Origin of the sequence: Streptomyces sp. NPDC002809, from assembly GCF_040295435.1 — a bacterium.
In the GTDB taxonomy this organism is placed as follows: Bacteria; Actinomycetota; Actinomycetes; order Streptomycetales; family Streptomycetaceae; genus Streptomyces.
In genome coordinates, this window is sequence record NZ_JBEOVJ010000038.1 from 1 (window position 1) to 56,141 (window position 56,141).

Below are 56,141 nucleotides of genomic sequence, written 5' to 3' on the forward strand. Positions count from 1 at the left end.
CAGCGGCTCTATCCGCTCCCACAGGCCATCCGACACGATCCACGGCGAAGTCCCCATGCCCGAACAACGCTGAATCTCTGACGCGGACACGGTCAGCAGGACCGATCCACCTCATTGTGTTAGCCGTTGTTAGTCATGGTCGCACGCAGGGGCGGTACGACCACGTGGCAACAACTCGCCCAACGGATCGACCCTGGGCTGCGTCATCTCTCAGACAACTCACTGCGCAATCTGCTCGTGGAAGCAGATCACCCAGTGAACGAGAACGCGGTGCCCTTGAGCGTGCTGGTCCTGGCACCCGGGGGCAGAAGAAGTTGCCCTACCTGAGTGCGGTTCTACGGGCCCTCGGTATTGATGCCCCTGTGTCTGAAGCCGAGCTTCAGCGATGGAGTACGGAAGCGATCCGCCGACTCCACACCTTCTACGAGCAACGCAACACCTCGCCCCTGAACGCGCAATCTCCCCCCATCTCTGCCATGAACACGCGTCCGCCGAATGAAGCCAATCGGGAAGACGCGAGCCAGAAGATGCGGCTCCTGCGCGAGAAGATCGAAGAGGTGCGCCAAATCGCAGCTCGTGGGGAAGGAGATCGGGCCGCACGCCTCACCACTTCCCTCAAAGCGGGGGCAACTCATCTCCATCACTACACCGACGCCTGCAAGGACGCCCACGCACTCCGCCGATGGCGCGAGACCAGCAGGCAGTTGCTGCGCAATCTTGAAGACTTGGTCGGCCAAGTCCCTGAGCTTCAGGCTTCAGCCGTTCATCCTCCTACTCTCGCACCGCCAGCTGCCCCTCACCCACCGGAGTGGCCCGAGTCTCCTCCGACCGAACATCTCGAGGCAGCGCACAGCACGGATCAGTCAGCATCACTCCTGCCGCGAATGAGTGAAGCCTTCATCGCAGCCAAGGCGTCCGGGGACGTCACCTCTGTACGCCGCTTCGAGCGGGAGGCGATTGCTCTCGCCGGCAGCAAGGCGTCCGCGCAGACGAAACTGCGGGCACGAGTCCTGAGGGACGAGATGCGTACCTGGATCAAGGCACGGGAGTCCGAGGAAGCGCTCGAATCCATGCGCACAGTCTTCGAGACCTTGCCCTCCCCCGGCGATCCCAGAGAAGCGGAGCGGCTCCGGAGCGCCCTGGAGCATGTCAACGCCCTTCGCCGGCTGTCTTCCGAAGCGCTGACACAGGACCTCTCAGACAGCTTCAGCGATCTCGAACATCGTTTGCACGCTGCGCAGACGGCTGCGGAGCAATCGGCCCGACCTGCCCCTGCGAGGGAAAAAGCAGAGAGGTTGAAGAACAACGGCAGCGATCAGACTGCGGCACTCGCCGATTTCATCTGGCTGGTCAGCGAGATCGAGGCAGCGCGGGAGGCAGACGACCTCGAATCGGTCGAAGCCGCGCGCAGACTCGCTGGCCCGCTGTACGCACGCCACCTCGCTCCGGAGGACCGGGAGCGATTCACCCCGTTCATGCGAGAAGTCAAAGCTTGGTGCGGCGCACACCGGGCACGCCCCGAAACCGTGCCCGTGCTGAAGTCGATCAGGCAGTTGTTCACGAAATTGGACATGACCCGTAGCACGGCGACGGTGTCGGAGATCGGGCTCGTACTCGACACGGTGCGAGAACTGCGGCACAAGATGGACGCGCCCCTACCCTCAGCGGATGAAAAGCGCCTCGTTGGTTGGGAAGCGCGCCTGCGGCAGCGATCGCTCAGAGAGCAAACTACGGCCCGTCGTGAAGCCGCGCCGGACCGTACGGCCAGGCGGCGTCCCGGCGCCGCCGCTGAAACCGCCGCTGGCCAGGCCTCATCGCGGCCAGAACGGTTGTCTCTCGCGGCGGTCGAGCGGCTGGCCGCTCCGGCCCGCGAGGTCCTGATGGACGCCGCTCGCGCAGGAGGTGCGGTTCTGACCTGGGGAGACCTGCGAGCGCGGCTGAAGGAGCCGCTGCCCCATCTGCACCCCGATGACCAGGGTGAACTCCTTGTCGCGGTCGACCGGGACACGCCACAGGATGAGCCGTTGCTGACCACGCTGATGGCGAGTGCGGACATCTCGCAGCACTGGCTGTATCCGCACGTCCGGTTCAGCCTCCACCGTCCGCGGATCCCCGAAGAGGAGCTGGCGGCCCACTGGGCGCGGGAGGTCCTGAAACTCCGACAGATCTGGCGGCATCGGTAGGCCGGGGCCGGGGTGTTCCCCTCTCAGGCACGGGAACGGACTTGGCTCCAGGACGGCCCGATGCTGCATGTCGTCCTGAGCGCGAGTTCGTTCCGGCGGCCGTCTCCCACGGGGGCGGCCCGCGCGTCGGGCCAGGTTTCAGCCGACAAATAGGAACGCCCGGGGATGCCTCGGCACACACGTTGACAGCGGTGATCACGCGCGGGCTGGACTACCGGAAGGTGTTCCAGGAGTTCCGGCCCGGCTTCGATCTCAACGACGAGCGCGAGAGGCGCGCCGCGGCAGGGCAGCCCGAGTACCCCGACGTCCGCGACAGCCTCGCCGCCCTGCGCGCGGACGGGCTGTGGCTGGGCATCGCCGGGAACCAGACCGTGCGCGTCGATATAGCGAGTACATCGTCGGTGCCCGGGTGGAACGACCCGCCGGTCTCCTCCGTGGCCGAGCGGCCGGCGGCGATCCAAGGCGCGGAAAACGGCTGAGTTCGCCAGGGCCCAGGCGTAACGATGCTGGGCAGGACTTTGCTCGACGCTTGGGCGAAGCATGTGAACCGCATCGAACTAGAAATATGAGACCCCCGCTTACCACAAAAGCACGGTACGCCCAAACCGCGACTCGTCAGGGACTCTTGCAGTCGGTCGATTCGACAGACAGGTGCGCACCATGGACGAGAGCAAGAACTGCATGCCCGAAATGGCATTCCTCACGTTGCACAAAGCGGCGGTCTATCTCGGCATCTCTCCCAACACCCTTTACGTGTGGCGCCATCGCCGACAAGGGCCGCCCAGCTTCCAGATGGGCCGACGCGTGATGTACAGGATTTCCGCGCTTGACGAGTGGGTGGACCGGCAGGAAGGGGCGGACTCTCGATCGAACCCTGCTTTGAATCCACTGAACCGCAAGCCGCTGCGTCGCACATCGTGACGTCCACGGCAGCACAGAGCATCGACATCAACTCGACATCAATTCCACCTGCCGCAGCGGGATATGACCTGTCGCGAAGAAGCGTTCCCAACACCGTCAAGCACCCGGAACGCATCATTCGCACAGGCAGGAGGCCCTCGTGGCGGGCTACATCGAGGATCGTTGGCTCAAGAAGAGACCGGACAGGACGACCGGCAAGCGAGAGCGTACTTCCATATGAGGGAAGGGGAAGCGGTACCGTGTCAAGGGCATTCCTGGTATCCAGGACAGGTCCTTCGACACGAGCGAAGACGCCAAGCGCTGGCTCGCTGAAGCCCAGACGGACTCCAGCAGGGGCGACTTCGTCGACCCACGGAATGGTGCCATCTTGCTCGCCGATTACATCGCCGACCACTGGTGGCCCAGTCGAACGGATGAGCCGTCAACTGCGGGTCCCATGCGGAGCCGGATCTGGAACCACCTGATTCCCCTGCTCGGCTCGTATCCTCTGCGCGAGATCGACGCCTCGGCCCTTCGCCGGTTCAAGGCCGACTTGCTCTCTCGAGTCGAGGAGTCTTCCGCCGAGATCATATGGATACACCTCACCACCATCCTGAATGCCGCAGTTGATGACAAGCGTCTACTGAAGAGCCCCGTCGCTGTGCACCGATCGATCAAACGGCCCAAGCCGGTCGACAAGAAGGCGAAGGCGTGGTCTCGAACCACAGTCGACGCGGTGCGGGAGGGCCTACAGGAGCGGTACCGGATCGCCGTGGACCTTGGGCTCGCACTCGGAGTTCGCCAAGGCGAGGCGCTCGGCCTCGCGGAAGAGGACTTCGACTTCAGGGCGGAGGTGGTCCACATACGGCGCCAGCTCCGCTGGGACGGGAAAGGGCGGCCGTACTTCTGCCTCCCCAAGGGCCGAAAGACCCGTGATGTCCCCCTTCCGCCGAACCTCGCCCGCCGCGTCCGGCTCCACGTCCAGCTCTTCCCGCCGGTCGAGTGCACCCTGCCGTGGCGTAATCCTGAGACGCCGACGACCGAGTTGGAAGAGCGTCAGCGCAAGCCGATCACCCTGCGACTCGTGCTGAGCACCTCCCACGGGCTTCGGATCAATCCCGGGACTTGGAACGAGCGCAGCTGGAAGCCCGCTCTCGTAGCCGCAGGAGTTCTGCGCCAGGTCGGCGAGAAGGCGGAGAGTTACGGTTCCCGCGTCCGCCTCCACCCCGTCTACGAGCGCTCACGGCCGGACATGTTCCACGTCCTGCGCCATACCTTCGCGAGTGTGCAGTTGGAGGCCGGCGAGTCCATCGTAAGCGTGGCGACCTGGCTGGGGCACTCCTCCCCGAAGGGCACGCTCGACTACTACGCTCACTTCATGCCTGGCGCAGGCAAGCGCGGACTGGCCGCGATGGATAGGTGGCTCGTGTGATGCAGGATCGAAAGTCCCTGAGAAGTCCCTGTCTCTGGCAAAGCCACCACACAACCGACGAAACAGCAGGTCACAGGGCTACGCGCAACGCCGACCAGTTGTACGCCGAGTACAAGGAGCCCCTGTACGCCGCTCCCCCGCTGCTCCAGCGCATGGTGGACGCGGGCCGGCTCGGGCGCAAGACGGGGTCGGGGTTCTACCCGTACGCCTGATCCCGCCCGCCCTCGCGTGCGAGGGGCCGTCGGCCCCTCGCACGCCGGCTGAACGGTCAGCCCAGCCGTAAGTGGTGCAGCATCATCAGCCCGGCGGCCATCCCCGCGGCCGGGACCTCGCCCCGGGCGATCATGTCGGGCACCAGCTTGAGCGGTATCCACTCACGGCGCGAGGACTCGAAGCCGTCGACGGGGTGACCGGTCCAGCCGGCCTCCTCGCCCCAGTAGAAGTGGTGCCTGGCGTCGGTGAGCCCGTTCGACGGCTCCACGGTCAGCAGCGGGTGCAGCGGGCCGGGGCGCCAGCCGGTCTCCTCCTCCATCTCCCGGGCGGCCGCGGCGGCCGGCTGTTCGCCCTCCTCGACCACTCCGGCCGCGATCTCCCAGCCCCAGCTGTCGGTGATGAACCGGTGGCGCCAGAGCAGCAGGACCTCGTTCGCCTCGTTGACGACCGTGGCCGCCGCGACGGCACGGAGCCGGATCACGAAGTGGTCGAGGTGGTGACCGTCGGGGAGTACGACATCCGCCAGATTGACCCGGAACCAGCGATTCTCGTACACAGTCTGTTCGTTTAGATTCGTCCACTGCACAGTTCTGCCACCTTCTGACTCGTAGGTGGCCATATCGCAGCAGACCCCGACTCACAGCGGTACGCGCAGCGCACCGTCGACGAGATCCGCTGCCCGTTCCGCCTCGGCGCTCCCGCTTGCGATCAGGTGTCCGCGCACGGCCCGCAGCCGGTCGCGCAGCCGCTGCGACTCCATGCCCCTGGCGCGCTCCGCCATCTCCGCCGCCGTGACCGCGGCCCGGTCGGCCTCGCCCTGCCGCAGCTCGATCGTGGTCAGCATCGCCAGCCGGTGGACCCGGCCCCGGTCGTGCGCGGGGGTCCGCACCGCGGCCGCGGCGTGCTCCCTGGCCGCCGGCAGGTCCCCGAGGCCGAGCAGGGCCTCCGCCACCTGGACGTCGACCAGACCCGGCTGCACATAGCCCGTCTCGTCCGGTTCCCGGCCGGGTCTGATCCGTTGGGCCTCGGACTCGGCGCGGCCGATGCATCTCAACGCGCTCGGTCCGTCGCCGAGATGGGCGTACGCCTTGGCCTGCATCGCATGGAGGTCCGCCGCCAGTGCGGGGGTGATGTCGCGTCCGGCGGCCCGCAGCGCCGCCTCGGCGAAGGCGACGGACTGCCGGTATTCGGCGAGGAACAGCGACTGGTTCACCAGCAGGGCGATCACATAGCCGCCGAGCCCCCGGTCCCCGCTCGCCTTGGCCAGCCTCAGTGCCTGGTGGAAGTAGCGCTGGGCGAGCCCGTGCGCGTCGGAGTCGTACGCGCAGATGCCCGCCACAGCCACCAGGGCGCCCGCCGCCCGGTGCAGTTGCCGCCCCATCGCATCGCTGTAGCCGCCGCGCAGCAGCGGAGCGGTCCCGCTGTTGAGGAAGCCGACGATGCGCGCACGCGTCGCGATTCCGCCCGCCTTGCGGTACATCAGTTCGTAGTGGGCGCGGGCGGCCCGCAGTGTTGCTATGTCGGCCGGGCCGACCCGGTGCGGGCCGGTACGGGACACGTCGGCGTCCTCCGGCGGGTTCTCCCACTCCCAGACGGGCATCACCGCGGTGGTTCCCGTGACGGCCGGGGCTGCGACCACGTGCGGGCGCTGCTGTTCGTCGGAGCGCCACACGGCGGTGGCCCGCTCGACGAAACCGGTGAGCGAGGAACCCTGCACGGGCGTGTGGGCTCCGCGGGCCGCCAGACCGATGTCGTCGAGCGAGACGGCCCTGCGCAGCCGGTTCCCCAGCACTTCGCAGATCAGGTCGGGTGCCTGGCCGCGCGGCCGCTGGCCCTTCAGCCAGCGGGCGACGGCGGTGTGTTCGTAGCGCAGACCCAGCCCCCGGGTACGGCCGGCCTGGTTCACCTGCGCGGCGAGCCCGGCCCGGGAGAAGCCCGCCTCGTCGATCAGAGCCTCTAGCAGAGTGTTGGGCTCCATTGCCCCCATCGCCCCCTCCGAAGGGTCGGCACGCCTGGACGTGTCGCCCCAGTGGAGCACGATTCACACGGGGTGTGAACGGAATGCCCGAACCGTCCCGCTGCGCACGCTGTCGCACCGGTCCGCGGATCGCTTGAATAAGTCCCTCGCAAGAGGCGGCCGGGTCGTCTGCTCCCCCTCGTACAGCACGACGACCCGCACCCGCGCCGTCCGCTCTGCCGACCTGCCCGACACTCCGTGGCAGCGCGGACGGCGCCGGATCGCACGACCCACTGCCCACGGATCGGAGGGTGGCTGCGGGAGCGGCCGGGAACCGGGTTCCCCGGGCCTGCCGGATCCCGCGTGCGGTCCCCCGCCCCGGGCGAGCACACAGGAGGGGCGTATCCGGTGGCCGGATACGCCCCTCCTCACTGTGCGGGTGCGCTGTTACGCGCCGCGCAGCACCGCACCCGTACGCTCGGCGGCCAGTGCCACGGCCGCGTCCCGGGCGGCGCTCGCCTCGTCGACGGTCAGCGTGCGGTCCGCGGCACGGAAACGCAGCGCGTACGCCAGGGACTTGCGGCCCTCGCCGATCTGCTCGCCCGTGAAGACGTCGAACAGCCGCAGCGACTCAAGGAGTTCACCCGCGCCCGCGCGGAGCGCCTGCTCCACGTCGGCGGCGGGCACGTCCTGGCCGACGACCAGTGCGACATCCTGGGTCGCCACCGGGAAGGTGGAGATCCGCGGCGCCTGGAGGGCGCCGTCCACGGCCTGCTCCAGGACGTCGAGCTCGACCTCCATGGCGCAGGTGCGCTCGGGCAGGTGGAGTTCCTTGATGACGCGCGGGTGCAGCTCGCCGGCGTGACCGAAGAGGGTCTCCTCACCGTTGACCGTGACGTACAGCGCGGCGCAGCGGCCCGGGTGCCACGGCGCGTGCTGGTCGGCGCGGACCGTGAGGTCGACACCGGCCTCACGGGCGATGGTGCGGGCGGCCTCGACGGAGTCCGCCCAGTCGGCCGGGCGGCCCTTGCCCCACCAGCCGGCCTGCTCGCGGGCGCCCGCCAGGACGACCGCGGCGTGGCGCGGCTGACGCGGCAGCGCGGCGTTGAGCGAGGCGATCTCCTCGTCGGAGGGACGCCGGTCGACGGGCAGCCGGACGGGCTTCGTCTCCTGGCCGGTCGGCCTGAAGACCAGACCGGTCTCGAAGAGCGCGAGGTCGTGGCTGCCGCGGCCGTCGTTGCGCCGCAGCGCGCCGAGGAGGCCCGGCAGCAGCGTGGTACGCAGCGACGGCTCCTCGTCGGAGATCGGGTTGACGAGCCTGACCGTACGGCGGCGGGCGTCGTCCGCGTCCAGGCCCAGCTGGTCCAGGACCGCCTCGCCGGTGAACGGGTAGTTCAGCGCCTCGACGTATCCGGCGCCGGCCAGTGCCCGGCCGACCCGGCGGTGCAGCCGCTGGCGGTCGGTGAGCCCGCGGCCGGACGGCGGCGTCGGGAGCGTGGAGGGGAGGTTCTCGTAACCCTCCAGCCGGATGACCTCTTCGGCGAGGTCGTTCGGCTCGTTGAGGTCGGGCCGCCAGGACGGGGCCGTGACCAGGAGCTCGTCCTGCCCGTAGACGTCGCAGCCGACCTCCTGGAGGCGGCGCACGACGATCTCGCGGCCGTAGGCGACACCGGCCACCTTGTCGGGGTGGTCGGCCGCCATCGTGATGGTGCGGGGGCCGGACGGGGCGGTGACCTCGGTGACGCCCGCCTCAGCGGTGCCACCGGCGAGCAGCACGAGCAGGTCGACGGTGCGCTGCGCGGCTGCCGCCGCGGCCTGCGGGTCGACCCCGCGCTCGAAGCGCTTGGACGCCTCGGAGGCCAGCTTGTGGCGGCGCGCGGTGCGGGCGATCGAGATCGCGTCGAAGTGCGCGGCCTCGATGACGACCTCGGTGGTGCGCGCGTCCTCGGAGGCATCGGCGATCTCGGTGTTGGCACCACCCATGACACCCGCCAGGCCGATCGGACCGCGGTTGTCGGTGATGACGAGGTCGGCCGCGTCCAGGACACGGACCGTGCCGTCGAGCGTGGTGAGCTTCTCGCCCTGCTCGGCACGGCGCACCCCGATCGGACCGTCGATCCGGGTCCCGTCGTAGGCGTGCAGCGGCTGCCCGAGTTCGAGCATCACGTAGTTGGTGACGTCGACGGCGAGCGAGATCGGCCGCATGCCGGCCTTCTGGAGCCGGCGCTGCATCCAGATCGGGGACCGGGCCTCGGGCTGCAGGCCGACGACGGTGCGCGCGGTGAAGCGGTCGCAGCCGATCGGGTCCGAGACCTTGACCGGGTAGCCGTACGCGTTCGGCGCGGGCACGTCCAGGAGGGCCGGGTCGCGCAGCGGCAGGCCGTAGGCGATGGCGGTCTCGCGGGCGACGCCGCGCATCGACAGGCAGTAGCCGCGGTCGGGCGTGACGGCGATGTCGAGGACCTCGTCGACGAGCTGGAGCAGCTCGATCGCGTCGGTGCCGGCCTCGTGCTCCGGCGGCAGCACGATGATGCCGTGCGTGCCGTCGTCGCCCATGCCGAGCTCGTCGGTGGAGCAGATCATGCCGTGCGAGGTCCTGCCGTACGTCTTGCGCGCGGCGATCGCGAAGTCACCGGGCAGCACGGCGCCGGGCAGGACCACGACGACCTTGTCGCCGACGGCGAAGTTGCGGGCGCCGCAGACGATCTCCTGCGGCTCGCCGGTGCCGTTGGCGGAGCCGACGTCCACCGTGCAGAAGCGGATGGGCTTCTTGAAGCCCTCCAGCTCCTCGATGGTCAGCACCTTGCCGACGACCAGCGGGCCCTTGAGACCGGCGCCGATCTGCTCGACGGTCTCGACCTCGAGGCCGACGGCGACGAGCTTGGCCTGTACGTCACGGCCGGTCTCGGTGGGCGGCAGGTCGACGTACTCCCGCAGCCAGGAAAGCGGGACGCGCATCAGATCTCCATCCCGAAGGGCCGGGTGAACCGGACGTCGCCTTCGACCATGTCTCGCATGTCTTCTACGTTGTGGCGGAACATCAGCATCCGCTCGATGCCGAACCCGAAGGCGAATCCGCTGTACTTCTGGGGGTCGACGCCGCAGGCGATGAGCACCTTGGGGTTGACCATGCCGCAGCCGCCGAGCTCGATCCAGCCCTCGCTGCCGCAGGTGCGGCAGGGGCGGTCCGGGTTGCCGACGGACTCGCCGCGGCAGACGTAGCAGACCATGTCCATCTCGGCGGACGGCTCGGTGAACGGGAAGAAGTTCGGCCGGAGCCGGGTCTTCATGTCCGGGCCGAAGAGCGCCTGGACCATGTGGTCGAGGGTGCCCTTCAGGTCGGCCATGGTGAGGCCCTCGTCGACGGCGAGCAGCTCGATCTGGTGGAAGACCGGGGTGTGCGTGGCGTCGAGCTCGTCGGTCCGGTAGACCCGGCCGGGGCAGACGACGTAGACCGGGGGCTCGCGGTCGAGCAGGGTGCGGGCCTGGACCGGCGAGGTGTGCGTGCGCAGGACGACACCGGACTCGTCGTTCTTCGCGCCGTCGGCGCCCTCGACGAAGAAGGTGTCCTGCATCTGCCGGGCCGGGTGGTCGGGCACGAAGTTCAGGGCGTCGAAGTTGAACCACTCGGCCTCGGCCTCGGGGCCCTCGGCGACCTCGTAGCCCATGGCCACGAAGACGTCGGCGACGCGCTCCATGATGGTCGTCAGCGGGTGGCGCGCACCGGCCGGGGTGCGGTCGTACGGCAGCGTGACGTCCACCGCCTCCTCGACCAGGACCCGGGCGTCGCGCTCGGCCTCCAGTTCCGTCTGGCGGGCCGCGAGGGCCCTGCCCACGGCGGCGCGGGCCTGGCCCACGCGCTTGCCGGCCTCGGCCTTCGCCTGCGGCGGCAGTGCGCCGATCTCGCGGTTGGCGAGTGACAGGGGCGAGGTACCACCGGTGTGCGCGGTCTTCGCCTGGGCGAGCGCTTCGAGGTCGCCGGCGGCGGCGAAGGCGGCGAACGCCTCGTCCCGGATCCGCTCGATCTCTTCCGGTTTCAGTGCCTCGACCTCGACTGGGTCGTACGACTTGTTCGGTGCCGACATCTCTTCCCGTACTTCCGATTGGCTGGTACTGCTCTTACCGGGGGATACCCCCGGACCCCCGTGGCCGCGCTCGACGGCCGGAGGACGCAAAGGTGCCAAAGGTCGAGTCTAAGGGCCACAGGATGTGTGGGCCGCCCGTGGTCCGCTCAGGCCTCTTCTACTTCATGTAGGCCGGCGTGCTCACGGGCAGAATAAATCGGAACTCGGCGCCGCCCCCGGGGCCGCGGCCGACCGTGATCGTGCCGCCGTGCGCCTCGACGATGCCCTTGACGATGTAGAGGCCCAGGCCGGTGCCGCCGCGCTTGCTTCCCCGCCAGAAGCGGGTGAAGACACGGCCCATCGACTCCTCGGGGATGCCGGGGCCTTCGTCGCTCACGGTGACCGCCGTTCCCTTCTCGTCGCTCTTCGCCGGTGCGGCTGCCACCTCGATGGTGACGGTTCCCTCGCCGTGGCGCACCGCATTTTCCAGCAGGTTGCCGAGCACCTGGTCGACCTTGTCCGGGTCCGCCCACACGGTGGGCAGCGGCTGGCAGGTGCGGACGAGGAAGCGGCCGGGGTCCTGGCCTGCGGCGGTGAGTGCCTGGATGTGGCGTTCCACGGCGGCGGAGAGGTCCACGGGCTGCCTGCGCAGCTCCAGACGCCCCGAGTCGATCCGGGAGATGTCCAGGAGCTCGGTGATCAGGCGGGTGACCCGGTTGGCGTCGGCGTAGACGGTCTCCAGCATCAGCCGCTTCTGGTCATCGGTGAACCGCTCCCACTTGGCCAGCAGCGTGGCGGTGAAGCCCTTCACGGACGTGAGCGGCGAGCGCAGCTCGTGGGCGACGGTCGCGATGAGTTCGGCGTGGCTGCGCTCGGTACGGCGGCGGGCCTCGGTGCCGCGCAGGCTGACCACCAGCCGGCGGACGGGGCCGGTCGGGCTCTCGCGTACGTAGCGGGCGGAGACGAGGACCTCGCGGCCGCCGGGCAGCAGGAGGTTGCGTTCGGGCTGGCCGACGCGGGTGGCGAGGCCACCGTAGGGGTCGGTCAGCTCCCACCAGCGGCGGCCCTTGAGGTCCTCCAGCGGCAGTGCGAGTTCCAGCGGGCGGCCGAGCGCGGCGGCCCTGGGCACTGCGGTGATCCGCGCGGCGGCGGAGTTGAAGCAGATGACCCGGCCGGTCTCGTCCGCGACGACGAGCCCGTCGGGGAGGTCGTCCGGATCCAGTCCCTGGCCCCCGGACCCGCTGCCGCCGACGGTGACGCCGTCCGGGTCCTCGGCGGGGCGCACGACGGCCGCGTGTGTCGCCCGCGGTCCGCTCATGCCGACAGCCATATTCCCGTACCCCACCTCTCGAACCGGTGCAGTGGGCCCCCGAGTTCGTCACCCTACTAGTCGTCGGTGACGGAGCGACACCCTGCGGGGGCGCCGGGCCGGAAGGCGACGGCGCGGGTGGTTCAGCCGGCGGCGGGGCGGGGCCGCTGGGCGCGCGCGGAGGCGTACAGGCAGACGGCGGCCGCGGTGGCCAGGTTGAGGCTCTCCGCCTTGCCGTGGATCGGCACCCGTACGACGGCGTCGGCCAGCGCCCGGGTCTCCTCGGGCAGGCCCCAGGCCTCGTTGCCGAAGACCCAGGCGGTGGGTCCGCCCATGGTGCCGGCGTCGAGCTCGTCGTCGAGGTCGTCCTCGCCCGCGCCGTCGGCGGCGAGGATCCGTACACCCGCGTCCCGCAGCCCCCGCACGGCCTGCTCGACGGGCACGCCGACGGCGACCGGCAGATGGAAGAGCGAGCCGACGGAGGCGCGCACCGACTTGGGGTTGTACAGGTCCACGGAGGCGTCCGTGAGGACGACCGCGTCGGCGCCCGCGGCGTCCGCGCAGCGCAGCACCGTACCGGCGTTCCCGGGGTCGCGGACGTTCGCGAGGACGGCGACGAGCTTCGGCCGCGCGGCGAGGATCGACTCGAAGGGCGAGTCGAGGAAGCGGCAGACGCCGATGAGCCCCTGCGGGGTGACGGTCTGCGACACGTCGGCCAGGACCTCGCTGTCGGCCAGGTGCACCCGGGCGCCCGCGTCGAGGGCGGCGTCGACGATGGCTTCGTACCGCTCGGCGGCCTCGACGGTGGCGAACAGCTCGATGAGGGTCGGCTCGCCGTCGCTGCCGCGGTGGTCCGCGGCCTCGCGCACGGCCTGCGGCCCCTCGGCGATGAACCTGCGCTCCTTGCCGCGGAAGTTGCGCCGGGCCAGCCGCCGGGCGGCGGCGACCCGTGGCGAACGCGGGGAGATCAGTTCGGGGGTGCCCATGTCGGCGGCGAGCCTCTCTGCGTACGAAGGTGCTGGGCCGGACAGGCCCTGGGCGTGCAACGCACCGGACCCGCAGACGACGAGCGCCTGCGGGTCCGGCTCAAAAGCCAAGAAGTGCGGCCTGGATCAGGCAGCCTTCGGGGCGTTGACGTCGCTCGGGAGGGCCTTCTGGGCAACCTCGACGAGGGCGGCGAACGCGTTGGCGTCGTTGACCGCGAGCTCGGCCAGGATCTTGCGGTCCACCTCGATGTTGGCGGCGTTCAGACCCTGGATGAGGCGGTTGTACGTCATGCCGTTCTGGCGGGCCGCAGCGTTGATGCGCTGGATCCACAGCCGACGGAAGTCGCCCTTGCGCTTCTTGCGGTCGTTGTAGTTGTAGACCAGGGAGTGGGTGACCTGCTCCTTGGCCTTGCGGTACAGGCGCGAGCGCTGACCGCGGTAACCGCTGGCGGCCTCGAGAATTGCCCGGCGCTTCTTGTGGGCGTTGACTGCCCGCTTGACGCGTGCCACTTGTTAACTCCTTGTAGCGGGGCCGTGGTCGTACTCACACGGCCCGGAAACGAATTGGTCCCGGTCGGATCGAGGGCGCGTCCCCGGTGTCACCGGGGACGACGGCCTCACTTGCCGAGAAGCTTCTTGATCTTCTTGGCGTCGGCCGGAGCCACGACGACCGTGCCGGTCAGCGAGCGGGTCTTCTTGGACGACTTGTGCTCGAGCAGGTGGCGCTTGCCGGCCCTCTCGCGGAGCACCTTGCCGGAGCCGGTGATCTTGAAGCGCTTGCTGGCACCGCTGTGCGTCTTGTTCTTCGGCATCGCGCCGTTCTCTCCTCGTCAGTGGCGCCCCTCTCGGTGCGAGCACCGGACTGCAGGGGCGTCAGATCTTGGTGGGACTCCGGGGGGACCCGGGGGCGCCTGGATGGCAGCCCCCGGAGGTCACGCCTCGGAGGGTGTCTCGGCCGGAGCCTCGGAGGTCGCCTCGGCCGGAGCCTCGGCAGCCTCGTCCGCGGACTCGGCGTCGTCGTGGGTGTAACCCTGACGCTCCGCCTTGCGGGCGGCCTGGGCCTCGCGGGCCTCGGCCATGGCTTCGGTCTTCTTCTTGTGCGGGCCAAGAACCATGATCATGTTCCGGCCGTCCTGCTTCGGGTTGGACTCGATGAAGCCGAGTTCCTCCACGTCCGAAGCGAGACGCTGGAGCAGTCGGAAGCCCAGCTCGGGGCGGGACTGCTCGCGACCACGGAACATGATCGTGATCTTGACCTTGTCGCCCTGCTTGAGGAACCGGACGACGTGACCCTTCTTGGTGTCATAGTCGTGCGGGTCGATCTTCGGCCGGAGCTTCATCTCCTTGATGACCGTGTGCGCCTGGTTCTTGCGCGCCTCACGGGCCTTCATGGCCGACTCGTACTTGAACTTCCCGTAGTCCATGAGCTTGCACACGGGCGGACGGGCGGTAGCCGCCACCTCGACCAGGTCGAGGTCGTACTCCTGTGCGAGTTCCAGGGCCTTGGCAAGCGGAACAATCCCGACCTGCTCGCCGCTGGGACCGACAAGTCGCACCTCGGGCACGCGAATCCGGTCGTTGATGCGGGGCTCGGCGCTGATGGATCCTCCTCGGTAGCACCACGCGGCCGCCTGGCAGACAGCCACGTAACGTCTGTTTCAACAGACCAACCGGTCAGGACCATGAAAAATGCCCCGCCGGGACACAGGCGGGGCTCCTGAACAACCGGAACACCGCCGCGGTCAACCGCGGGGCGCATCGGGCGGCTCCATCGTCCGTACGGAACGATGGGCGCCACCTGACCGGTGACCCGCCGTCCTGAGGACGGCCAGGTGGGAGATCGGAGCCTCCACTTGTGGGCCGGGCACATAGATGCCCAGCCGGTCGTTACACAAGGTTAGCAGCTCCCCCGGGGTGGTGCGAACCTCACGCCCGGACCGCGGCCGCCGGGGGCCGGGGCACGGCTCCCGGCGAAGGGACCGCGCTGCCGTGGGCCTATCGTATGGCGCATGAGTGACGCGACCCCCACCAGTGATTCCCCCGGCTTCGACGAAATGGCCCGCGACATCGCGGAGGTGCCCGCGGTCGAGGTGATCGTGACGGTCGCTGTCAATCTGATGAGTGCCGCAGCCGTGAAGCTCGGCCTGACCGAGGACGGCGACGAGCACAAGGACCTCGACGAGGCCCGCAAGCTGGTCCACGCCCTGGCCGGCCTGCTGGACGCGAGCACCACGGAGATCAGCTCCTTCCACGCGGCTCCGCTGCGCGACGGCCTGAAGTCCCTGCAGCTGGCGTTCCGCGAGGCCTCGCTCGTACCGGACGAGCCGGGCCACGGCCCGGGCGAGAAGTACACCGGCCCGGTCTTCGGCTGAGTCCGCCCGCCCCTCCCAGTCCTTCCCACCCGTGAGCCCCCTGCCCGACCCGGCAGGGGGCTCACGGCGCAGGTGGCCGGATCAGACCTCGGCGGACTGTGCCGGCCGGCCGGGGAGGGGGTGGGTCAGCCGGTGCGCGAGTGCCGCGATCACCCCGCCGATCAGAGGCGCCACCAGGAACAGCCAGAGCTGGGACAGCGCCGCACCGCCCGCGAACAGCGCCGGGCCCAGACTGCGCGCCGGGTTGACCGAGGTGCCGGTGAGCGGAATGCCGACCAGGTGGATCACCGCGAGCGAGATGCCGATGGGCAGACCGTCGAAACCGATGACCGCGACCTTGTGGGTCACCGCGAGCACGACGAAGACCAGGAGGAACGTGAGCATCACCTCGGCGAGGAAGGCCCCGCCGAGGCTGAGGTGCACGTCCGAGCGGTCGCCGTAGCCGTTGCTGCCGAACTTTCCGCTCGTCTTCAGTCCCGGCACCTGTTTGGCGAGCAGGAACAGCAGGGCCGCACCGGCGATGCCGCCGAGGAGCTGGACGATCCAGTACGTCACCGCCGTCCGCACGTCGATCCGCCGGGCGGTCAGCATTCCCAGCGTCACCGCGGGATTGAGATGGCAGCCGGATATCGGGCCCAGCGCGTAGGCGAGGGCGAGCAGTACGAAGCCGAAGGACAGGGCGATGCCGACGGTCCCGATGTACTCGGCTCCGAGCACCGCCGATCCGACGCCGAAGAAGACCAGCAGCAGTGTGCCGAGGAACTCGGACGCTGCTGTCCGCGTCTGCATACAACCACCTCGCGAAGATCGACGGTCATCCGATTCCTTCGCAATTCTCCTGTCCGCGACCGCTTTGTGCGCGTTGAGTCGACCGGGTGATCAGCGCGTGAACAGGGCCTCACCGAGCGTGTGCGCGTCGGCCGGGAGCAGCGCGAGGTCCAGGCCACGGACCAGCCGTGCGCGCAGCACCTCGTTGGCCGCCAGCGCCTGCGCGACGCGGCCGGCCGCCTCGGCGGGGTCGGCGCCTTCCTCCAGCACCAGCGCGAGGGTGCCGTCGGCACGGCCCGGCCCGAGGTGCGCGCGGAGCACCGCGGGCTCGGCGGCGACCGCGTCACGTACCGCCGCGGTGACAGCCGGGTCGTCCAGCGGGTCGGCGCTGGTACGGCCCTCGGCGAGGGCGAGCAGGGCGGAACCGGTCAGCTCGAAGGCCACCGGTCCGGCGAGGTCGAGCACCACCGTGTCGGCCTTCTCGTGGACCGCGGCCTGGAGGGCCTGGTGCAGGGGTACGGCGACGGGGCGGGCCTGCGGGTCCCAGCGGGCCAGTGCGGCGGTGGAGGTGAAGGCGGGCAGGGCGCGGCGGTCGCCGGCCTGGAGGGTGGGGACCGCCATGTCACTGGTCTTCTCCCGGCGAAGCCCGTTCTCGTCCTCCTCCACCTCGCCGAGTACGGCCACCACGGGAACGAGGAGACGAGCCCCCTTGAGGGCTTCGAGCACCGGGCCGACGGCCTTGCGGTCCTCGGCCCAGGCAGCGAGTGCCGCGGTCAGGGCGGGGTCGGCCGTGCCGTCGTCGTCGGAGTATCCGGGGTCCGGAATGTTCTTCTGCGCCACAGGGCGAGCGTAGTACCTGGGCATTCTCATCCTGCCGACAGGTCGGGCTCAGCCTCCTCTCAGCTGCGGTTCCTAGCGTCCGGACCATGCCCCGACACAGAATCCGCAGATCCGCCCTGTCCGCCTCCGTGGCGGCCGCGGTCGTGCTGGCCGGCTCGGCCGCCGGGGGCGCGTACCTGACCGGCAGGTCGCCCGATCACGCGCCCGCCGCCGCGGCCTCCGTATCGTCCGTCTCACCGGCCGCGACCGCTCCGGTCGCGGCGACGAGCGAGGAGCCGGTGGTGGATCTGGACGCGGAACTGGCTGCGGCCGTCGAACCGCTGCTGGCCGCTTCCGGTACGCCATCCGTTTCGGTGGCCGTGCTGGACAGCGGCAGCGGGACGCGTGCGGTGTACGGGGGCGCGGACGCCGCGTACGACACCGCGAGCATCGTCAAGGTCGACATTCTCGCGGCGCTGCTGCTCCGGGCCCAGGACGAGAAGCGTGAACTGACCGCGGGCGAACACGCCCGCGCGGTCGCGATGATCGAGCGGAGCGACAACGACGCCGCCACCGTGCTGCTGGCGGCGGTGGGCGGGGCGGCCGGTCTCGACGCCGCCAACGAGCGGTTCGGTCTCACCGCGACGACGGCGGCGAAGGCCTGGGGGCTGACCCGGACCACGGCGGCCGATCAGCTGACGCTGCTGGAGGCGGTGTTCGGCACGGACGCCGACGCGGAACTGAGCGAGGAGTCGCGGACCTCCCTGCGGGAACTGATGGCACAGGTCGAGGCCGACCAGCAGTGGGGCGTGTCGGCGGCGGGCAGCGAGTGGGCGCTCAAGAACGGCTGGATGCCGCGTACCGCGACCGGGCTGTGGAACATCAACAGCATCGGACAGGTGACGGCGGACGGACGGAGCTATCTGGTGGCCGTGCTGTCCGGCGGTCAGCGGACCAAGGAGACGGGCATCGCGCTCGTCGAGTCGGTGGCGAAGGCGGCCGTCGGAGTGGTGCGGGCCGGTACGGCGGGGTGAGGACTGATCAGCGACGAAGGGCGGGCCGGCGGCCGCCCCTGCCGCGCCACAGGACGACGGCCAGGGCCAGCATGACCGCACCGAGGCCACCCGCCGCCGGGGCCAGCCAGCCTGCGGGACCGTCGTCCGCGCGGGGCGGGGTGGGCCCGGACCCGAAGTACTGCTTGCGGTAGCCGGCCGCGGCGGTGTCGGTGCGCAGCCCGGCGGGGCGCAGTGCGGCCCCGGCCTTGATGGCGGCGGCCGGGTCGACGATGCCGTAGCCCCGGGCGTCGTCGCGGCCGGTCGGCGGGGAGTTGCGGGCGGTGTCCGTCAGGAGCTTCTTGACCTGGGCGGGCGAGAGGCCCGGGTGGGCGGCACGGACCAGCGCGACCGCGCCGGAGACGAACGCCGCCGCCGCGGAGGTGCCCCACTCCACGTAGTACTTGCGGTCGGGCGCGGGGACGACGATGTCGTCCCCGGGTGCGCTCACGGTGGCATACCAGCGGCGGGTGGAGAACGAGGCGTGGGTGCCGTACCGGTCGACCGCGGCGACCGCTATCACGCCCGGGTAGGCGGCGGGGTAGGAGATGTGGTCGCCCTTCTCGCCCCCGTTGCCGGACGAGGCGACGACGACCGCGCCCTTCTTCAGCGCGTACTGGATGGCGGCGTCCTCACCGGATTCGGGGTGCGCGGACTCGCTGTCGTCACCGAGGGAGAGGTTGATGACGTCGGCGCCGTGGTCGGCGGCCCAGCGGATTCCGTCGGCGAGGGCGGTGCCCCGGGACTTCCGCGCCTTGGCGCGGGCGGGGTCGCTCGCTTCGAGGATGACCCGGACGGGGAGGATCTTCGCCTCGGGCGCGATGCCGATGACCCCCTCCTCGCGACCGCTGCCGTGGCCCCGGCCGGCGATGATCCCGGCCATCGCGGTGCCGTGCCTGGCCCACGAGCGGTCGCCGCTTCCCGCGCCGAATCCGATCATGTCCTTTCCCGGGAGCACCTGGCCCGCCAGGTCGGGCAGGCTGCCGTCGACCCCGGTGTCGACGACGGCGACGGTGATCCCCTTGCCGCGGGTGGTCTGCCAGGCCCGGTCCGTGTGGAGGGCGTCCAGGCCCCACTGCCGTTCCCGGATCGTGTCCGCCCCGGCCGGGAACGCGGGCAGCAGGGCGAACGCGGTGGCGGCGCTGACCACGCCGAGGAGTCTGCGGGGGCGGACGTGGCGGGTCATTCGGGCTTCTCCGTGAGGTCGGCGACGGTTCTGCGCAGTCCGCGTTCGACCCGGTCGGCAACGCCCTTGGCCTCGTGCCCGAGTCCGGCCTGGCCGGCCGTGGTCGTCGCGTTCGCCGCGACGGCCTTCCCGGCCGGCTGCGGGTCGGTGACCTCGCGCCCGTCGGCGAACCCGGAGACGGCGAACACGACGACGGGCACCTCGGTCAGCACGTGCACGGTCCAGCTGGCCCGCTGCCGGTCGCCGAACCCGGCGGCGGGGCTGTCCTTCACGGCGTACGTACGAGGCATCAGGTCCGTCCGCGCGTCGAGGTGTTCGGTGCTGAAGCGGTTGTCCAGTGCCCGCATGGCCTCGGTGTCGGCCTCGGTGAAGACCAGCCCGACCGTGGTGACGCTGCTGCTCGTCGCGTCGGTGTACGTGGCGCGGAGCAGGCGGGCGCAGCCGACCGGCCGGAGGGTCTTGAGCAGCAGGGGGTCGAGCGCGCCCGTGCAGCCGCTGTCCGGGGCCACGGCGATCCTGGTCCAGACCCGGTCGGCGCCGCCGGGCCCGGCGCCGTCGCCCTTGAGCATCCGGGGGAAGAGCGTGTCCACCGGGATGCTGTGCCAGGAGTCTCGGCCCGCGGCGTAGGTACTGATGGCGGCGGGATCTGCCGAGGAGTCGCTGATGAGCCAGCTGCCGGTGACGGCCCCGCCGATCAGCCCGAGCCCGAGCACGACACAGACCGCGGCCGCCGCGGTCCTGAACGGGTGCCGGATCCGCACGGGGCGGAGCCGGGTGGTGGTCTCGGCCGGCGTCTCGGCCGGGGGGTGGGCGTGCGGAGGCCGGTAGGCGTACGGGGTTGCTGCCCCTGGCCGGACCGGCGGGCCGCCGAGCTCCACGGCGCCCACGGGCCGCCGCCTGGTCGCCGCCGGGGGCGTGGCGGGCCGCCTCGGCGGGAAGGCCGGAGCCACCGGGGACGCCGGCGCCTCGGCACGCGGGGCCGGAGGCACCGGGCGGAGCCGGGCGGTCGTCTCCACGGGGGGCGGCGCGGCCGGGGATGCGAGAGGGGGCACGGCGGGGACTGGGGCCTGGGGACGGGGTGCGGACGGGGCCTGGGGCTGGGAAGAGGTCCCGGTCGGGGCCGTTGCCGGGGGTGCGGGCGAGGGCCGCGGCGGGGCCGGCGGCTGTTCCGGCGTCGGGTCGGCGGGGCGACGGGTGGTGGTCGTCGTGCAACGGGGCGGAACAGGGTCCGGGTCGGGGATCGGACTCGGAACCGGAACCGAAGCCGGGGGCGAGTCCTGCGCCTGTACCTGCTGTGTCTGCTCCTGCACCGGCGTCTGGGGCTGCTCCTGCGTATGCGCCTGCGCCTTGGGGAGATCCGAGAACCTCATGCCCTTCACCGCGGTGGCCGAGGCCCGGGCGACACCGCCCGGCATGTGCCGCGCCCCCACCGGACCGGTTCCGGCACCGTCCGCTGCTGGGCCGGTCGCACCGGCCTCACCGATCCCCCCGGTCGCCGTGGCCCCGGTCTCCTGGCCGTCCGCTGCCGGAGCCGTCGTCGGCAGCGGGGTTTCGGGGCGGGGCGGCGGAGTGGCGTTCACGGGCCGGTCGGCAGGCGTCGCGGCGACCGGTGGCGGGGTGCTCGGGCGTGGCGGGACGGGAGCGCGCTGCGCCTCGGTACTCATCCGCCCCCCTGGTCCGTTCCGTACCGCACGCGGATCGGCTGCACAGGCAGGCCCGTTGCTCGCCGCGTGCCCGTCACTCTACGGGGTGGGAAGGCCGTGGTGGGAGCGGGCCGCCGCGCGCACAGACGATCTGCGCAGATCGTCCCCCTACCCAGCGGTACAGCTGTCTGGCAAGCTGCGGCCATGACTGCCCGTGCCGCTGACCGGACCCGCTACAACCGGGCCACCGCCCATCTCGACGCCCCGATCGCCGTCGTCGATCTTGAGGCGTTCGACGCCAACGCCGACGACCTCGTCCGGCGTGCGGGCGGGAAGCCCATCCGGGTGGCGAGCAAATCGGTTCGCTGCCGCGCCCTGCTGGAACGGGTGCTGGCCCGTCCCGGATTCGCCGGAATCATGTCGTTCACGCTCGCGGAGTCGCTGTGGCTGGCGCGGGCCGGCTTCGAGGACGTCCTGCTGGCCTACCCGTCGGCCGACCGCTCGGCCTTCGCGGAGCTGGCCGCGGACCCGAAGCTGGCCGCCGCCGTGACCGTGATGGTGGACGACCACGCACAGCTGGAGCTCATCGACGCGGCGCGGGCCGGGGGCACGGAGGAGATCCGGGTCTGTCTGGAGCTGGACACCTCGCTGCGGATGCTCGGCGGCCGGGTCAGGATCGGGGCCCTGCGCTCGCCGTTGCGCTCCCCCGCCCAGCTGGCGGAGCTGGCCAGGTCCGTCACCCGCAGGCCCGGCTTCCGGCTGGTGGGGCTGATGGCGTACGAGGGGCACATCGCCGGGGTGGGCGACTCACTCGCCGGGCGGCCGCTGCGCTCCCGGGCGATCCGGCTGATGCAGGCCTCGGCCCGCCGGGAACTGGCGGTACGGCGGGCCGAGGTGGTGCGGGCGGTAAGGGCCGTCGCGCCGGACCTGGAGTTCGTCAACGGCGGCGGCACCGGGAGCGTGCAGCACACCGCGGCGGAGCCGGCGGTCACCGAGATCGCGGCCGGTTCCGGGCTCTACGTGCCGCGTCTCTTCGACAACTACACCTCGTTCACGGCGCGTCCGGCGGCCCTGTTCGCCCAGCCCGTGGTGCGCCGGCCCGGAGTGGGCGTGGTGACGGTGCTCGGTGGCGGCTACCCGGCGTCCGGGGCCGCCGGGGCGGACCGGCTGCCGGTCCCGTACCTGCCGGAGGGTCTGCGTTACGACCCGCAGGAGGGCCCCGGCGAGGTGCAGACCCCGCTGCTCGGCGCCCCGGCCGACGATCTGCTGATCGGCGACAAGGTGTGGTTCCGGCACGCGAAGGCCGGTGAGCTGTGCGAGCGGTTCGACGAACTTCAGCTGATCGAGGGCGACCGGGTGACGGCGACCGTACCGACGTACCGGGGCGAGGGCCGTACCTTCCTCTGAGCCGACAACCGCTCAGGGGGCGACGGAGCTGCCGACGCCCCCGCCGGTCTCGCTGTCGCCGATCGGCCGGATGCCCTGGGTGAGGGTGTCCATGAGGGCGAGCGGCGGCCCGTCGGGGCCCGCGTCGAAGGCGTAGCGGACGACGACGGGCGACTCGCTGCCCACGGCCGAGGGGAAGACGAGCGACTGCACATGGCCGCCCGGCCCCTCGGCTGTGACGACCTGCCGGCGCACCTGGTATCCGGTACGTCCGGCCACGCTGACCGGGCCGGCGGCGATCTGCCGGTGGGAGACGATGCCGCCGTGGATCCGGGCGCCGACGATGTCCTCCTCGTACGCCCGGTCCGCGGCGGCGCCGATGTCCTCCTTGGCTAGCGCCTCGGGCGTGGTGGCGTCGGTGCCGCCCGGGGTACGGGTGGTCACCGTGCCGTGGTAGCAGAACGAGGAGGATCCCCGGGGCAGTCGTACGAGCCGGTGGTGCGCATCGTGAGCAGTTGCCCGACGTTCCTTTCGGGCCGCTCCCAGCCGTCTGGAATCGGCAGGGTGATGCCGTTGAGCTGGTCGACGAGCACCGTGGGATCCTCGCCGGCCGGTGAGCCGTCCGGCGACGGGCTCTCGTCTCCGGGTACCGCGTCGGTGGCGGTGTCCGCGGCCTTCGGCGCGGAACTGCCCGACGGGGTCGCGGTGGGTGCGGCGGCGTCGTCCCTGCCGAACAGCACCGCTCCCGTCACGGCCACGGCGACGACCACCACGCCGGCCGCCACGAGTGCGACGGTCCTGGCGCCGCTCCCCCCTCCCCGGCCGGGCACGGCCGGGGAGGGCGCGGTGGCACCGGGACGGGTGTGGGCCGTCCATGTCGCGCCGTCCCACCACCGCTCGTTGCCGGGTGCGGCCGTGTCCGGGTACCAGCCGGGCGGTGTCGCGTTGCTCATCGCTCCACTCCAGGTTCCGCGGCCGATGGCCGGTCCCTACAGGGGTGTGACGTAGGCGCCGGAGATCCCGCCGTCGACGAGGAAGTCGGTGGCGTTGACGAACGAGGAGTCGTCGCTCGCCAGGAACGCGACCGCGGCCGCGATCTCGGTCGCCTCGGCGAACCGGCCGAGCGGAATGTGCACGAGCCGGCGGGCCGCGCGCTCCGGGTCCTTGGCGAAGAGTTCCCGGAGCAACGGGGTGTTCACCGGTCCCGGGCACAGTGCGTTGACCCGGATCCCCTCGCGGGCGAACTGGACGCCCAGTTCGCGCGACATGGCCAGCACGCCGCCCTTGGAGGCGGTGTACGAGATCTGGGAGGTCGCCGCCCCCATCCTGGCGACGAACGAGGCGGTGTTGATGATCGAACCCCGGCCCTGGCGCCGCATGTAGGGCAGGGCCGCCTTGCAGCAGAGGTAGACGGACGTGAGGTTGACGTCCTGCACGCGCTTCCAGGCCTCCAGCCCGGTGGTGAGGATGGAGTCGTCGTCGGGCGGCGAGATACCGGCGTTGTTGAAGGCAATGTCGACGGACCCGTAGGTGTCGTACGCCGCCTTGAACAGGGCCTCGACCTGTTCGGGATCGGTGACGTCCACGCGTACGAAGGTGCCGCCGACCGCTTCGGCGGCCGCCTTGCCCGCGTTCTCGTCGATGTCGCCGCAGACGACGTGCGCCCCCTCGGAGGCGAGCCGGTGGGTGGTGGCCAGGCCGATGCCGCTGCCGGCGCCGGTGATGACGGCGGTGCGGCCGACGAGGCGGCGGCAGATGTTCTCGTTGTCCGTGGTCATACCGGTTCAGGCCTCCGTGCTGAGGAAGACGTTCTTGGTTTCGGTGAAGGCGGTGAGGGCGTCCGGGCCCAGTTCCCGGCCGAGGCCGGACTGTTTGAACCCGCCGAACGGGGTCCAGTAGCGGACCGCGGAGTGGGAGTTGACGGAGAGGTTCCCCGCCCGGACGGCCTGCGCGACGCGCAGCGCGCGCCCGACGTCGCGTGTCCAGAGCGAGCCGGCGAGGCCGTAGTCGGTGGCGTTGGCGAGCCGGACGGCGTCGTCCTCGTCCTCGAAGGGCAGGACGACCGCGACCGGCCCGAAGACCTCCTCGGTGGCGACGGGCGCGTCCGCGGGCACATCGGTGAGCACGGTCGGCGGGAACCAGAAGCCGGGGCCATCGGGCGCGCCGCCGCGGAGGGAGGCGGCGCCCTCGGGGACGTAGCCGCGCACCCGGTCCAGCTGTGTCCGCGAGATGAGCGGGCCCATCTGGGTCTTCTCGTCGGCCGGGTCACCGACGACGACCGCCGCGAGGGCCGGGGCGAGGAGCTCCAGGAAGCGGTCGTACGCGGAACGCTGGACGAGGATCCGGGTACGGGCGCAGCAGTCCTGGCCCGCGTTGTCCAGGAAGGACAGCGGGGCGGCGGCCGCCGCGGCTTCGATGTCGGCGTCGGCGAAGACGATGTTGGGGCTCTTGCCGCCGAGTTCCAGGGTGATCCGCTTCACGCGCTCGGCGCACTTGGCCATGATCTGCTTGCCGACGCGGGTGGAGCCCGTGAAGACGATCTTGGCGACGCCCGGGTGCTCCACGAGGGCGTTGCCCGCCTCGTCGCCCGCACCGGGCAGCACCTGGAAGAGGTGCTCGGGAAGGCCTGCCTCCAGGGCGAGTTCCGCGAGCCGGATGGCCGTCAGCGGGGTGGTCTCGGCGGGTTTGAGGACGACGGCGTTGCCCGCGGCGAGGGCGGGGGCGGTGCCCCAGGCGGCGATGGGCATGGGGAAGTTCCACGGGGCGATCACCCCGATGACACCAAGGGGTTCGAGCAGGGTGAGGTCGATCCCGCCGGGGACGGGGATCTGCCGGCCGCTGAGCCGCTCCACTCCCCCGGCGGCGAAGTCGAGCAGATCGCGGACGTTGCCCGCCTCCCAGCGCGCGTTCCCGATCGTGTGCCCGGCCTCGCGGACCTCCAGCCGGGCCAGCTCCGCGATGTGGGAGTCGACGACGACGGCGAACCTGCGCAGCAGCCTGGCCCGGTCGGCGGGGGCGAGCGCGGCCCAGACCCGCTGGGCCGCGGCGGCACGGCTGACGGCTGCGTCCACCTCGGCCGCCGAGGTCGCGGGGACGGTGACGAGCAGTTCCTCCGTCGCCGGGTTCAGGACACGGTGCTCACGGACCGGCTCACGGACCGGGCCGGGGTTCGGCTGATGGGTCAAGGCGGCCCTCACAGGCGTTCGAAGGAGCGTCGGAGTTCCCAGTCGGTCACCGCTGCGTCGAAGGCATCGAGCTCGACGCGTGCCATGTTGCGGTAGTGGGCCACGACTTCGTCGCCGAAGGCCTCGCGGGCGATCTCGCTGTGCTCCCAGAGCTCGGCGGCATCACGCAAGGTGGTGGGGACGTGGTCGTACGCGGCGGCGTAGGCGTTGCCCTCGCACGGCTCGGGGAGTTCGAGCGCGTGCTCGATGCCGTACAGGCCCGCGGCGACGAGTCCCGCGACGGCGAGGTACGGGTTGACGTCGCCGCCGGGGAGGCGGTTCTCCAGGCGCAGGGACTGGCCGTGACCGACGACGCGGAGTGCGCAGGTGCGGTTGTCGTGGCCCCAGGCGACGGCGGTCGGCGCGAAGGAGCCAGGCTGGAAGCGCTTGTAGGAGTTGATGTTCGGCGCGTACAGGAGGGAGAAGTCGCGCAGGGCCGCGAGCTGGCCGGCGAGGAAGTGCCGCATCACCGGCGACATGCTGCCGCCGGTGTCCGCCATGACGCTGCGTCCTGGTTCGCCGGTGGACCGGAGCGAGAGGTGGATGTGGCAGGAGTTGCCCTCGCGCTCGTTGAACTTGGCCATGAAGGTGAGCGCGACGCCCTCCTGCGCGGCGATCTCCTTGGCGCCCGTCTTGTAGACGGCGTGCTGGTCGCAGGTGATGAGGGCCTCGTCGTACCGGAACACGATCTCGTGCTGCCCGGGGTTGCACTCCCCCTTGGCGGACTCGACGGTGAGGCCCGCGCCCGCCATCTCGTTGCGGATGCGGCGCAGGAGGGGCTCGACCCGGCCGGTGCCGAGGACGGAGTAGTCGACGTTGTACTGGTTGACGGGGGTCAGGTCGCGGTAGCCGCGGTCCCAGGCCTGTTCGTAGGTGTCCTTGAAGACGATGAACTCGAGCTCGGTGCCGACGTGCGCCGAGTAGCCGTGCTCCGCGAGGCGCTCCAGCTGGCGGCGCAGGATCTGGCGGGGCGCGGCGGTGACGGGTGACCCGTCGGCCCAGGCGAGGTCGGCGGTGACCATCGCGGTGGCCTCGTTCCAGGGCACGCGGCGCAGCGTGGTGAGGTCGGGGCGCATGGCGAAGTCACCGTAGCCGTGGTCCCACGAGGACATGGCGTATCCGTCGACCGTGTTCATGTCGGTGTCGACGGCCAGGAGGTAGTTGCAGCCCTCGGTGCCGTGCGTGACGACCTCGTCGAGGAAGAAGGCGGCTGCGAAGCGTTTTCCCTGGAGACGTCCCTGCATGTCGGGGAAGGCCAGGACCACGGTGTCCATCTCACCGCTTTCGACGAGGAGGCGGAGTTCCTCGACGGCGAGCGGGGCTGTTCGGTCGGACACGGGTGGATCCTCTCCTCGCGGGCCGACAGATGATCCAAATCTACGGGCGGGGCAAGGGATTTGGATACGGTGCCGGTTCGTTCCGCGTGCCGCACAAGTGAGGGATCCGATGAACCGTCCGCTGATCGGGATCAGTACCTATCTGGAGGCCTCGGCGCGCTGGGGCGTCTGGGACCTGCCGGCCGCACTGCTGCCCGCCGGCTATGCCCGGCTGGTCCGGGAGGCCGGCGGGGTGGCCGTGCTGCTGCCGCCGGACTCGCCGGAGCTCGCCGCGTCTGTGGTGGCCAGGCTCGACGCGGTGGTGGTGGCGGGCGGGCCGGATGTGGACCCCTCCCGGTACGGGGCGGAGCGCGACCCGCGTTCCGGGCCGCCCGCGCCGGAGCGGGACGGCTGGGAGGCGGCGCTCACGGTGGCGGCGCTGGAGTCCGGCACACCGCTGCTCGGGATCTGCCGCGGGATGCAGGTGCTGAACGTGGCGCTCGGCGGCACGCTGACGCAGCATCTGGCCGGGCACGCGGGCCCTGACGGGGCGACAGGGGTTTTCGGCACGCACCGGGTGACGCCGGTCGCGGGGACGCTGTACGCCTCGGTGGCGCCCGGCCCGTGCGACGTACCCACTTACCACCACCAGGCCGTGGACCGGCTCGGGGCGGGCCTGGTGGTTTCGGCGCATGCGCAGGACGGCACGGTGGAGGCGGTCGAGCGGCCGGGGCCGGGGTGGGTTCTCGGGGTGCAGTGGCATCCGGAGATGGGCGACGACGTGCGGGTGATGCGGGCGCTGGTGGCGGCGGCCTCGTCCGCCTGAGGTCCGGTACGCGCTCGACGCGGCCGGTGGTCCCGCGGTGGCGGCCACGGTTCCGGGCGGCCGCCCGCACCCCGGCGGCGTAGCGTGGCAGGAGAGATTCCGTCGCCGTCCCGTCGGGCTGCTCGCCGTGAGCGCGATCGGCCGTCTTCCCCCGCCTCCCCCTCGTGGCCCGATGGCGAGAGGAGGAACGATGTCCGTCATCACACCGGATGCGGTGAAGCAGGAGGCGTTCGCGGGCCGCATGGTCCAGGTGCTGAACGACACGTGCCTGGGTCTCATGGCGGGCCTGGGCCACCAGAGCGGTCTGTTCGACACGATGGCCGGCATGTCGCCCGCCACGAGTGCGGAGATCGCGGAGGCCGCCGGGCTGAACGAGCGCTACGTACGGGAGTGGCTGGGCGCCATGGTCGTCGGGGGCATAGTCGACTACGAGCCCGGGCAGAGCACGTACGCGCTGCCGCCCGAGCATGCCGCTTCGCTGACGCGGGCGGCCGGGCCGGACAACCTGGCCCGGATCGCGCAGGACTTCGGCATGATGGGCGAGGTCGAGCAGCAGGTGCTGGAGGCGTTCCGTACCGGGGGCGGGCTGCCGTACTCGGCTTATCCGCGGTTCCAGAGCCTTCAGGCGGAGGAGTCCGGGGAGGTCTTCGACCTGGCCCTGGTGAACGGGATCGTGCCGCTCGTGCCCGGTCTCACGGAGCGGCTGCGCGCGGGCATCGCCGTGCTGGACATCGGTACCGGCCACGGCCACGCGGTCAACGTCCTGGCCCGGGCCTTCCCCGCGAGCAGTTTCCAGGGGCTCGACATGTCCGAGGAGGGCATCGCCGCCGCCCGCGCCGAGGCAGCCGGGATGGGACTGGGCAACACCGCCTTCGACATCGGCGACTGCTCCGAGATCTCCGGCTCCTACGACCTGATCACGGCGTTCGACGTCATCCACGACCTGGCCAGGCCAGCACGCACGCTGGCCGCCGTCGCCGCCGCACTGGCACAGGACGGCGTGTTCCTCATGGGTGACATCGCGGCGTCGAGCCGTCTGGAGGAGAACATCGACCACCCGCTGGGCCCGGCGCTGTACACGTTCTCGGTGTTCTACTGCATGAGCGTCTCGCTGGGCGAGGGCGGTGAGGGCCTGGGCACGGTCTGGGGCGAGCAGAGGGCCCGGAAGATGCTGGCCGAGGCCGGATTCGGCCGGATCGACACCCAGCGGGTCGAGGGCGACATCCTGAACGTCTACTACGTGGCGCGGCACTGAGGCCGCAGGCAGTCTTCGACCTCCGGACCCGGTCACCCGGGACGTGGCGCGGCACTGACGCCGCAGGCACGTCTTCGCCCCCTGGACCCGGTCACCCGGCGAACCTGCGGCGCAGCCGGTCCGCGGCGGCGGCGCCCCGTGCCGCCCGGAACGCCCTGCCCGGCGGGTCGGGGCCGGTGAGTGCGCGGCGAAGCGGCCGGCCGGGGCGGCGAGCGCGGGGGCTCCGCCCTCAGTCGCCGGACGGGCCCGAACGCGTCAGGGCGAGCAGGTCGCGGGCCGGGCCCGTGGGGCGGTGGCCCGCGGGCCAGACGGCGCGGAGCTGGCGGCGCAGGCGGACACCGGCGATGGGCACCTTGACCAGGCGCCGTGCCGAGAGCTCCTCGCCGAGGGCCAGTTCGCTCAGTACGCAGGGCCCGGCGCCGCTCTCCGCCGCCCCCTTCAGCGCCGTGGTGGAGGAGAGTTCCAGGAGCGGCTGGGCCAGTCCCCCGTGCACGGCGAGGGCTGCGTCCAGGACCTGACGGGTGCCGGAGCCGTGCTCGCGCAGGATCAACGGGGTCCCGGCCAGTTCCTTCGGGGTCAGCGGGGTACGCCGGCGGGCCCAGGCATGCGACGGGGCGACCACGACGACCAGGCGGTCGTGCGCGATGACCGTGCCGTCGAGCCCTTCCGGCACGGACAGCCCCTCGACGAAGCCGAGGTCCGCCTCGCCGGTCAGCAGTCGTTGCGCGACCACCGCGGAGTTGCCGGCGAGCAGCGACACCGCGGTGTCCGGCCGTTCGCCGCGCAGGGCTATCAGCCAGCCCGGGAGCAGGTACTCCGCGATGGTCATGGAGGCGGCGACCCGCAGCCGGGAGTCGCGGCGGTCCCGCAGCGCCTGGGCGCCCGCGTCGAACGCCTCGGCGGCCTCGACGACCCGGCGCGCCCAGTCGGTGACGAGCGCGCCCGCGTCGGTGAGGCGGGAGCCGCGGGGCGAGCGGTCGAGCAGGGCGAGGCCGAGCTGCCGTTCCATCGAGCGGATCCGGCTGCTGGCGGCGGGCTGGGTGATGCCGACGTCCCGGGCGGCGCGCCCGAGGCTGCCGTGCCGGGCGACGGCGAGGAGCAGCTCAAGCGCACCGAGATCGGGGACGCGGTGGGACAGAAGTGCGGGTGCGTCGCTGGTCATAAACCCACCTTATGACCTCATAGGTCAGGGATCCCTGGTGGGGGAGGATCCGGGCGCCGAGAATCGTGGCATGGCCATCTTTCCGCAGACCCGAACCGCTCCTCCCCGCTCCGCCGCCGCCCGGCGGCCGGCCCTGCGGCACTTCGGCCCCAACTGGTACGCGACCGTCATGGGCACCGCGATCGTGGCGAGTGCGGGCGTCGCCCTGCCCGTCCACGTCCCCGGGCTGCGGACGGCCTGCGCGCTGGTCTGGGTACTCTCCGCGATCCTGCTGGCCGCCGTGCTCGCGGCCCGTGCCGGACACTGGGCGGCCCATCGCGACCAGGCCCGTGCCCATCTCCTGGATCCGGCGGTCGCGCCGTTCTACGGCTGCCTCTCGATGGCGCTCCTGGCCGTCGGCGGTTCCGGGATGGTGGTGGGCAGGGACGTCATCGGCCATCAGGCGGCCCTGGTGCTGGATGTGCTGCTGTACACCGCGGGCACGCTGACCGGACTGGCCGCGGCCGTGGCGATTCCGTATCTGATGATCGTGCGCCACCGGCCCGAGCCCGGCACCGCGTCCCCGGTGTGGCTGCTGCCGGTGGTGGCACCCATGGTGTCGGCCGCACTCGGTCCGCTGCTGGTGCCTGAGCTGCCCGAGGGGCAGTGGCGGGAGGCACTGCTGCTCGCCTGCTACGCGATGTTCGGGCTGAGTCTGCTGGCGACGCTGGTGATGCTGCCGCTGATCTTCGCCCGGCTGGTGCACCGCGGTCCGCTGCCGCTCGTGCTGACGCCCACCCTGTTCCTGGTGCTCGGCCCGCTGGGCCAGTCGACGACGGCTGTCAATGCGCTGGCGGATGTGGCGCCGGGTGCGATCCAGGCACCGTACGCCTCCGCGCTCGGGGTGTTCGCCGTGCTGTACGGGGTGCCGGTGATGGGGTTCGCGCTGCTGTGGCTGGCGCTGGCCGTCTCCCTGGTGGTGCGGGCGGTGCGGGGCGGGATGACCTTCGCCATGACGTGGTGGGGCTTCACCTTCCCCGTCGGTACGTGCGTGACGGGCGCCGCCGGTCTGGCCCGGCACACCGGTCTGGCGGCGTTCACCTGGCTGGCCGTCGCCCTGTACGTCCTGCTGGTGGCGGCCTGGGCGGTGGCCGGGGCGCGCACGGTGCGCGGGCTGCTGAGCGGGGTGCTGCTCGCGGCGCCGCGGGCGTCCGCACCGGTGACGGCCCGAGCCGCGTGAGGTGCGGCGCGCCGGGTACTCAGCGGCGCGGGTCGAACGTGGCGTCGATGTGCTCGGCGACCGCGACGACCAGCAGCCGGGTCCCGGGGACCGTGGCCCGCCAGCGGTGGCGCACCCCGCCCGAGAGGAACAGCGTGTCGCCGCGCTCCAGCCGGTAGGCCTGTCCCTCGGCCTCCACCTCGGCGGCGCCCTCCGCCACGTACATCACCTCGTCGTTGCGGTGCTGGAACTCGCGCCCGAGGTCGAGCTCGCCGGAGAATTCGAGAGCGCTGAGCTGATGGCGGCCGCGCACGACCCTGCGCACCCCGTCCTCCTGCGCGCCGCGCACGACGTCGACCGCGCGTGCCGAGTCCGCGGCGGCGCGCAGACGTGCGGTGGTGGTCTCCAGGGCTTCGGCGACCCGGTCCAGGGAACGGGCGCTGGGTCTGGCCCGTTCGTTCTCGATCTGGCTGAGAAACGGCACGGACAGACCGCTGCGTGCGGCGACCGCGGCCAGGGTGAGTCCCAGCGATCTGCGCTGTCGGCGGACCGCGGCGCCCACCCGGAGTGTTTCCTTGTCGTCCATGTCCGGCTCCCTCCCGACTCGCCATCCTTCCGGTTGCCAGCACCTTACGCACACCGTTACGCGAGGACGGCGGGGAAAGAGCCGTCAGGACAGCCCGAAAGGGGTGGGCACCGCCACCGGCGGTGCCCACCCCTTTCCGTGCCGTCGCCCCTGGTGGGGCCGCTGCCGCTGTTACTGCTGAGGAGCCATCTTGTCCACGATGCCCGGATTCTTCTCCATCCAGGCCTTCACGGCTTCGTCCTCGTGCCCCGCACCGCGCTTCTGGATCTGGTTCTCCAGGCCGGCGAGCTGGTCCTCGCTCAGCTTGAAGTCCTTGAACCACTTGGTCAGCTGCGGGTAGTTCCGCGGGAACTCCTTGGAGGCGATGGTGTGCAGCCGGTCGCCGTCACCGAACGCCTTCTTCGGGTCCTGGAGCTTGGTCATCCCGTACTCGCTGTACGCCCAGTGCGGGGTCCACAGCAGTACGGCGATGGGCTCCTTCTTGGCGTACGCGCGCTTCAGCTCGGCCAGCATGGCCGGCGTGGAGCCGTCGACGACCTTGTACTCCTTGTCCAGGCCGTAGCCCGGCAGCACGTTCTTCTTGAGGTTCTCCATCGTGGCGGTGCCCGGTTCGATGCCGATGATCCGGCCCTTGAACTGCGAGCCCTTGCCCTTCAGGTCCGCCAGGGACTTCACGTCCTTGACGTAGTCGGGCACCGCGACCTCGATGGAGGTCGGGCCGTACCACGAACCGATGTCGGTCAGCTCGGAGCCGTACTTGTCCCAGTAGTTCTTCTGGGTGTACGGCAGCCAGCCGTCGAACTGCACGTCGATCTGGCCGCGCGACATGGCGGCGTACATCGGGCCGACCTCGAACTGCTTGAGGTTGATCTTGTAACCGCGGTCCTCCAGGACGGCCTTCCACAGGTACGTGGCGGCGATGTCCTCTTCCCACGGGAACCAGGCCATCTCGACGGCACGGTCGCGCTCGTCCTTGCCGTCGGCGCCCTTGGAGGTGGCCGCCTTCTTGACCGGGGTCCACTTGTCGGCGACGCCCGGGTTGGCCTTCAGCCAGGTCCGGACGGCTTCCTGCTCCTTGCCGGAGCCGCTCTTCTGGATCTGCGCCTCAAGACTGGTGAGCTGGTCCTCGGTCATCTCGAAGCTCTTGAGCCAGTTGCCGACCTCGGGGTTGTCGGCCGCGAAACCCTTGCGGGTCAGCGTGTGGATGCCGTCGCCCTTGCCCCAGAGGTTCTTGGGGTCCTTGAGCTTGGTGAGGTCGTACTGGTTGTACGCCCAGTGCGGCGACCAGAGAGGAACGACGATCGGTTCCTTCTTGGCGTACGCGCGCTTCAGCTCGGCCAGCATCGCCGGGGTGGAGCCGTCGACGACCTTGTACTCCTTGTCCAGGCCGTAGCCCGGCAGGATCTTGTCCTTGAGCAGGCCCGTCTCACCGGCGCTCGGCTCGATGCCGACGATCCGGCCCTTGAAGTCGGACGCCTTGCCCTTCAGGTCGTCGAGGGAGTCGACGCCCTTCACGTACGAGGGAACGGCGAGCTCCAGCGAGGTCGGCCCGTACCAGGACCCCATGTCCTCCAGGCGGTCCTTGTACTTCGCCCAGTACGACGCGTGGGTGACCGGCAGCCAGGAATCGGTCTCGAAGTCGATCTGACCGCCGGCCATGCCGGTGTACAGCGCGCCGGCCTCGTACTGCTTGACGTCGACCTCGAAGCCGCGCTGCTCCAGCAGCTCCTTCCAGAGGAAGGTGGAGGCGATGCCTTCGTCCCACGGGATGTAGCCCATGCTGATCTTCTTGCCGGCCCCGATGTTCTTCGGGTCGGAGCCCGCGGTGTCGTCCGTGTCCGAGGAACCGAACATGCCCATGCCGCCGGCGACGAGCGCGAGGACGACGATGCCGACCACGGCGACGACGGGCTGCGGGCGGTAGTTCCACACCTTGAGTCCGCCGGTCACCGACTGCGCCTTGGCGAGCGCGCGGCGGGCGAGCGGGGAGACCTCGCGGCCCAGCGCGCTGGTCATGCGGTCCAGGTACATCGCCAGGACGACGATGGAGACACCGGCTTCGAAGCCGAGGCCCACGTCGACGTTGCCGATGGCCCGGTAGACGGAGCCGCCGAGGCCGCCGCCGCCGACCATGCCGGCGATGACCACCATGGACAGGCCCAGCATGATGACCTGGTTGATGCCCGCCATGATCGTGGGCAGTGCGAGCGGCAGCTGCACCCGCAGCAGGGTGTTGCGCGACGTGGTGCCGAAGGCCTCGGCCGCCTCGACGAGTTCGCCGTCGACCTGGCGGATGCCGAGCTCGGTCATCCGGACGCCCGGGGGCAGCGCGAAGATGATGGTGGCGATGATCCCGGGGACGACACCGACGCCGAAGAAGATGACGCCGGGGATCAGGTAGACCATGGCGGGCATGGTCTGCATGAAGTCGAGGACCGGCCGGGTCACCGCACTGACGGTCTTCGAGCGGGACGCCCAGATTCCGAGAGGCACGGCCAGGACCAGCGTCACGATGGTCGCGACGAGCACCAGGGTGAGGGTGTCCATCGCTTCGTCCCACAACTCGACGGAGTCGATGAGGGCGAAGCCGACGAACGCGAGCACACCGGCGAGCAGGCCGCGCAGCCACCAGGCGATGACGGCGACGATGCCCGCGAAGAGCAGGGGGGCGGGGGCGGAGAGGACGGCGGCGATGCCGTCGAACATGCCGCTCACGACGGAGCTGATGGCGTCGAAGAGCCAGGCCAGGTGGGTCTGGAGCCAGTCGACGGCGGAGTCGACCCAGTCGCCGAGATGAAGCCTAAACACTGGCCACCTTCTTCAGCGAGTCCCGGGCGCCCTGGGGAGCCTCGGTGGGAGCCATCGGTTCACCGAGCACGGCGAGCAGCCGCGCACGCGGCACGACGCCGATGAGCTTGCCCTTGTCGTCGGTCACGGCGACCGCGACACCGCTCTGCGAGCAGGGCGTGAACAGCTCGATGATCGGGGTGGACTCGACGACGGTGGCCGGTGCCTCCCGCAGGACGTCGGCGGGCGTACGCAGTTCCTTGCCGTCGTCCGTCCTGGTGCCCATCACGGTGTGCGGTTCGGCCATGATGGCGCCCGCGGTCAGCACCCGGGAACGGTCGACGTCCTGGGTGAAGGAGGCGACGTAGTCGTTGGCCGGGGTGACGAGGATGTCCTCGGCGGTGCCGAGCTGGACTATCTCGCCGTCGCGCATCACGGCGATGCGGTCACCGAGGCGCATGGCCTCGTTGAGGTCGTGGGTGATGAAGACGATGGTCTTCTTCAGCCGCTTCTGCAGTTCCAGGAGCTGGTCCTGCATGTCCCGGCGGATCAGCGGGTCGAGCGCGCTGAAGGACTCGTCCATGAGGAGCAGGTCGGCGTCGGTGGCGAGCGCGCGGGCCAGGCCTACGCGCTGCTGCATACCGCCGGAGAGCTCGTCGGGCCAGGACTTCTCCCAGCCGGCGAGGCCGGTCATCTCAAGCGCCTCGGCGGCTCGGCGGTTGCGCTCGGCGCGCGGCACACCCTGCACCTCGAGGCCGTAGCCGGCGTTCTCCAGAACGCTCCGGTGGGGAAAGAGCGCAAAGTGCTGGAACACCATGCTGATCTTGGTGGAGCGGACATGGCGGAGCTGGGCGGCGGTCAGGGCGGTCAGGTCCTGGCCGTCGAAGAGCACCTTGCCGGCGGTGGGCTCCAGCAGCCCGTTGAGCATGCGCAGCAACGTGGACTTGCCGGACCCGGACAGACCCATCACGACGAAGATCTGGCCCGGTTCCACGGTGAACGATGCATCGATCACCGCTGCGGTCGTTCCGTCGGCGCGCAGCTCGTCGCGGTCCGTGCCGCTCTCGAGCTTCTGCACGGCTTGATCGGGTCGTCTGCCGAAAACTTTGTACAAGTGTTCGGCTTGCAGCCTTGACACATACACCTCACGCATTGAACCGAAAACGGTCTGCCACCCCCTCCGGCAGACCGTGGAGCGGTGCGGGTTCGGTCCGCATGGCACGTGCACTAGTTGAAAATGCGACGTGGTCCGCTCCGATGCCGCGCCTGCCCCCGCTTATGCGAGGCAAACACGAGAGTGACCCAGCTCACACAAGAGCGGCCGGAGTTCGGGAACCGCGTCCGCTGCGGCCACTGTCGGTGGGGTGCGGCATCATCGGGGTGTGACGCGACGCCTGATGCTCCTCGACACCGCCTCCCTCTACTACCGCGCCTACTTCGGGGTCCCCGACTCGGTGCGCGCACCCGACGGCACACCGGTCAACGCCGTGCGCGGGCTGCTGGACTTCATCGGCCGGCTCGTGCAGGACCACCGGCCCGACGATCTGGTCGCCTGCTGGGACGCGGACTGGCGTCCCCAGTGGCGGGTCGACCTGATCCCCTCGTACAAGGCGCACCGCGTCGCGGTGGAGACCGGCGAGGGCCTGCCCGACGAGGAGGAGACGCCGGACACGCTGGCCCCGCAGGTGCCGGTCATCGCGGACGTCCTGGACGCCCTGGGCATCGCCCGGGTCGGCGTCGACGGATACGAGGCGGACGACGTGATCGGCACGCTGACCGGCCTGTCGACCGGCCCGGTCGACATCGTCACCGGCGACCGGGACCTCTACCAGCTGGTCGACGACGCCCGCGGGGTGCGGGTGCTCTACCCGCTGAAGGGCGTCGGCACCCTCCAGGTGACGGACGAGGCCTGGCTCCGCGAGAAGTACGGGGTGGACGGCTCCGGATACGTCGACCTGGCCCTGCTGCGCGGCGACCCGAGCGACGGACTGCCCGGTGTCCCCGGCATCGGCGAGAAGACCGCGGCGAAACTGCTGGACGCGTTCGGTGACCTGGCCGGCATCATGGCCGCGGTCGACGACCCGGCCGCCGGGCTGACACCCTCGCAGCGCAAGCGGCTCGACGAGGCGCGTGACTACGTGGCCGTCGCGCCGACCGTGGTCCGGGTCGCCGGCGACGTGCCCCTGCCGGATTTCGACCCCGCGCTGCCCGTCGAACCGCGCGACCCCGCGACACTCGAAGCGCTCGCGGACCAGTGGGGGCTGGGCGGGGCGCTGCAGCGCCTGCTCTCCACACTCACAGGTTGAGGTGTTAGGTTAGGTAACCCTAAGGCCAATGGCCCGTGCATGGGCGACCGGCCCGGCATCCGGAGCAGGGAGACAACCTCGTGGCAGAACGACCGGCGCGGCAGGCACCCAAGGCGCAGGGTGCGCAGGTCCTGCGCACCGAGCAGATCACCCCGCACATGATCCGGGTGGTGCTCGGCGGTGACGGCCTCGCCGGCTTCACGCTGTCCGGCTTCACCGACCACTACGTCAAGCTGTGCTTCGCCCCCGAAGGCGCCGAGTACACGCACCCCTTCGACATGGCCCGCATCCGCGAGGAGTTCCCGCGCGAGCTCTGGCCCACGACGCGCACCTACACGGTGCGCTCCTGGGACCCGGACACCGGGGAGCTGGCGATCGACTTCGTGGTGCACGGCGACGAGGGCCTCGCAGGCCCGTGGGCGGCGCGCGCAACTGCGGGCGACCAGGTGACCTTCCTGGGCCCCGGCGGCGGTTACGGCCCCGACGCCTCGGCCGACTGGCACCTTCTGGTGGGCGACGAGAGCGCCCTGCCGGCCGTCGCCGCGGCGCTGGAGCAGATGCCCGAGGGCGCGGTGGTGCACGCGTTCCTCGAGGTCACGGACGCCTCGGAGGAACAGAAGATCGCATCGCCGGACGGTGTCGAGGTCACCTGGCTGCACCGGGGCGGGCGCCCGGTGGGCGAGGCGCTCACCGCCGCGGTGAAGGAGCTGGAGTTCCCCGCGGGCGACGTCCAGGCGTTCGTCCACGGCGAGGCCGGCTTCGTCAAGGAGATCCGCCGGCACCTGAGGCTCGACCGCGCGATCCCGGCGGCGCAGTTGTCGATCTCCGGCTACTGGCGGCTCGGCCAGAACGACGACGCCTGGCGCTCGGTCAAGCGCGAGTGGAACGAGCAGGTGGAGCGCGAGCAGGAGAGCGCCGCGTAGCTCCCGGCAGTCAACCGCACTGTGCCCCGGTCCACGGACCGGGGCACAGTCGCGTCCACCCTCGCCGCCGCCGACTCAGCCGCCCGCCGCGCGTCCACCCTCGCCGCCGCCGACTCAGCCGCCCGCCTCCTCGCCGAACGCCCGTGCCGACGCGTCCGCGTGCGCGAGCCGCCGCAGGGCCGCGAACATCGCCTCGCCGAGCACCGTGCCGACGACCACGCTCTCCACCAGGTCCTCTCGCGCCACGCGGCGCCCGACGTAGTCGAGATCGGCCCGCGCGACCTGTTCCGCGGCAGCCGCGTAGTCGTCGAGCAGTTCGACGAAGCCGCCGTGGCCCGCCCGGCGCAGCGCCACCAGCACCTCGGCCAGGGACTCCCCGCCCGGGCTGCGCGCCCCGGACAGCCAGCCCCTGCGCTCCAGCAGTTCCGTCACGTCCTCGCGGGCATCCTCCAGTTCGGGCCCGGCATCGTCGCCCCGCGACGGCGCGATGCTCTTCGCCGCCGTGCCCAGTACATCGTGCAGGGGCTGGTGCGGGTCCTCCATCACCCGAAGCACCTCCCCGATGGCCGACAGCGGGAGCCCGCCGACGTCCAGCAGCGCGCGGATCAGCCGCAGCCTTCGCTCGTGCCCGTCGTCGTAACTCGCCTGGTTCGGGCTGGTCAGCTGCCCGGCGGGCAGCAGCCCCTCCCGTACGTAGAACTTGATCGTCGGTACCGGAACCCCGGACCTGCGGCTCAACTCGCCGATGCGCACCGCGCGTTCTCCCTTGCTCCTCTTGCCAACCCCCACCTCATCATAGATAGTTCCACTATCGGATAGCGGAGAGCACCGCTATCCATATGTACTCAGGGGGATCTCATGCCGCAATGGCGTTCCTGGCACCGCCCGTTAGTCCTCTTCGCCGCCGCCATGGCCGTGATGACGGTCGTCTCGGGTGTCGGCCTGCTGGTCGACGACCGGGTCCTGGCAGGCTCGGCGATCTGGTTCAAACCCTTCAAGTTCGCGGTCTCGTTCGTGGTGTACGCCCTCGCGCTCGCCTGGATGCTGACGCTCCTCACCCGGGGCCGGCGCGCCGGCTGGTGGGCCGGGACCGTGGTCGCGCTCTCCAGCCTCGTCGAGATGGCGATCATCACCGGACAGGTCGTCCGCGGGAAGCGCAGCCACTTCAACCACGCCACATCGTTCGACTCCTCGCTGTTCGCCGCCATGGGCGCCACCGTGGTCATCCTGTGGACCGGCACCCTGGTCATCGCGGTCCTGCTGCTGCGCGCCCGCATCGCGGACCGCGCCTCCGCCCTGGCGATCCGCTCGGGCGTGCTCCTGGCCCTGGTGGGCGCCGGCTTCGGGTTCCTCATGACACAGCCCTCCAAGGAGCAGCGAGCGGCCGGGAACCTCGACACGGCAGATGTCGTCGGCGCGCACTCCGTGGGCGTACCGGACGGCGGGCCCTCGATGCCGCTCACCGGCTGGTCGACGACCGGCGGTGATCTGCGCATCCCGCATTTCGTGGGGATGCACGCACTCCAGGTGCTCCCGCTGTTCCTGCTGGCCCTTGTCGCGCTGGCGCCCCGCTTCGCCCCGCTGCGCGACCCCCGGGTCCGGCTGCGCCTCGTGACGGTCGCCTCCGGCGCCTACGCGGCGGTCACCGCCCTGGTCGCCTGGCAGGCGCTGCGCGGCCAGTCGCTGGTCCACCCGGACGGCGCGACCCTCGGCGCCGCGGCGCTCGTCCTGGCCGCCACCGCCGCCGGTACGTACGGCGCGCTGCGGCCGCGCTCCGGGGCGCACGCCTCCCCCACCGCAGAGAAGGAGTTCGTGTCATGACCGGTGTGCTCTTCGAGATCTCGTTCGTGCTGGCGGCACCGTTCTGGCTGCTCATGATCTTCCTGCCGGGCCGGCCGGTCACGGCCCGGGTCGCCTCCTCGCCCCTGACGGTCCTGCCGGTGCTCGCCGTCCACCTGGCGATGGCCCTGCCGGTCCTTCCCGAGCTGTGGACGGCGGTGAGCAGCCCGGACATCGACACGTTCCGCGAACTGACCGCGCTGTCGAACGGGGCGGGAGCGGTGTGGGCCCAGGTCGTCGCCTGGGACCTGCTGCTGGGCCAGTGGATGTTCCTGGAGAGCCGCCGGCTGGGCATCCCGCCGTACGTGATGGGCCCGCTGCTGGTCCTGACGGTTCTGCTCTCGCCGTTCGGGCTGCTGGTCTTCCTGGTGCTGCGCACGGTCCGGCAGCGCGGAACCCGGCCCGGGAGCGGACTCCCGGACCGGGCGGACAGTGCGGTGGCGGACCGCCGGTGAGCTCCGAACGGCCGGCGACCAGCGCCCAGCCGGTCCGGCATCTCGGCGCGCCCGGACTCGGTGACGCCGTACAGCGTGCGCTCCGGGCGGTCGCCCTGCCGCTGCACGGGGGCGTGACCTCCACCCGGCCGATCCCGGTACATGGCGTGGCGCGAAGGGCGTGGAAGGATTTCGGCCCCTGACCAATCCGCGCTGCCACCGGCTCCGAATCATCTCCGGAGACCGATGAGCATCCTGGGAGGAAGCCCGCGTGAAAGTAGCCGTGCACATCAGCGGAGTGGCCTCGGCGGGGCCCGATCTCCAGGAGCTTCTGGGGATGGTCGCCCGGGGCGATCAGGATGCCTTCTCGCAGGTGTACGAGGCGGTCTGCGGACCGGTGCTCGGGCTGGTGCGCAGCGTTCTGCGTGACCCCGCCCAGTCGGAGGAGGTCGCGCAGGAGGTGCTGGTCGAGGTCTGGCGCACGGCGCCGCGCTTCCAGGCGGCCCGCGGGAGCGCCATGAACTGGGTGCTGACGCTGGCCCACCACCGGGCGGTGGACCGGGTGCGCTCGGTGGAGGCGACGACGGCGCGTGAGCACAAGGCAGCACTGCTCGACCGCACCCCCGCCTTCGACGACGTCACCGAACAGGTCGAGAGCCGGCTGGAGCGGGAGCAGGTACGCCGCTGCATGCGGACCCTCTCCGAGCTGCAGCGCGAGTCCGTCACCCTGGCGTACTACCGCGGGCTGACGTATCGCGAGGTGGCGGAGCTGCTCTCGACACCGCTCGGGACGATCAAGACCCGACTGCGCGACGGACTGATCCGGCTGCGCGACTGCCTCGGGGTGAGCGCATGAGCGACGCCGGACTGCACACACTGACCGGGGCCTACGCCCTGCACGCGCTGCCGGAATCCGAACGCCGGGAGTTCGAACGCCACCTGGGCGACTGCGAGGCCTGTTCCGTCGAGGTGCGCGAGCTCTCGGAGACCGCGACCCGGCTCGGGCTCGCCGTCTCCGTCACACCGCCGCGCGAACTGCGCGAGCGGGTGCTGCACGAGATCGCGACCGTTCGCCAGGAGCCGCCGCCCGGTGGCCGCCGCGCCCGCACCGGCCGCATGGGCCGCTCCACCGCGGGCCGCCCTTCCCGGTGGCCGAAGTTCGCGCTCGCCGCGAGCCTGGCCGCCGCCGCGGGCTTCGGCGGCATCGCGGTGTGGCAGAACCAGGAGGCCCAGGAAGCCCGCCAGGACTCCCGGGCCACCCAGCAGCGCAGCGATCAGCTCGCTCAGGTCCTCGCGGCGCCCGACGCACGGACGCGGTCCGGGACCCTGGAGGGTGGCGGGAAGGGCACGGTCGTGGTGTCCGAGAGCCGGAACCGTGCCGTGTTCCTGGCCTCGGGACTCGCAGAGGCCCCCGCCGGAAAGGTCTACCAGCTGTGGTTCGACGACGACGGCACGATGCGCTCCGCAGGCCTGATGCGGGCGTCGGGCGGCTCGTCGACGACGTACGCGACCCTGCTCGACGGGCCGGTGGACCCCGCGACCGGCATGGGCGTGACCGTCGAGCCGGCGGGCGGGTCGGCGCAGCCGACCTCGGCCCCGCTGGCGCTGATAGACCTGCCGTCCGCATGAACGAGCGCCCGGCCGCGTGAGCGGCGGCTGCGCCGGGCACCCGTCGTGGTGACCGGCGCAGCCGCTCGTCCGGGCCCCTGACGCGGTGGTCGCACGTGCTCGCCCCGGGCCGGGTCGCCCCCGGTGGGCCGTGGCCATTTCGCGGTGCCCACCCCGTACTCCGGCCGTTGGGAGGCGGCCGGAGTACGGGGTCGCACCGGCCCACTCCCGGCGGGCGGCTCAGCCGCTGCGCGGCGGGCGCGGGAAGAATCCGCTGGTCCGGGCCGTGTACGCGGCGAAGCCGGGGCGCTCGGCCATACGCCGCTCCAGGAGCGCCTTTCCGCTGCCGCCGATGAGCAGGAAGCTCATCAGGACGGGTGCCACCAGCGTGGCGGCGGCCGCCCCGGGCGCCTGGCACACGATCAGGAACAGGCCCCACCACACGCAGAAGTCGCCGAAGTAGTTCGGATGCCGGGTCCAGGCCCACAGTCCGCGGTCCATGATCTTCCCGCGGTTCGCCGGATCGGCCTTGAACCGGGCCAGCTGACGGTCCCCCACCGCTTCGAAGGCCAGCCCCACCGCCCACACTCCCGCACCGGCCCAGGCCCATCCCCCGACCGGGCCCGTCAGATAGCCGGCCGCCTGCACCGGGAGCGAGACCAGCCAGACCAGTGCCCCCTGGAGCAGATACACCTTCCGCAGGGCGTACAGCCGCGGGTCGCCCGGCGCCCCGGCGAGCATCTTCGCGTACCGCGGGTCCTCGCCGTGGCCGCGGCCCCGGCGGGCGATGTGCCAGGCCAGGCGCAGCCCCCACAGGGCCGTGAGCGCGGTGACCAGGAGGCGGCGGGCACTGTCACCGTCCGCCGCCGACATGCCGTACGAGACCAGGGCGACGGCGGTGAACCCCAGCCCCCAGGCGACGTCCACGACCCGGTGCACACCCATGCGCAGGCTGACGGCGAACGTGGCGAGCATGACGGCGAGGGCGGCGCCCGCACAGGGCAACAGGCCCTGTGCGAAAGCCTCCCATGCGAAGCCGCTCATTCCGTGAGTCCGGCCGTCGCCCCGACGCGTGCGCCCGGCACCTCGGCCGGGGCCGTGTACCAGCCGCTCCGGGTGCCCGGCATCCCGGCCGCCCCGGTCGCCTCCGGTCGTACGGAGAGGATCTGGTCCACGCCCATCCGCCGTTCCCCGAAGGCGAGGGCCCCGCCCGCCAGGTAGAGCCGCCACACCCGCACGGTCTCCTCACCGACGAGGTCCGTGAACTCCTGATGGTGCTCTTCCAGGGTGCGGCGCCACGCGTCGACGGTCCGTACGTAGTGCTCGCGCAGCCCCTCGACGTCACGCACTTCGAGTCCGGCGCCCTCCAGCAGCGCGACCGTCTCGCCGAGCGGGCGCATGTGCATGTCGGGCGCGATGTACGACTCGATGAACGCGCCGCCGCCCGGGGCGTCGCGCCCCCGGGACATCTGCTGGACGAGCACCCGGCCGCGCGGCCGCACCATGCTGTGCAGCGTCCCGGCGAAGGCCGGGTACTGCGCGTCCCCGACGTGCTCGCCCATCTCCACGGTGGACACCGCGTCGTACCCGCCCTCGTGGTCCGGGGCCTTCGCGATGTCGCGGTAGTCGCAGCAGCGGACCTCGACGAGGTCCTCCAGGTTGCGTTCGGCCACCTGGTGGCGGACGTATGCCGCCTGTTCCCGGGCGAGGGTGACCGCGGTGACCCGGACGCCGTGCCGCTGCGCGGCGTACAGCGTCAGCGATCCCCAGCCGCAGCCGATGTCCAGCAGTCGCGCCCCCGGGCGCAGTCCCAGCTTGCGGCAGATCAGTTCGAGCTTGTCGCGCTGCGCGTCCGCGGGGCCGTAGCCGGGGGCGTCACTGGTCCAGTAGCCGCAGGAGTAGGCCATCGTCTCGTCGAGGAGCAGCGCGTAGAAGGCGTTGGAGAGGTCGTAGTGGTGGCTGACGGCGGCCCGGTCTCGGGCCTTGCTGTGCAGCACGCCGTGGAGCCCCGCGCGGGCGGCGGGTACCGGTGGCCGCGGGCCGACGGCACCCATGCGCAGGGCGGTGCCGAAGGCCCGCAGCCGGCCGCCGACGCCGGGGCGTGGCGGGCGCAGCCCGCGCTCGCGCACCGCGTGGCGCATCGCCCGCAGCCCGGTGGTGAGGTCGCCCTCGATGTCGATGTCCCCGGTGATGTAGGCCTCGGCGAGGCCGAGTTCGCCGGGGGCCCACAGGAGTCGGCGCAACGCCCGGCGGGAGCGGACGTGGACCAGGGGCCCGTCGGGGGCGCCGGTCTCGCTGCCGTCCCACATCCGTACCCTGACCGGGAGTTCGCCGCCGAGCAGCTGCTCGACGAGGGGTTCGAGGCGTTGCGCCGCGCCGGGGGCGGGGACCTGCTTGGCGGTGAGTGTCATCGCGCTGTTTCCTGACGGGTCAGCAGCATCTGCTGCACATGGAGGTAACCGGAGCGGAATCCCGCTTCGGAGTAGGCCAGGTAGAAGGTCCACATCCGGCGGAAGGTGGCGTCGAAGCCGAGCGCGTCGACGTCGGCGGCCCGTTCGGTGAAGCGTTCCCGCCACAACCGCAGGGTCTCGGCGTAGTGCGTGCCGAAGTCGTCGCAACGGTCGACGCGCAGGCCGGTGTGCTCGGCGGTGACCTGTTCGACGGCCTCGACGGACGGGAGGAGTCCGCCGGGGAAGATGTACTTCTGGATCCAGGTGTAGGTGTTCCCGCCGGCGCGCATCCGGTCGTCGGGCATGGTGATGGCCTGGAGGGCGATCCGGCCGCCGGGGGCGAGCCGCTGTTCCAGGGTGCGGAAGTAGACCGGCCAGAACTCCGCGCCGACCGCCTCGATCATCTCGACGCTGATGACCGCGTCGTACTCCCCGTCGACGTCCCGGTAGTCGCTGAGCCGGACGTCGACGCTGTCCTCGAATCCGGCTTCCCTGATCCGGCGGCGGGCCAGCTCCTGCTGCTCCCGCGACAGCGTGACGGTGACGACGCGGGCGCCGCGGGCGGCGGCCCGGATCGCCAGTTCGCCCCAGCCGGTGCCGATCTCCAGGAGTTCGGTGCCGGGGCCGACTGCGGCGAGGTCGAGCAGCCGGTCGATCTTGCGGTGCTGGGCGGCGGGCAGCAGGGCGTGTTCGGCGGGGAAGCCGCGGAAGACGGCGGCGGAGTAGCTGAGGGTCTCGTCGAGGAAGAGCGCGAAGAGTTCGTTGGACAGGTCGTAGTGGTGGCTGATGTTGTCGCGGGCACCCTGCCGGGTGCCGAGCTGTCCGGTGGGGCGGCGGCGGGCCCAGACTCCCCGCAGTCGCTGGAGCGGCTGCGGGATCAGGGTGGCGACCTGGTCGGCGAGGACGGTCAGCACGCCCACCGGGTCGGGCGAGTCCCACTCCCCCGCCATGTACGACTCCCCGAAGCCGATCAGTCCGTCGACCCCGATTCTGCGGAAGAACGTGGCCGGGTCCCGGACGTCCATCAGCGGGCCGCCGAGGCCGAGGTCCTCGCGTCCGGCCAGCCGGACCCGGAGCGGGAGGCGGTCCAGTGCGTGGCGGACGAGCCGTTCGGCGACGGCGGTCCGCAGCCGGGAGCCGCGCGGTGGCCGTACGACGTCGGGCCAGCGCCCGGGGTCGATGTCCACGGTGGCGTGCACCGGGGGCGAGGAGGAGGGGGACGGGGAGTGGGACGTGGACACGCTCACTGCATTCCTTCCTGGGGGTGGTGGTGGGGACGGGGCTGTACGGGCAGTCCGCGCAGCAGGAGGCGAATACCGTGCAGCCGGATGGCGGCCGATACGGCGGCGGTGGACCAGGGGTGGATCAGCGCCAGCCGGAGCAGCACGTGCGGGGTGACGGGGCGGCGCACTCCGCGGACGGTGGCGGTGAAGGGCCGCATGCCGGCCCGTTCCAGATGCACCGTCATGTCGAGCCGCGGCCCCGGTTCGGGGAGCCGCATCCGGTAGGAGCCGGCCACGTCGAAGAACGGCGACACGTAGAACTCCTTGCCGGTGGACGCCCGGCCGTCGGCGTCCGGGCGCAGCAGGTAGCAGTGGCGTTCGCCGTACGTGTTGTGCACCTCGGCGACCGTGCAGAGCGGGCTGCCGTCCGCGCGGCGGCACCAGTAGACGGTCAGCGGGTTGAAGACGTGGCCGAACACCCGGGCCTGGGTGAGCATCCGGACGCTTCCGTCGGCGAGGTCGACGCCGTTCGCGGCCAGGAAACGGCTCAGTCCGGCCCGGATGGTCGGGGCCGTGCCGCCGAAGTGGTCGCGCGGGTCGAAACCGGCCAGCGGTCGCAGGGGTGCCGGCAGCGGCGGCGGTCCGTCCGGGTCGATCAGCCACAGGTAGGTGCGGTGCCGGAACGCGTACTTGGCGGGCGCGGACCGGACGTGGGTGATGGTGCAGGGGTAGAGGGCGTTCACCAGTCCACCCCCAGCGCCGCGGCGGCTTCGGCCCCCGAACGGCAGCCGTCCTCGTGGAAGCCCCAGCCGTGGTACGCCCCCGCGTAGGCGGTGACCGGGCCGGACAGCGCGGGCAGCCGGGCCTGCGCGGCCACCGACTCCGGGGTGAAGACGGGGTGTTCGTAGATCATGCGGGCGCGGACGAGGCCGGGGGCGACGCGGTCGGCGCCGTTCAGTGTGACGACGAAGGTCTCGGGGGCGTCGAGCCGCTGGAGCCGGTTCATGTCGTAGCTGACGGTGACGTGCCGGGCATCGGCGGAGCAGTCCGGCATCAGGTAGTTCCAGGAGGCGCGGGCGCCGCGGGCGCTCGGCAGCAGCCGGGTGTCGGTGTGCAGCAGGGTGGGGTTGCGGGAGTAGCGGAATGCGCCCAGGGTGCGGCGTTCCTCGTCCGTCGGGTCGGCGAGGATGCGCAGCGCCTGGTCGGGGTGGGTGGCGATGACGACGGAGTCGAACTCCTCCGTGGTGTCGTCGGCGGTGACGAGGCCGACGCCGTCCGCGTGGCGGCGCACGGCACGGACCGGGGTCGAGGTGCGGACGGCGGCGAGCTGTTTGGTGACCCGTTCGACGTAGGCGCCCGAGCCGCCGGTGACGGTCCGCCACACAGGGGAGCCGCCGACCGCGAGCATGCCGTGGTGGTCGAGGAAGCGGAAGAGGTAGCGGGCAGGGTACAGCATCGCGGTCACCGGGTCGCAGGACCAGACCGCGGAGACCACGGGGGTCAGGAAGTGGGCGGTGAAGTACGGGGAGAAGCGGCCACGGGCGGCGAAGTCGCCGAGCGTCATGGTGTCCGCGTCCGGTCCGCCGTCGTCCAGGAGGCGGCGGGCGGCCCGGTGGAAGCGGGGTACGGCGGCCAGCATCCGCAGATAGGCGGGGTCCCGGAGCCGGGCGGGCCGGGCGAGCAGACCGGCCGGGCCGCGGGCGCCCGCGTACTCCAGGCCGCATCCCTCGCACCGTACGGACATGCTCATCTCCGACTCCTGCGTCGGGACGGCGAGTTCCGCGAAGAGCCGCAGCAGATGCGGATAGGTGCGCCGGTTGTGCACGATGAAGCCGGAGTCCACGCGGTGGACGCGGCCGTCCGACGCGGGGAGGTCGTGGGTGTGGGCATGGCCGCCCACCCGGTCGTCCGCCTCGAACAGCGTCACGTCGTGGGCCGTGCGCAGGATGTGGGCGGCGGTCAGTCCCGCCACTCCGCTTCCCACCACCGCGGTGCGTTGCCGCCTGCCTGTCATGCCGTGTCCCTCCGCGTTCCGGTGCCCGCTCACCTCGCGCTGTCACGCGGGAGCGGCGATGCCTCTCGGCTGTGGTTCGTTACCGGTCGCGCCGCGGATTGGCCGGGACCGACTCTCATTCGTTCGGGTGACAGACCAATCCGCCGGGCGTCCGGCGACGAATGCCGGTTGTGAGCGAAGATCGGAACGATTCGAAGCACGTGGCCCACGGGTCCCGGCGGTCCCGCTGGGCACGTGCGGCCTTCGCCGCGCTCGGCGGTGTGATCGCCGGGTTCTGTGCCCTGGCGGTCGCCGAGCTCGTGGCGGCGGTCGTCCGTCCCGAGGCGGGTCCGGTCGCGGCGGTGGGCGGCGCGGTGATCGACCGCACTCCCCCGGCGCTCAAGGACTTCGCCGTACGGAACTTCGGCACCGACGACAAGCTGGTTCTGCAGCTCGGCATTCTGGCCCTGTTGGCGGTCTTCGCCATGGCGGTCGGGGTGCTGGCGCTGCGTCACCGGCTGATCGGCTCGGCGGCCGTTCTGGTCTTCGGGGTGGTCGGGGCAGTGGCGGCGATCGGGCGGCCGGAGGGCCGCGTGTCCGACGCCCTGCCCTCGGTGGTGGGTGCCGTGCTGGCCGCAGGAGTGCTGTATTTCCTGGTCGGCCGGCTGACTCCGGCCTCCGGCCCCTCCCCCGCGGCTGGCGGGAGGGACGGGGAGCCGGACCACGGCACCTTCGACCGGCGGGGCTTCGTCATCGCGGCGAGCGCCGCGGCGGCGGCCTCGGCCGGTGCCGGCCTGCTCGGGCGGCGGCTCACCTCCGCCGTGCAGGCCGGGGCCGCCGCCTCACGACGCGACCTGGTGCTGCCCGTACCCGACTCGGCGGCGCCGGCCGTACCGGCGGGCGCCGATCTGAGGATCCGGGGACTGAGCTCGTTCGTCACCCCGAACAAGAGCTTCTACCGGGTGGACACGGCTCTGGTCGTGCCGCGTATCGACGCGGGCCAATGGCGGCTGAGGATCCACGGCAGAGGCGTGAGGACGCCTCTGACACTCAGCTTCCAGGACCTGCTGCGCCGGGAGATCATCGAGCGCGACATCACCCTGACCTGCGTCTCCAACGAGGTCGGCGGGCCATATGTCGGCAACGCCCGGTGGCTCGGTGTGCGGCTGGCGGACCTGCTGCGGGAGGCCGGGGTGAAGCCCCCCTCCCGAGGTGGACCCGCCGACCAGATCGTGGCGCGTTCGGTGGACGGCATGACGATCGGCACGCCGGTCGAGGACGTCATGGACGGCCGCGACGCCCTGCTCGCCCTCGGCATGAACGGCGAGCCGCTGCCCTTCGAGCACGGCTTCCCGGTCCGCATGGTCGTTCCCGGCCTCTACGGATACGTGTCGGCCTGCAAGTGGATCAAGGACATCGAGCTCACCACGTTCGACGACTACGACGCTTACTGGGTCAAGCGCTCCTGGTCCCAGCAGGCACCCGTCAAGACCGAGTCACGTATCGACACCCCCCGCCCCTTCGCCTCCCCGAAGGCCGGCACGATCCCGGTCGCCGGGGTCGCCTGGGCCCAGCACCGCGGCATCGCGCGGGTCGAGGTCCGGGTGGACGGCGGCCCGTGGAACACCGCCCGGCTGGCGGCCGAGGACGGCCGGGACACCTGGCGCCAGTGGGTGTGGGAATGGCCGGCCACCTCCGGCAACCACACCCTCGAGGTCCGTGCCACGGACCGCACCGGCGCCACCCAGACCGACCGGCGCGTCGGCACCGTACCCAACGGTGCGACCGGCTGGCACTCGGTGGTGGTCGACGTGTCCTGAGCGGACTCGCGTCCGTTCCGTACGCACCGGCCCCACATCGCACATCCCATTTCGACTACTTAGCGTGACCATATGGTCACTCATCCCACCAGGAGAACATCATGAAGGCCACCCACGCCCGTCGCGCCGCCGTCGCACTCTCCGCCGCGGTCGTCCTGCCGCTGGCCCTGACGGCCTGCTCCAGCGACTCCAAGGACAGCGCGTCCGGTTCCTCCGCGACTTCGGCGAAGGCCTCGGACGCGGCCTCGGCGCCCGCCGGCACGACCCCCATGAACGAGCCCTTCGGCCCGGCCTGTTCGACGGTGCCGAAGGACGGCGCGGGCTCCTTCGACGGCATGGCGAAGGACCCGGTCGCCACGGCAGCCTCGAACAACCCGGCGCTCTCCACACTCGTCACCGCCGTCAAGAAGGCCGGCCTGGTCGACACGCTGAACAGCGCCCAGAACATCACGGTGTTCGCCCCGACCAACGACGCCTTCGCCAAGGTCCCGAAGGCCGACCTGGACAAGCTGCTCGCCGACAAGGCCGCGCTCACCAAGGTCCTCACCTACCACGTGGTGGGCCAGAAGCTGACCCCGAAGCAGCTGGAGAATGGTTCGTTCGACACGCTGGAGAAGAGCGAGCTGACGACGTCCGGTTCGGACATGGCGTACACGGTGAACGACTCCTCGAAGGTCGTCTGCGGCAATGTCCAGACCGCCAACGCGACGGTCTACATCGTCGACACGGTCCTGATGCCCGCCAAGTAGCGGTACCGCACGGGGCCCCGCGACCGTCCGTCCGGCAACGTGCCGGAGAACGTGAGCACTTCGGCCCCGCGCGGACACGGCTGCGTCACGCCCCCGAAACAGCGCGTCCCTAATTTCTGTCGCCCGACAGGAAATCGGCGACAGGGGCTGACATGACCGCCACCGCACCAACGGACGTACGACCGGATCCCACCGGAACCGGCCAGGGCGACCACGCCTCCCTGGCCGGTTTCGGCTATCGCCAGGAGCTGCACCGGTCCATGGGGCGGTACGCCTCGTTCGCGGCCGGGTTCTCCTTCATCTCCGTCCTCACGACCGTCTTCCAGTTCTTCGCGTTCGGCTTCTCCTTCGGCGGGGCCGCCTTCTTCTGGACCTGGCCGGCCGTGCTCGTGGGCCAACTGCTGGTCGCCGCGTGCTTCGCCGAACTCGCCGCCCGCTACCCGCTGTCCGGGGCCGTCTACCAGTGGTCGACCCGGCTGAGCACCCCCGCCTTCGGCTGGTTCGCGGGCTGGATCATGGTGATCGGACAGATCGTCGTGGTCGCAGCCGCCGCGCTCGCGCTCCAGGTGGTGCTGCCGGCGATCTGGTCCGGATTCCAGCTGGTGGGCGGGGACCCGGCACCCACCACGGCGACGGGCGCCGCCAACGCCGCGCTGCTCGCCGTGGTGCTCCTGGCCCTCACCACCACGGTGAACCTCCTCGACAACAAGGTCATGTCGGCGGTCAACCGGATCGGGGTGACGGCCGAGATCATCGGGGCCGTTCTCATCCTGGTCCTCCTTCTCACCCACACCGAACGCACCCCGGGCGTCACGCTGCACACCGGCGGACAGGGCGGCGCGCTCGGAGCCATGCTGGTCGGCTCGTTCACCGCGGCCTATGTCCTGATCGGCTTCGACAGCGCGGGCGAGATGAGCGAGGAGACCCGCTCCCCCCGTCGCACCGCACCACGCACGATTTTGCTCGCCCTGGCCTCGGCCGGGGTGCTCGGCGGACTGCTGGTGCTCGCCGGCATCCTGGCGGCACCTGACCTGACCGACGGGCGGCTGGCCACGGAAGGCCTCTCGTACGTGCTGACCAGCAGCCTCGGGGACGGTGTCGGCCGTGTGCTGCTCGCCGATGTGGCGGTCGCCGTCGCGGTGGCCACGCTCGCCATCCAGACGGCGGGTTCCCGCATGCTGTTCTCGATGGCGCGCGACGGCGTACTGCCCTTCTCCGCCCGCCTCGCCAAGGTCTTCCCGCGCACCGGGATGCCCGCCGCACCAGCTCTGCTCGTCGGCGCTGCGGCGGCGGCGCTGGGGCTGCTCAACCTCGCCTCCCCGGAGGCGTTCCTGGCGATCGGCACCACCTGCATCGCGATGCTCTACCTCGCGTACGCGATGGTCACGGGTCCGATGCTGCTGCGCCGCCTGCGTCGCCTCCCCCTGTCCCCCGTCACCGGACCGCTCCACGACGAGACGGGCGCGCCCCTCTTCTCGCTCGGCCGTTGGGGACTTCCGGTCAACGCACTGGCCTTCGCGTACGGAGCGGTCATGACCGTCAACCTGGCCTGGCCGCGGGCGGCGGTGTACGACCCGGCGGGCGGGCACTGGTACTTCCAGTGGTTCACGGTCCTCTTCCTGGCGGCCACGGTGCTGCTCGGGACCGCATATCGCGCGTACGCGAAGCGGCCGGCCTCCGTACGCTGACCGGATGGACTCCCTGAGCAGGCAGGACCGGGCAGCCGGCGCGGTGGTCGGATCGGCGGCCGGCGACGCGCTGGGCGCGCCGTTCGAGTTCGGACCGGCCGGCGTCTACACCGCGCGCTTCCCGGACGGGACCGGCACGATGTGCGGCGGTGGCGGCTGGGACCCCGGCGAGGCGACGGACGACACGCAGATGGCCGTGCTCGTCGCGGAGTCGCTGCTGGAGCGCGGGGGTCTCGACCTCCCCGACCTGTTCGACCGGTTCCGGCGGTGGGCGGCCGGCGATCCGAAGGACATCGGCCTCCAGACCGAGGACGTCCTGACCGGTGGCGATCCGTGGGACACCGCCGCGGCGCTGCACTTCCAGATCAACGGCCGGGCGGCGGGCAACGGTTCACTGATGCGCGCCGCCACTTCCGCCGTGTACTTTGCCGGGCCGCAGCGGCCGGACGCGGACGCACGGGCCACGACCATGGACGCGGCCCGCCGGATCGCCGCCCTGACGCACGGCGACCGCGCGGCGTGGGAGGGCACCGCCGTTCTGCACGAACTGATCCGGGTCGCGCTGAAAGGGGCCGACCCGCTCGCCGCCGTCCCGGAGGCGCTGGCCGACGTGCACGCGGACCACCGGGAGCGCTGGGCTGACGTCCTGGCACCGGACTGGCATCCGGACCGGGCGACGGAGTTCAACGGCGCGGTGTGGCCCTGCCTGGGCACGGCACTCTGGGCGCTGCGCACGACGCGTTCGTACGAGGCCTCGCTGGCCTCGGCGATCGACGCGGGCGGCGACACCGACACCGTGGCGGCTGTGACCGGGGCTCTGGCGGGTGCGGTGTACGGGCTCGGGTCGATCCCGTCGCGCTGGACGGATCCGCTGCACGTCCCGCTGCCGGGGTACGGCGCCCGGGTGCTGCGTACACCGGAGCTGATCTCACTGGCCCGACGGCTCGACAGCCGGTGCACGGATGCGGATCCTGCGAAGATTCAGTCGCCTTGAACCTACACATAAGGGATATATAAGAGCACAATGGCAGGGCGGGCCGCTTGCCGCACACAGCGGCGGCCAGGCCCGCAGGACCAAAGGAGACGAACCATGTCAAACGTCTCGCACACCGGTCACGACATGACCGGGCACCCCGACGTCTCCGAAATGCGCGACCGCTACGACCGGATGATGGGCGGCCGCGACGTGGCGCTCGTCGACGGGCCGGTGTTCCTGGTCGGCCTGTACTGCGCCGTATCGCCCTGGGTACTGCACTTCACGACCTCGCAGGCCCCGCTCGTGACGCACAACCTGATCATGGGTATCGCGATCGCCGTGCTGGGGCTGGGATTCACCGCGATGCCGCAACGGATGTACGGCCTGAGCTGGGCCATCTGCGCCATGGGCGCCTGGATGATCATCTCGCCCTGGGTGGTGGGCAGCAGCCCGGACATGGGCGTCGTGCTCAACAACGTCATCGTCGGCGGTCTGACCGTCCTGCTGGGGCTGGTCTGCGCGGGCGCGTCGATGAGGAGCGGCAGCGGCAAACGCGCTTAGGGCCCTTGCCCGCACAGCAGAAAGGACCACCTTCACCGGCCGGGCCCGCAGGACGCGGACCCGGCCGGCCACGCGTCACCGCGATCACTCCCCGGAGGGGACCGCCCGCACCGTTCCGGCGCCGCCCCCCACGATCCGCAGCGCCGCGTCCGCGGTGGCGGCCGCGAACGCCTCCGTCGCCCGCCCGGGCCCGGAGAGATGCACCAGGATGACGCCCTCGATCAGCCCGAAGACCAGGTCTGCGCGGAGCCCGGCCTCGTCCGCGCCGAGCGCCGTGCCCGCCTCGGTGGCGGCCAGCAGCTCCCCGTACGCGGACCGCAGCTCCGCCCGCACCCGGTGGAAGTCCGCGAACCGCTCGGCCCGCACCTCCGGCAGGACGTACAGCGCGCCGAGGTTGTACGGGCCCCCGCACAGCAGCGCGACATCCGCCCGGCACAGCTCCCACAGGCGGTCCTCGGCCGGCCGCGACCCGTCCGCGAGCAGCTTCCCGGCGAGCGCGAGCGACGGGGTGACGGTCGACTCCAGGAGCGCCGCCAGGAGATCCTCCTTGCCCGCCACGTAGTGGTACATCGTCGCCTGCCGCATGCCCGCCCGCTCGGCGACGGCCCGGGTGGTGGTCGCCGCGTATCCGCGGGTGGTGAACAACTCCGCCGCCGCGGCCAGAAGTTCGTCCCGCGCGGACAGTCCGCTGTCCGGGCGCTGGGTGGCGCGCGGCCGGCCGACCCGCCGGCCACCGGTTCCTGAGGTGCTGGGCATGGGCCGATCGTCGCACATCCCCGCCTGCCACGATCTTGGTGAGTACTCGGTAACTCCCGCGCAACGCACGGGCAATGGCCACGACTCCCCGGCGTCCTAATTTCTGTCGCGCGACAGAAACAAGTATCGGCAACACGTCGAGCCGGAGGTTGAGCCATGGCGACAGCGACGACACACGGGGCCCGGAACCACGCCCGCGCCCAGGACGGCACCCGTACCGGGACCATGCCGGTGGTGCCCGCGAGCGACTGGCCGGACGCCGCCCCCGCCACCCCCGTCTGGGCCGAGACGGTCGCCGGCGGCAACTACACGCACCGGGTCCTGGCCCGCGGCACCGAGCTGCGGCTCACCGACCTCACCGGCGACGCCTGCGCGCATCTGGTGCTGTACGCGGACGGCAGGCCGTGGGAACGGCTCAACACCGCCGACACGGTGAAGGTCCAGTGGAACGCCTACCTGGGCGCCGGCCGGCTGCTCCTCTCCGGCCAGGGGCGGGTGCTCGCCTCGGTGACCGCCGACTCCTCGGGCCGTCACGACGCCCTGTGCGGCACCTCCACCCTGCGGCGGAACACGGAGCGGTACGGCGACGGCACCCCGCAGTCCGCCTCCCCCGCCGGCCGTGAACTGCTGAAGCTCGCCGCCCTGAAGAACGGTCTGGAGCCGCGCGACCTGCCACCGTCGCTCTCCTTCTTCCAGGGCGTACGGATCGGGGAGGACGGCACCGCGGAGTTCACCGGCTCGGCCGGGGCGGGCGGCGCGGTGACCCTGCGCGCCGAGCAGGACGTGACCGTGCTGATCGCGAACGTCCCGCACCCGCTGGACCCGCGCCCCGACTACACCAGCACCCCGCTGGAGGTACTGGCCTGGCGGGCCCGGCCGACCGCCCCGGGCGACGCCCTCTGGGACGCCGCACCGGAGGGCCGCCGCGCCTTCCTCAACACACTCGACTTCCTCACCGCCCGGGGGCTCGCATGACCACGACCGCCACGGTCCTCTCCACCACCGTCATCCCCGCCCGCGCGGCCTGGTCCGCGACCGTCCGCACAGGTGAGTACCTCACGCTCACCGATCTGCACGGCAACCAGGCGGTGGACTTCCTGGTGTACGACGCCCACGACACGGCGCTCCGATACAGCGCCCCGGACACGATCCAGGCCGGCGGCGGCATCTTCCTCACCACCGGCAGCGTGCTGATGTCGAACGAACACACCCCGCTGATGACGGTCACCACGGACACCTGCGGCCGCCACGACACGGTCGGCGGCGCCTGCTCCAAGGAGTCCAACACCCTGCGCTACGGCCATCACACCTGGTCGCAGCACGCCTGCGTGGACAACTTCCTGGCCGAGGGCGCCCGGCACGGGCTCGGCAAACGCGATCTGGTGTCCAACATCAACTGGTACATGAACGTGCCGGTGGAGCAGGACGGCACGCTCGGCATCGTCGACGGGATCTCCGCACCCGGGCTGAGCCTCACCCTGCGGGCCGAGACCGACGTGCTCGTGCTGATCTCCAACTGCCCCCAGATCAACAACCCCTGCAACGGTTTCGAGCCGACGGCCGTGGAAGCCACCCTCACCGGGACGAGCCGATGACCTTCGATCCTCCGATGCCCCTCGGCCCTCCGATGACCTTCGACACCCTGCTGATCGCCAACCGCGGCGAGATCGCCGTCCGCATCATCCGTACGGCCCGCCGCCTCGGGCTGCGTACGGTCGCCGTCTTCTCCGACCCCGACCGCTCCGCCCCGCACGTCCGGCTCGCCGACGAGGCGGTACGGCTGGGACCGGCGCCCGCCAAGGAGTCCTACCTGGACGCCGATCCGGTACTGCGGGCCGCGAAGGACACCGGGGCCGGGGCCATCCACCCCGGGTACGGATTCCTCTCCGAGGACGCGGAGTTCGCCCGGCGCTGCGAGGACGCCGGGATCGTCTTCGTCGGCCCGACCGCCGCCCAGCTGGAGCTCTTCGGCGCCAAGCACACCGCACGCGCCGCGGCCGAGGCTGCGGGCGTCCCGCTCGCCCCCGGGACCGGACTCCTCCCGGACCTGCCGTCGGCGCTGGCCGCCGCGGAGCGCATCGGCTATCCCGTGATGCTGAAGGCCACGGGCGGCGGAGGCGGCATCGGCATGTCGGCCTGCCGGTCGGCCCCGGAGCTCGCCGACGCCTGGGAACGGGTGCAGCGCGTCGCC

At 71.5% G+C, this 56,141-nt stretch carries 50 protein-coding genes and 4 pseudogenes (1 of these 54 running past the window's edge); 25 read left to right on the plus strand and 29 right to left on the minus strand.

From position 1 onward, the window contains the following. Positions 1 to 92, minus strand: a pseudogene (locus tag ABT025_RS39545) (IS5/IS1182 family transposase); the annotation flags it as partial. Positions 93 to 362: 270 nt separating this feature from the next. Between ABT025_RS39545 and ABT025_RS22290 the strand changes: the two are divergent. The 5 genes and pseudogenes from ABT025_RS22290 to ABT025_RS39550 all read left to right on the plus strand — a co-directional run. Further along, positions 363 to 2,183: a hypothetical protein gene (locus ABT025_RS22290; protein ID WP_350997084.1), complete on the plus strand. Its 1,821-nt coding sequence runs from the start codon at positions 363 to 365 to the stop codon at positions 2,181 to 2,183. 182 nt (positions 2,184 to 2,365) lie between these two features. Continuing rightward, positions 2,366 to 2,560, plus strand: a pseudogene (locus tag ABT025_RS22295) (haloacid dehalogenase); the annotation flags it as partial. 283 nt (positions 2,561 to 2,843) lie between these two features. Beyond that, positions 2,844 to 3,104 carry a helix-turn-helix transcriptional regulator gene (locus tag ABT025_RS22300; RefSeq protein ID WP_350997087.1) on the plus strand — a complete coding sequence of 87 codons (261 nt, stop codon included), beginning with the start codon at positions 2,844 to 2,846 and terminating at the stop codon, positions 3,102 to 3,104. Positions 3,105 to 3,471: 367 nt separating this feature from the next. Beyond that, positions 3,472 to 4,515 (plus strand): tyrosine-type recombinase/integrase, encoded by a 1,044-nt coding sequence (locus ABT025_RS22305; protein WP_350997089.1) that lies wholly within the window; start codon positions 3,472 to 3,474, stop codon positions 4,513 to 4,515. Between the two features lie 89 nt (positions 4,516 to 4,604). After that, positions 4,605 to 4,727, plus strand: a pseudogene (locus tag ABT025_RS39550) (3-hydroxyacyl-CoA dehydrogenase family protein); the annotation flags it as partial. Positions 4,728 to 4,783: 56 nt separating this feature from the next. Here the strand turns inward: ABT025_RS39550 and ABT025_RS22315 are convergent. The 9 genes from ABT025_RS22315 to infC form a co-directional block, all read right to left on the minus strand. Then, on the minus strand, positions 4,784 to 5,314 hold the full coding sequence (locus ABT025_RS22315) for an NUDIX domain-containing protein (RefSeq protein ID WP_350997095.1): 531 nt from the start codon (positions 5,312 to 5,314) through the stop codon (positions 4,784 to 4,786). Between the two features lie 51 nt (positions 5,315 to 5,365). Then, positions 5,366 to 6,706: an NsdA family TPR-like regulatory protein gene (locus tag ABT025_RS22320; protein WP_350997098.1), complete on the minus strand. Its 1,341-nt coding sequence runs from the start codon at positions 6,704 to 6,706 to the stop codon at positions 5,366 to 5,368. 426 nt (positions 6,707 to 7,132) lie between these two features. Then, entirely contained in the window at positions 7,133 to 9,643 is a 2,511-nt protein-coding gene (gene pheT / locus ABT025_RS22325; protein WP_350997101.1) for a phenylalanine--tRNA ligase subunit beta, read from the minus strand. Continuing rightward, positions 9,643 to 10,770: a phenylalanine--tRNA ligase subunit alpha gene (gene pheS, locus ABT025_RS22330; RefSeq protein WP_350997104.1), complete on the minus strand. Its 1,128-nt coding sequence runs from the start codon at positions 10,768 to 10,770 to the stop codon at positions 9,643 to 9,645. Before pheS ends, pheT begins: the two co-directional genes overlap by 1 nt. A 157-nt stretch (positions 10,771 to 10,927) precedes the next feature. Continuing rightward, positions 10,928 to 12,079 carry a sensor histidine kinase gene (locus tag ABT025_RS22335; protein WP_350997107.1) on the minus strand — a complete coding sequence of 384 codons (1,152 nt, stop codon included), beginning with the start codon at positions 12,077 to 12,079 and terminating at the stop codon, positions 10,928 to 10,930. Positions 12,080 to 12,201: 122 nt separating this feature from the next. After that, on the minus strand, positions 12,202 to 13,044 hold the full coding sequence (locus tag ABT025_RS22340; RefSeq protein WP_350997251.1) for a TrmH family RNA methyltransferase: 843 nt from the start codon (positions 13,042 to 13,044) through the stop codon (positions 12,202 to 12,204). A gap of 126 nt (positions 13,045 to 13,170) precedes the next feature. Then, entirely contained in the window at positions 13,171 to 13,554 is a 384-nt protein-coding gene (gene rplT, locus ABT025_RS22345; protein ID WP_024494113.1) for a 50S ribosomal protein L20, read from the minus strand. A gap of 107 nt (positions 13,555 to 13,661) precedes the next feature. Continuing rightward, positions 13,662 to 13,856: a 50S ribosomal protein L35 gene (rpmI, locus tag ABT025_RS22350; protein ID WP_003970213.1), complete on the minus strand. Its 195-nt coding sequence runs from the start codon at positions 13,854 to 13,856 to the stop codon at positions 13,662 to 13,664. Between the two features lie 120 nt (positions 13,857 to 13,976). Further along, positions 13,977 to 14,690, minus strand: coding sequence for a translation initiation factor IF-3 (gene infC, locus ABT025_RS22355; protein ID WP_350997112.1), 714 nt, complete (start codon positions 14,688 to 14,690; stop codon positions 13,977 to 13,979). Positions 14,691 to 15,053: 363 nt separating this feature from the next. Here infC and ABT025_RS22360 point away from each other — a divergent pair, with 363 nt between their 5' ends. After that, positions 15,054 to 15,416, plus strand: coding sequence for a DUF1844 domain-containing protein (locus tag ABT025_RS22360; RefSeq protein WP_219572976.1), 363 nt, complete (start codon positions 15,054 to 15,056; stop codon positions 15,414 to 15,416). Between the two features lie 81 nt (positions 15,417 to 15,497). Here ABT025_RS22360 and ABT025_RS22365 read toward each other — a convergent pair whose 3' ends face one another. Together ABT025_RS22365 and ABT025_RS22370 are read right to left on the minus strand one after the other, a co-directional pair. Beyond that, positions 15,498 to 16,205 carry an MIP family channel protein gene (locus ABT025_RS22365; protein ID WP_350997114.1) on the minus strand — a complete coding sequence of 236 codons (708 nt, stop codon included), beginning with the start codon at positions 16,203 to 16,205 and terminating at the stop codon, positions 15,498 to 15,500. A gap of 90 nt (positions 16,206 to 16,295) precedes the next feature. Further along, positions 16,296 to 17,024, minus strand: a complete 729-nt coding sequence (locus tag ABT025_RS22370) for an SseB family protein (protein WP_350997116.1) — start codon at positions 17,022 to 17,024, stop codon at positions 16,296 to 16,298. Positions 17,025 to 17,110: 86 nt separating this feature from the next. On the opposite strand from ABT025_RS22370, the gene ABT025_RS22375 reads away from it, so the two are divergent. After that, a complete protein-coding gene (locus tag ABT025_RS22375) occupies positions 17,111 to 18,037 on the plus strand; it encodes a serine hydrolase (RefSeq protein ID WP_350997118.1) in 927 nt (308 codons plus the stop codon). 7 nt (positions 18,038 to 18,044) lie between these two features. Here ABT025_RS22375 and mycP read toward each other — a convergent pair whose 3' ends face one another. Together mycP and ABT025_RS22385 are read right to left on the minus strand one after the other, a co-directional pair. Further along, entirely contained in the window at positions 18,045 to 19,241 is a 1,197-nt protein-coding gene (gene mycP / locus ABT025_RS22380; RefSeq protein WP_350997120.1) for a type VII secretion-associated serine protease mycosin, read from the minus strand. Further along, the gene (locus ABT025_RS22385) at positions 19,238 to 20,119 is read right to left on the minus strand and encodes a hypothetical protein (protein ID WP_502971998.1); all 882 of its coding nucleotides are present in this window, start codon (positions 20,117 to 20,119) and stop codon (positions 19,238 to 19,240) included. The genes mycP and ABT025_RS22385 overlap by 4 nt, the downstream gene beginning before the upstream one ends. Before the next feature lie 969 nt (positions 20,120 to 21,088). On the opposite strand from ABT025_RS22385, the gene ABT025_RS22390 reads away from it, so the two are divergent. Next, entirely contained in the window at positions 21,089 to 22,291 is a 1,203-nt protein-coding gene (locus ABT025_RS22390; RefSeq protein WP_350997126.1) for an amino acid deaminase/aldolase, read from the plus strand. A 12-nt stretch (positions 22,292 to 22,303) separates the two neighbouring features. Here the strand turns inward: ABT025_RS22390 and ABT025_RS22395 are convergent. The 4 genes and pseudogenes from ABT025_RS22395 to ABT025_RS22410 all read right to left on the minus strand — a co-directional run bounded on the left by ABT025_RS22395 (position 22,304) and on the right by ABT025_RS22410 (position 26,831). Continuing rightward, a pseudogene (locus tag ABT025_RS22395) lies at positions 22,304 to 23,223 on the minus strand (DUF2510 domain-containing protein). A 36-nt stretch (positions 23,224 to 23,259) separates the two neighbouring features. Continuing rightward, complete coding sequence (locus ABT025_RS22400) at positions 23,260 to 24,048, minus strand: 3-oxoacyl-ACP reductase (RefSeq protein WP_350997129.1); 789 nt, start codon at positions 24,046 to 24,048, stop codon at positions 23,260 to 23,262. Between the two features lie 6 nt (positions 24,049 to 24,054). Continuing rightward, positions 24,055 to 25,455, minus strand: coding sequence for an aldehyde dehydrogenase family protein (locus ABT025_RS22405; RefSeq protein WP_350997132.1), 1,401 nt, complete (start codon positions 25,453 to 25,455; stop codon positions 24,055 to 24,057). Positions 25,456 to 25,463: 8 nt separating this feature from the next. Continuing rightward, on the minus strand, positions 25,464 to 26,831 hold the full coding sequence (locus ABT025_RS22410) for a glutamine synthetase family protein (protein ID WP_350997135.1): 1,368 nt from the start codon (positions 26,829 to 26,831) through the stop codon (positions 25,464 to 25,466). Between the two features lie 109 nt (positions 26,832 to 26,940). Between ABT025_RS22410 and ABT025_RS22415 the strand changes: the two genes are divergently transcribed. Together ABT025_RS22415 and ABT025_RS22420 are read left to right on the plus strand one after the other, a co-directional pair. Next, positions 26,941 to 27,636, plus strand: a complete 696-nt coding sequence (locus tag ABT025_RS22415; protein WP_350997140.1) for a gamma-glutamyl-gamma-aminobutyrate hydrolase family protein — start codon at positions 26,941 to 26,943, stop codon at positions 27,634 to 27,636. A gap of 190 nt (positions 27,637 to 27,826) precedes the next feature. Next, positions 27,827 to 28,891 carry a class I SAM-dependent methyltransferase gene (locus tag ABT025_RS22420; protein ID WP_350997144.1) on the plus strand — a complete coding sequence of 355 codons (1,065 nt, stop codon included), beginning with the start codon at positions 27,827 to 27,829 and terminating at the stop codon, positions 28,889 to 28,891. A gap of 229 nt (positions 28,892 to 29,120) precedes the next feature. Here ABT025_RS22420 and ABT025_RS22425 read toward each other — a convergent pair whose 3' ends face one another. Next, a complete protein-coding gene (locus ABT025_RS22425) occupies positions 29,121 to 30,053 on the minus strand; it encodes a LysR family transcriptional regulator (protein WP_350997147.1) in 933 nt (310 codons plus the stop codon). A 70-nt stretch (positions 30,054 to 30,123) separates the two neighbouring features. On the opposite strand from ABT025_RS22425, the gene ABT025_RS22430 reads away from it, so the two are divergent. Then, complete coding sequence (locus tag ABT025_RS22430) at positions 30,124 to 31,272, plus strand: TDT family transporter (RefSeq protein WP_350997150.1); 1,149 nt, start codon at positions 30,124 to 30,126, stop codon at positions 31,270 to 31,272. Positions 31,273 to 31,291: 19 nt separating this feature from the next. Here the strand turns inward: ABT025_RS22430 and ABT025_RS22435 are convergent, their stop codons facing one another. From ABT025_RS22435 to ABT025_RS22445, 3 genes are all read right to left on the minus strand, one after another. Continuing rightward, complete coding sequence (locus tag ABT025_RS22435) at positions 31,292 to 31,837, minus strand: helix-turn-helix domain-containing protein (protein ID WP_350997152.1); 546 nt, start codon at positions 31,835 to 31,837, stop codon at positions 31,292 to 31,294. A 171-nt stretch (positions 31,838 to 32,008) separates the two neighbouring features. Continuing rightward, the gene (locus ABT025_RS22440; RefSeq protein WP_350997155.1) at positions 32,009 to 34,645 is read right to left on the minus strand and encodes an ABC transporter permease/substrate binding protein; all 2,637 of its coding nucleotides are present in this window, start codon (positions 34,643 to 34,645) and stop codon (positions 32,009 to 32,011) included. Beyond that, a complete protein-coding gene (locus ABT025_RS22445; RefSeq protein WP_350997158.1) occupies positions 34,638 to 35,702 on the minus strand; it encodes a quaternary amine ABC transporter ATP-binding protein in 1,065 nt (354 codons plus the stop codon). Before ABT025_RS22445 ends, ABT025_RS22440 begins: the two co-directional genes overlap by 8 nt. A 319-nt stretch (positions 35,703 to 36,021) precedes the next feature. On the opposite strand from ABT025_RS22445, the gene ABT025_RS22450 reads away from it, so the two are divergent. Both ABT025_RS22450 and ABT025_RS22455 read left to right on the plus strand, forming a co-directional pair. Then, positions 36,022 to 36,930, plus strand: coding sequence for a 5'-3' exonuclease (locus tag ABT025_RS22450; RefSeq protein WP_350997254.1), 909 nt, complete (start codon positions 36,022 to 36,024; stop codon positions 36,928 to 36,930). An 80-nt stretch (positions 36,931 to 37,010) separates the two neighbouring features. Continuing rightward, positions 37,011 to 37,853, plus strand: coding sequence for a siderophore-interacting protein (locus ABT025_RS22455; RefSeq protein WP_350997161.1), 843 nt, complete (start codon positions 37,011 to 37,013; stop codon positions 37,851 to 37,853). 114 nt (positions 37,854 to 37,967) lie between these two features. Here ABT025_RS22455 and ABT025_RS22460 read toward each other — a convergent pair whose 3' ends face one another. Beyond that, positions 37,968 to 38,606, minus strand: coding sequence for a MerR family transcriptional regulator (locus ABT025_RS22460; RefSeq protein WP_350997164.1), 639 nt, complete (start codon positions 38,604 to 38,606; stop codon positions 37,968 to 37,970). Between the two features lie 156 nt (positions 38,607 to 38,762). On the opposite strand from ABT025_RS22460, the gene ABT025_RS22465 reads away from it, so the two are divergent. The 4 genes from ABT025_RS22465 to ABT025_RS22480 all read left to right on the plus strand — a co-directional run bounded on the left by ABT025_RS22465 (position 38,763) and on the right by ABT025_RS22480 (position 41,755). Further along, positions 38,763 to 39,674, plus strand: coding sequence for a hypothetical protein (locus ABT025_RS22465; RefSeq protein ID WP_350997166.1), 912 nt, complete (start codon positions 38,763 to 38,765; stop codon positions 39,672 to 39,674). Further along, a complete protein-coding gene (locus tag ABT025_RS22470; protein WP_350997169.1) occupies positions 39,671 to 40,147 on the plus strand; it encodes an ABA4-like family protein in 477 nt (158 codons plus the stop codon). Before ABT025_RS22465 ends, ABT025_RS22470 begins: the two co-directional genes overlap by 4 nt. A 250-nt stretch (positions 40,148 to 40,397) precedes the next feature. Beyond that, complete coding sequence (locus ABT025_RS22475) at positions 40,398 to 40,982, plus strand: sigma-70 family RNA polymerase sigma factor (RefSeq protein WP_350997172.1); 585 nt, start codon at positions 40,398 to 40,400, stop codon at positions 40,980 to 40,982. Beyond that, on the plus strand, positions 40,979 to 41,755 hold the full coding sequence (locus tag ABT025_RS22480) for an anti-sigma factor (protein ID WP_350997175.1): 777 nt from the start codon (positions 40,979 to 40,981) through the stop codon (positions 41,753 to 41,755). The genes ABT025_RS22475 and ABT025_RS22480 overlap by 4 nt, the downstream gene beginning before the upstream one ends. 219 nt (positions 41,756 to 41,974) lie before the next feature. On the opposite strand, the gene ABT025_RS22485 is transcribed toward ABT025_RS22480, so the two are convergent. The 5 genes from ABT025_RS22485 to ABT025_RS22505 are packed head-to-tail and all read right to left on the minus strand — an operon-like array spanning position 41,975 to position 47,421. Continuing rightward, positions 41,975 to 42,778 carry a DUF1295 domain-containing protein gene (locus ABT025_RS22485; protein WP_350997178.1) on the minus strand — a complete coding sequence of 268 codons (804 nt, stop codon included), beginning with the start codon at positions 42,776 to 42,778 and terminating at the stop codon, positions 41,975 to 41,977. Then, the gene (locus ABT025_RS22490) at positions 42,775 to 44,145 is read right to left on the minus strand and encodes a class I SAM-dependent methyltransferase (RefSeq protein WP_350997181.1); all 1,371 of its coding nucleotides are present in this window, start codon (positions 44,143 to 44,145) and stop codon (positions 42,775 to 42,777) included. Before ABT025_RS22490 ends, ABT025_RS22485 begins: the two co-directional genes overlap by 4 nt. Then, positions 44,142 to 45,383, minus strand: a complete 1,242-nt coding sequence (locus tag ABT025_RS22495; protein WP_502971999.1) for a class I SAM-dependent methyltransferase — start codon at positions 45,381 to 45,383, stop codon at positions 44,142 to 44,144. Before ABT025_RS22495 ends, ABT025_RS22490 begins: the two co-directional genes overlap by 4 nt. Before the next feature lie 44 nt (positions 45,384 to 45,427). Continuing rightward, positions 45,428 to 46,153 (minus strand): DUF1365 domain-containing protein, encoded by a 726-nt coding sequence (locus tag ABT025_RS22500; protein WP_350997257.1) that lies wholly within the window; start codon positions 46,151 to 46,153, stop codon positions 45,428 to 45,430. Further along, entirely contained in the window at positions 46,147 to 47,421 is a 1,275-nt protein-coding gene (locus ABT025_RS22505; protein WP_350997187.1) for an NAD(P)/FAD-dependent oxidoreductase, read from the minus strand. Before ABT025_RS22505 ends, ABT025_RS22500 begins: the two co-directional genes overlap by 7 nt. Before the next feature lie 161 nt (positions 47,422 to 47,582). Here ABT025_RS22505 and ABT025_RS22510 point away from each other — a divergent pair, with 161 nt between their 5' ends. The 5 genes from ABT025_RS22510 (at position 47,583) to ABT025_RS22530 (ending at position 53,194) form a co-directional block, all read left to right on the plus strand. Continuing rightward, on the plus strand, positions 47,583 to 49,220 hold the full coding sequence (locus tag ABT025_RS22510; protein WP_350997190.1) for a molybdopterin-dependent oxidoreductase: 1,638 nt from the start codon (positions 47,583 to 47,585) through the stop codon (positions 49,218 to 49,220). 101 nt (positions 49,221 to 49,321) lie between these two features. Beyond that, positions 49,322 to 49,969 carry a fasciclin domain-containing protein gene (locus tag ABT025_RS22515; protein WP_350997192.1) on the plus strand — a complete coding sequence of 216 codons (648 nt, stop codon included), beginning with the start codon at positions 49,322 to 49,324 and terminating at the stop codon, positions 49,967 to 49,969. 152 nt (positions 49,970 to 50,121) lie between these two features. After that, positions 50,122 to 51,657 (plus strand): amino acid permease, encoded by a 1,536-nt coding sequence (locus ABT025_RS22520; protein WP_350997194.1) that lies wholly within the window; start codon positions 50,122 to 50,124, stop codon positions 51,655 to 51,657. A 4-nt stretch (positions 51,658 to 51,661) separates the two neighbouring features. After that, positions 51,662 to 52,651: an ADP-ribosylglycohydrolase family protein gene (locus tag ABT025_RS22525; protein ID WP_350997197.1), complete on the plus strand. Its 990-nt coding sequence runs from the start codon at positions 51,662 to 51,664 to the stop codon at positions 52,649 to 52,651. 96 nt (positions 52,652 to 52,747) lie between these two features. Next, positions 52,748 to 53,194, plus strand: a complete 447-nt coding sequence (locus tag ABT025_RS22530) for an SPW repeat protein (protein WP_350997200.1) — start codon at positions 52,748 to 52,750, stop codon at positions 53,192 to 53,194. An 84-nt stretch (positions 53,195 to 53,278) separates the two neighbouring features. On the opposite strand, the gene ABT025_RS22535 is transcribed toward ABT025_RS22530, so the two are convergent. After that, complete coding sequence (locus ABT025_RS22535) at positions 53,279 to 53,950, minus strand: TetR/AcrR family transcriptional regulator (RefSeq protein ID WP_350997203.1); 672 nt, start codon at positions 53,948 to 53,950, stop codon at positions 53,279 to 53,281. 156 nt (positions 53,951 to 54,106) lie between these two features. On the opposite strand from ABT025_RS22535, the gene ABT025_RS22540 reads away from it, so the two are divergent. The 3 genes in view from ABT025_RS22540 to ABT025_RS22550 are tightly spaced (at most 32 nt apart) and all read left to right on the plus strand, a layout consistent with a single transcriptional unit that may run on beyond the window. Continuing rightward, positions 54,107 to 54,925, plus strand: a complete 819-nt coding sequence (locus ABT025_RS22540; protein WP_350997206.1) for an urea amidolyase associated protein UAAP1 — start codon at positions 54,107 to 54,109, stop codon at positions 54,923 to 54,925. Next, a complete protein-coding gene (locus ABT025_RS22545; RefSeq protein WP_350997209.1) occupies positions 54,922 to 55,545 on the plus strand; it encodes an urea amidolyase associated protein UAAP2 in 624 nt (207 codons plus the stop codon). Before ABT025_RS22540 ends, ABT025_RS22545 begins: the two co-directional genes overlap by 4 nt. 32 nt (positions 55,546 to 55,577) lie before the next feature. After that, positions 55,578 to 56,141: the 5' portion of a 5-oxoprolinase/urea amidolyase family protein gene (locus ABT025_RS22550; RefSeq protein WP_350997260.1), read on the plus strand. 2,967 nt of this gene lie beyond the right edge of the window; 564 of the gene's 3,531 nt are visible here — the first part of the coding sequence; its start codon is at positions 55,578 to 55,580; its stop codon lies off the right edge, out of view.

What these genes read in the sequence shown, in the direction of transcription:
- ABT025_RS22300 (WP_350997087.1), top strand. Translation starts at nt 2,844, where the DNA reads ATGGACGAGAGCAAGAACTGCATGCCCGAAATGGCATTCCTCACGTTG.
- ABT025_RS22320 (WP_350997098.1), bottom strand. Translation starts at nt 6,706, where the DNA reads ATGGAGCCCAACACTCTGCTAGAGGCTCTGATCGACGAGGCGGGCTTC.
- pheT (WP_350997101.1), bottom strand. Translation starts at nt 9,643, where the DNA reads ATGCGCGTCCCGCTTTCCTGGCTGCGGGAGTACGTCGACCTGCCGCCC.
- pheS (WP_350997104.1), bottom strand. Translation starts at nt 10,770, where the DNA reads ATGTCGGCACCGAACAAGTCGTACGACCCAGTCGAGGTCGAGGCACTG.
- ABT025_RS22335 (WP_350997107.1), bottom strand. Translation starts at nt 12,079, where the DNA reads ATGGCTGTCGGCATGAGCGGACCGCGGGCGACACACGCGGCCGTCGTG.
- ABT025_RS22340 (WP_350997251.1), bottom strand. Translation starts at nt 13,044, where the DNA reads ATGGGCACCCCCGAACTGATCTCCCCGCGTTCGCCACGGGTCGCCGCC.
- rpmI (WP_003970213.1), bottom strand. Translation starts at nt 13,856, where the DNA reads ATGCCGAAGAACAAGACGCACAGCGGTGCCAGCAAGCGCTTCAAGATC.
- ABT025_RS22360 (WP_219572976.1), top strand. Translation starts at nt 15,054, where the DNA reads ATGAGTGACGCGACCCCCACCAGTGATTCCCCCGGCTTCGACGAAATG.
- ABT025_RS22365 (WP_350997114.1), bottom strand. Translation starts at nt 16,205, where the DNA reads ATGCAGACGCGGACAGCAGCGTCCGAGTTCCTCGGCACACTGCTGCTG.
- ABT025_RS22375 (WP_350997118.1), top strand. Translation starts at nt 17,111, where the DNA reads ATGCCCCGACACAGAATCCGCAGATCCGCCCTGTCCGCCTCCGTGGCG.
- mycP (WP_350997120.1), bottom strand. Translation starts at nt 19,241, where the DNA reads ATGACCCGCCACGTCCGCCCCCGCAGACTCCTCGGCGTGGTCAGCGCC.
- ABT025_RS22390 (WP_350997126.1), top strand. Translation starts at nt 21,089, where the DNA reads ATGACTGCCCGTGCCGCTGACCGGACCCGCTACAACCGGGCCACCGCC.
- ABT025_RS22400 (WP_350997129.1), bottom strand. Translation starts at nt 24,048, where the DNA reads ATGACCACGGACAACGAGAACATCTGCCGCCGCCTCGTCGGCCGCACC.
- ABT025_RS22415 (WP_350997140.1), top strand. Translation starts at nt 26,941, where the DNA reads ATGAACCGTCCGCTGATCGGGATCAGTACCTATCTGGAGGCCTCGGCG.
- ABT025_RS22420 (WP_350997144.1), top strand. Translation starts at nt 27,827, where the DNA reads ATGTCCGTCATCACACCGGATGCGGTGAAGCAGGAGGCGTTCGCGGGC.
- ABT025_RS22425 (WP_350997147.1), bottom strand. Translation starts at nt 30,053, where the DNA reads ATGACCAGCGACGCACCCGCACTTCTGTCCCACCGCGTCCCCGATCTC.
- ABT025_RS22430 (WP_350997150.1), top strand. Translation starts at nt 30,124, where the DNA reads ATGGCCATCTTTCCGCAGACCCGAACCGCTCCTCCCCGCTCCGCCGCC.
- ABT025_RS22435 (WP_350997152.1), bottom strand. Translation starts at nt 31,837, where the DNA reads ATGGACGACAAGGAAACACTCCGGGTGGGCGCCGCGGTCCGCCGACAG.
- ABT025_RS22450 (WP_350997254.1), top strand. Translation starts at nt 36,022, where the DNA reads ATGCTCCTCGACACCGCCTCCCTCTACTACCGCGCCTACTTCGGGGTC.
- ABT025_RS22465 (WP_350997166.1), top strand. Translation starts at nt 38,763, where the DNA reads ATGGCCGTGATGACGGTCGTCTCGGGTGTCGGCCTGCTGGTCGACGAC.
- ABT025_RS22470 (WP_350997169.1), top strand. Translation starts at nt 39,671, where the DNA reads ATGACCGGTGTGCTCTTCGAGATCTCGTTCGTGCTGGCGGCACCGTTC.
- ABT025_RS22480 (WP_350997175.1), top strand. Translation starts at nt 40,979, where the DNA reads ATGAGCGACGCCGGACTGCACACACTGACCGGGGCCTACGCCCTGCAC.
- ABT025_RS22485 (WP_350997178.1), bottom strand. Translation starts at nt 42,778, where the DNA reads ATGAGCGGCTTCGCATGGGAGGCTTTCGCACAGGGCCTGTTGCCCTGT.
- ABT025_RS22490 (WP_350997181.1), bottom strand. Translation starts at nt 44,145, where the DNA reads ATGACACTCACCGCCAAGCAGGTCCCCGCCCCCGGCGCGGCGCAACGC.
- ABT025_RS22505 (WP_350997187.1), bottom strand. Translation starts at nt 47,421, where the DNA reads ATGACAGGCAGGCGGCAACGCACCGCGGTGGTGGGAAGCGGAGTGGCG.
- ABT025_RS22510 (WP_350997190.1), top strand. Translation starts at nt 47,583, where the DNA reads ATGCCGGTTGTGAGCGAAGATCGGAACGATTCGAAGCACGTGGCCCAC.
- ABT025_RS22515 (WP_350997192.1), top strand. Translation starts at nt 49,322, where the DNA reads ATGAAGGCCACCCACGCCCGTCGCGCCGCCGTCGCACTCTCCGCCGCG.
- ABT025_RS22520 (WP_350997194.1), top strand. Translation starts at nt 50,122, where the DNA reads ATGACCGCCACCGCACCAACGGACGTACGACCGGATCCCACCGGAACC.
- ABT025_RS22525 (WP_350997197.1), top strand. Translation starts at nt 51,662, where the DNA reads ATGGACTCCCTGAGCAGGCAGGACCGGGCAGCCGGCGCGGTGGTCGGA.
- ABT025_RS22530 (WP_350997200.1), top strand. Translation starts at nt 52,748, where the DNA reads ATGTCAAACGTCTCGCACACCGGTCACGACATGACCGGGCACCCCGAC.
- ABT025_RS22535 (WP_350997203.1), bottom strand. Translation starts at nt 53,950, where the DNA reads ATGCCCAGCACCTCAGGAACCGGTGGCCGGCGGGTCGGCCGGCCGCGC.
- ABT025_RS22540 (WP_350997206.1), top strand. Translation starts at nt 54,107, where the DNA reads ATGGCGACAGCGACGACACACGGGGCCCGGAACCACGCCCGCGCCCAG.
- ABT025_RS22545 (WP_350997209.1), top strand. Translation starts at nt 54,922, where the DNA reads ATGACCACGACCGCCACGGTCCTCTCCACCACCGTCATCCCCGCCCGC.